Source organism: Dryocola sp. LX212 (genome assembly GCA_041504365.1).
GTDB lineage: Bacteria > Pseudomonadota > Gammaproteobacteria > Enterobacterales > Enterobacteriaceae > Dryocola.
This window is the reverse complement of sequence record CP167917.1, coordinates 921,362-979,032: the sequence shown is the minus strand read 5'-3', so window position 1 is coordinate 979,032 and position 57,671 is coordinate 921,362. Positions and strand designations below refer to the sequence as shown.

Genomic DNA, 57,671 nt, shown 5'->3' with positions numbered 1-57,671 from the left:
AGGTGCTGCCAGCTTGGCTCACGGCGTACGGCGTCAATCGCATCAAAAAGGCCGAGCATCAGGCGGTTGCCGGCGGCCTCGGCAATAGCGCGGTGAAAGGCGCTGTCCCACAGCTCGTTGAGATCCGGATCGCTCGGGCTGACCTGCTCGATCCGCTCAATCAGCCGCTCCATCAGTGCTATCTGTTCACCCGTCGCGCGCAGGGCCGCCAGACGGGCCAGACCCGGTTCAAGCTGGAGTCGCGCCTCCATCACTTCGTGCAGGTTGGTCTGCTGCAGCAGACCCTGTAGCGCCAGTGGCTCGACGGGAGCCGCTGGGCCAATAAACGTGCCTTTTCCCTGCTTGCGCCAGATACGCCCCTCTTCCTCCAGCACGTCCAGCGCCCGGCGGATTTCACGACGCCCGACGCCCAGTCGTTCGCTAAGCTCGCGCTCGGTGGGCAGAGGAATGCCCGGCGTCGAGTCATGGGAGTGGATCAACGCCCGCAGCCTTTCCAGCGCGGAACTGGAATTTGCCAGAAACCGGGAGGTATTTGCCATTCAGATGCCTGCTATCGTTGCGTCATTAATTTTATTTATTGTTGTGCTGGTCAGCCTCAGCGCGTCGCGTAATGCTTACCTTGCTAATGACTTGCAAGAGTTGAACCAATTTCTGAATGGTTCGTAATAATTGTGAAATATAAAATTATCTGTTTGATAAACTTGAAAATTAATTACATTTTATTGGTTCGATCTTTCTCATGCCCTTTGACATGCGTACTGAAAACGCACAGAAACGGTGCATTAATCGCACCAATGCTGTGCATTTGTTAACTAATAAGATCAAAATGATGCAATTGTGTTTTTTATTTGTTAATTCCGCACGCAGCACTAAACAGCGTGCGGAATGAATGAGTAAGAAGGGGCTTAATCAGGAGGCTTCCGGCAGGCGGCGACGCGAAGGGAGTAGACGTGTGTTAAACAGGATATTCAGGATAAAAGCGACAAGACAGGTTGCGCTGATGCCGGAATGCAGCAGCGTGCGCACCCAGCCGGGGAACTGATCGTAGAAGGTTGGCATCACGATAGGGATCATGCCGAAGGCCAGCGCGGTTGCCACCACCACAAGATTCATATTCTCTTTGTAATCCACCTTCGCCAGCGTGCGGATACCGCTTGCCGCTACCGAGCCGAACAGCACGACGCCCGCGCCGCCGAGTACCGGCATCGGAATGCAGGCAATTACCCGCCCCAGCACCGGCAGTAGACCAAGCACGACCAGGATCGCTCCGCCGGCGCTCACTACAAAGCGGCTTTTGATGCCGGTAATCGCCACCAGCCCGATGTTCTGGGCAAAGGCGCTTTGCGGGAAGGAGTTAAATACTGGCGCGATGGCGCTGGTCAGCATGTCCGCACGCAGGCCATTAGCAATACGTCGTCCATTGACGTCCGTGCCGACGATCTCGCCTACCGCCATCAGTCCGGCGGTGGTCTCCGTCAGCAGCACCAGCACAATCAGGAACATCGATAGGATCGCCGCGCTGTCGAAGACGGGCGTGCCAAAGGCAAACATCGTCGGCATCGCCACCCAGCTGCCGTTCAGCACGCCGCTGAAATCTGCTTTGCCGGTTACTACCGCCACCAGCGTGCCCACGATCATGGCCGCCAGCACGGCAATCCGCGTAATGCTGCTCCAACCGATCCGGTTAAGAAGAAGGATCACGCCAAGCGTCAGCGCCGCCAGGCCAATGTTTGAAGGTGCGCCCCAGTCTGCAGCTTTCATGTTGCCCCCCATCGCCCAGCGCGCCGCCACAGGCATCAGCGAAAGGCCGATCACCGCGATCACGCAGCCGGTCACAACGGGCGGGAAAAAGCGGATGATCTGCGCAAAAAACGGCGTGATCAGTAAACCGAGTATTGAAGAAGCAATCACGGCTCCGAATACCACTGGCAAACCGCCGCCGCCGGTAACAATCGCCACCATTGTCGCCACCCCGGCAAACGACACGCCCTGTACCAGCGGCAGCCGCGAACCAAAAAACGGCACGCCGAGGGACTGCAACAATGTTGATAATCCACTGATAAACAGCGCGGCGGTGACAAGCAGGCCAATATCCGTAGCGCCGAGTCCGGCTGCGCTGCCGATGATTAACGGCGGGGCGATGATCCCACCGTACATCGTCAGCACATGCTGCAATCCCCAGGTGAAAGTTTTGACGATGGGGTAACGCTGGTCTTCCGGGCGCGCGCAGGCGCTATTATTCTCTTTCATGCTGCCCTTCCGTTTTTAGTGGGTTCAACTGCCGCGATAGGTAGACCACGACCAGGGGGAGATAAGGAACGGCAGATGGTAGTGGCCACCGCCCTCGGGAATAACAAAATCGATTTGCGCCGTGGGATATAGCGTCTCCCGCGAGGTCGCCGCAAAGTACTGGCCAATGTCTGCCGTCAGACGATAGCGCCCGGCTTCAAGCGGAACGGGCAGCAGATCTTTCAGCCGCCCGTCGGCATCGGTTTGCCCTTCGCCGATAATTTCCCAGCCGTCAGCGAACTGGTATTCCAGGTGAATAATTACGCCCCCGGCAGGTTTTCCCAGCGCGGTATCAAGAACATGGGTGCTTAGCTGGCTCATCGGGCGAACGCTCCTTCAAGTCGTAGCAACGTAATCTGGCGCAGTTGTTCCAGCGCCTCGGTTTCTTCCTGTTCCTGCGAATTTTTCAGGCGGCGATGAAGCTCAGCAAGGATCTCTTCCCCGCTGCGGCCCTTAGCGCGGATAAGAAATACGCGTCCGAATTTGGCTTCGTACTCTGCGTTGCCCTGGGCAAGCGCCAGACTGAGCGCGGTATTTTGCTGATCCACGGAGGATTGTTCGCCCCGGGACAGCACGGCCTCTTTGCCGCCGCCCCTGGCTTTTTCACCGATGCGGGGATGGGCGGAGAGGGCCTGCTCAAGATCCCGCCGATCCCAGCCTCCAGCCAGATTGGCAGCACGATCCAGCAGCTCGTTAAAGGCGTCATACGGTCTGCCCGCAACCACGCCATTTACCCATTCAGGGAGCGCAACGCACGGAGAAACCCGGCGTTGTGCGTCCTGCTCCTCTGCGCTGTTGAAATCTGCAAGCGGCGACTGGGCCAGATGCATAACCGCATGGGTGTATGCCCGTACCGCCTGAGCGACGTCGGCCTGGGTGACCGATTCGGCCGGATGATGGCTGATGCCCCGATCGCAGCGCACAAACAGCATCCCCACCGGCCAGCGTTCGGCAATAGCGATAGCGTCGTGCCCCGCCCCGCTCGGCAACGACAGGCTGCGGCCCTGCACGGCGCTGACGGCAGCCCCGAGCTGCGCCTGTAGCTCTTCGTCACAGGGGGTGGCCGGAATGGAATAGTAAGTTTCGGCGCTGAATACCAGGCCGCGACGAACGGCAATTTCTTCGCCTTCGCTTAATAACTGGCGGAGCAAATCGTCAAGATTGCCGTCCTGCGGGCTGCGAATATCCAGCGTCAGATGCACTTCACCGGGGATGACGTTGACCGCCCCAGGCGAACACTGCAGCGAACCGACTGTGGCAACCAGGTCCGGGTCTTGCTCACGCGTGATCTTTTCGATGAGGGACATCCACTCGGCGGCTCCGGCCAGCGCATCTTTGCGAATCGACATCGGCACCGTCCCCGCGTGCCCTGCTTCGCCGGTAAATTTGCAGTTCAGACGGCGCGCGCCGTTAATCGCGCTAACCACGCCAAGGGCAAGACCGTGCCGCTCGAGCACCGGGCCTTGTTCGATGTGTAATTCCAGATAGGCGCTGAATGCTTCCGGTTGGCGGGCGGCGTGCGCGATGCGCGAAGGGTCGAAACCCGCGTTGAGCAGCGCCTGCGCCACGCTGATGCCAGCGGCATCTTCACAGGCCAGCCAGCTTTCCGGCCATGTCCCGGTCAACCCTTTACTGCCCAGCAGCGTGACGCCAAAACGCGTACCTTCTTCATCGCCAAAGCCCACGATTTCAATCGCCTGCTCCAGCTGGATGGCGTTCTGATAAAGATAAGCGACGACTTCCAGCCCGCTCAGCACGCCGAGCATGCCGTCATAGCGTCCGGCGTTGCGCACGGTGTCCAGGTGCGAGCCAAGCAGCACAGCCTGCGCGCCCTCGTTCGCGCCTTCGTAGCGGCCGCAGATATTACCCACCGCATCCTGCCAGGTGGTCATGCCAACCTGCTCCATCCAGCTGGCGACCAGGTGGTTGGCGCGCAGATGTTCGGGTGACAGATAGACGCGCGTCAGGCCGTCCGGCGTTTCGCTAAGCGCAGCCAGCGTATCCGCTCGCTGCATGATGCGAAGCGCTGCCGCCTCTGCCGCAGCAGGCGTCATGGCAAGTTTTACCATCAGCGGCTCCCCTGCGCGTAGACATCCCACGCCGCCTGCATCGCCGCGCCCTGGGTCGTTTTGAAACCGAGCCGGTTAAGTACCGCCTCCAGCGCGGTCAGCGTTTGCAGCACGCAGTCTTTACGGGCGTTGTAGCCCATGGTGCCGATGCGCCAGATTTTGCCCTGCAGCGGGCCGAAGGAGGTGCCGATCTCAATATGGAAATCTTCCAGCAGCAGCTTGCGGACTTCCTCACCGTGCACGGCGGAGGGGATCACCACGCCCAGCACGTTGTTCATTTTGTGTTTCAGGTCGCCGAAGGTTTCCAGCCCCATTCCCTGAATACCCGCCACCATCGCTCTGCCGTGCAGCTCATGGCGGGCGATACCGCGATCTACCCCTTCTTCGAGGATCACGCGGGCGCATTCGCGAGCGGCAAACAGCATGCTTGTCGCTTCGGTGTGGTGATTAAGGCGCTCCGGCCCCCAGTAGTCCATCACCATACCGAGATCGAAATAGTTGGAGTAGATCATCTCGTCGTCGCCATCTTCGTGTGCAGCGGTGCGGATCCCTTCCTCCACGCACTTGCGGCGGCGGATAACCTCTTCCATCTTCGGGCTGATTGTGACCGGCGAGCTGCCGGACGGGCCGCCGAGGCATTTTTGTAAGCCCGCAGAGACGGCGTCCAGCCCCCAGGCGTCGGTTTCCAGCGCGTTACCGCCGAAGGAAGCCGTGGCATCGGTGTAAAACAGCACGTCGTGGCGGCGGCAGATATCCCCCAGCTCTGCCAGCGGCTGCAGCATAGTGGTTGAGGTGTCGCCCTGCACCGTCAGCAGCAGGCGCGGTCCAATCTTTTTGATCGCGTCTTCAATTTGGTCGGCGGTGAAGACTTCTCCCCACGGCACTTCAATGGTATGCACTTCGGCGCGGCAGCGGCGGGCAATTTCACAAAGCAGATGGCCGAAACGACCGAACACCGGCACCAGCACTTTGTCGCCGGGACGGATAGCCGACAGCAGAATCGCCTCGATGCCAGCCCGGGACGTGCCGTCCACCAGCATGGTCCAGCGGTTCTGCGTGCGGAACAGCTCGCGATACAGCGTCATCACCTCATTCATATAGCCCGTCATCACCGGATCGTACTGACCGATAAGCTGGCTTGCCATAGCGCGCAGCACGCGCGGATCGGCATTGATTGGCCCCGGCCCCATCAGCAGACGGTGCGGCGGATTAATCTGTGGGTAGTCCTGAATGGCGAACATGCGCGTTCCTTTTATTCTGCGTGAAACAAAAGATTCTTTATGTATGGTTTTGCAACTAATGTGCCATGAAGCGAAAAGATTTAGAGAAAGGGCGGTGGATGGCGCGGCGCTTATCCACCCTACCAGATGTGAATGATTTGCCAGGCAATAATGAACCATAACGGTTCACTGATGATGTGCAATCGCACCATGCAGGTGCGTTAACGTTGTTCTAATTCATCCAGCTCGTTATAGAGATCGGCAATCTTATGGATGCGCTGGCGGCCCGTGGATAGCGCTTCGTGCAGCACGGCGTTGGCCAGCAGGTTCACCAGACTCATGGCGCTACTGTAGCTGTCAAAGGCAGAGACGCTTTCCAGCGGGGCGGAAAGGTGCCAACGGCAGAGCGGGGCCAGCCCGGAGGCCTGGGTTTCGCTCATCACCACCAGAGGAATACCGCGCTCATGCAGGTTCGCCAGCAGCGGTTTGATGATGCGCGGGCGGCGGCGGAAGGCGATCGCTACCACGCAATCTTCTGCGCTGAGATCCACCAGCTCTTCCGCCAGCGTCTGGCCCGGCTGCGGCAGCAGATAGACGTCGCTGCGGCTTTGTAAAAGCTGCTGGCGAAGATGGATTGCCACCGGCCACGAGTTGCGCAGGCCGATGATAAAAATGCGTCGGCCATTCACCAACGCGCTAACCACGGCGGCAAACTGCTGCGCGTCCAGGGCGTTTACCCACTGGGTTAAATTGGCCATTTCCTGTTTATAATGCCGCGCCAGCAGGGTGTTGCCCTGCACCGCGTCACGGTTTTCCGTCAGCGGCATGCCGCTCTGGCGCAGCGTCCGCAGCTCGTCGCGCATGTCTTTATAGCGGTCGTAGCCCAGCCGTTTGAACAGGCGGCTGACCGTGGCTTTCGAGACGCCGGAAAGGCGCGCCAGCTCGGCGCTGTTGTAGCTAATCAGGTCATCGAAATGGTCGATGATAAACGCCGCCACGCGCTGCTCCTGCGGGGATAGCTTGTCGTATGCGGCGCGCAGCCGTTCATCTAGCTGTTTCACGATGGCTCCTGGAATTTTTGTTTCACCGGAGCCTGACACAGCGAAACGATCCCCGTCAACCTGGAACAGCTCTTGCTTGATTACACCACCGACTTTGGTCCAAAGAGACAATAACGATGATGCAAAGCAATATGGCTCCCTCCGGCATGGCCGTCACACCGCACCATCTCGCCAGCGAAACCGCGCTGTCCGTTTTACGCCACGGCGGCGATGCCATTGAGGCGATGGTGGCCGCCGCCGCGACTATTGCCGTGGTGTATCCGCATATGAACGGCATCGGGGGCGATGGCTTCTGGCTTATCGTCCCACCCGAAGGTGAGCCGATTGCCATAGACGCGAGCGGGGCCGCGGGCACCCTTGCCAACTTCGATTTTTTTGCCGGAGAGCAGGCGATTCCCCACCGTGGGCCAAAGTCGGCAATAACCGTGCCGGGCACCTTGAGCGGCTGGGACGAAGCATTAAAAGTTTCTGCCCGGCTGGGCGGCGGCACGCTGCCGCTTTCACGTCTGCTGGCGGATGCCATTCGCTACGCCGCCGACGGCATTCCCGTCACCCAGTCGCAGGCCAGCGCCACCCACGGTAAATACGCCGAGCTGGTTGATATTCCCGGCTTTGCCCAGACGTTTTTACACCGTGGCGAAATTCCCCGCGCGGGCAGCCGTTTCACCCAGCCGAAGCTTGCGGAAACGCTGACGCGCCTGACGGTTGAAGGGCTGGACAGTTTTTATCGTGGGCCGCTCGCCGCGCTGATGGCGGAAGAGCTGCGCGAGCTGGGCATGCCAATTAATTATCAGGATCTTGCAGCCCAGCGTGCAAAAAGCCGCGTCCCGCTGCGCCTCGAGCATCAGCACGGGGAAATCTTCAATATGACGCCGCCGACGCAAGGTCTGGTTTCGCTGGCGATTCTGGGCATGACCGACAACCTGCCGATGAAAGATGCAGACGAGGCGCAGACCGTCCACCGCATCGTGGAAGCAACCAAGAAAGCCTTCGCCCTGCGCGACCGTTACATTACCGATCCGCGCCATATCACTACCTCGATTCAGAGCCTGCTTGCGCCGGAGCCACTTGCCACGCTGGCCGCGCAAATCGATGATGAAAAGGCCGCGGCCTGGGGAACCGGCAAAGGGCCCGGCGACACGGTCTGGATGGGCGTGATTGATAACAGCGGGCTGGCGGTGTCATTTATCCAGAGCATTTATCACGAGTTTGGCAGCGGCGTGGTGCTGCCGAAAAGCGGTGTGCTGTGGCAGAACCGGGGCGCGGCGTTCAGCCTCAATCCGGAACATCTCCTTGCCCTCGCCCCCGGCAAACAGCCTTTCCACACGCTGAACCCGGCCGCTGCACGCCTCGCGGATGGGAGAATTATGGTTTACGGCTCAATGGGCGGCGACGGTCAGCCGCAAACCCAGGCGGCAATATTCACCCGTCACGTGGTGCAGGGGATGCCGTTACAGGAGGCGGTTAGCGCCCCGCGCTGGCTGCTGGGCAGGACCTGGGGCCAGGCCACCGACAGCCTGAAACTGGAGGGGCGCTTCAGCCCGGAAACCTTCGAAACGCTGCGCAGGCTGGGGCATGACGTTGAATCCCTGCCCGACTTCAGCGAGGCCGTCGGCCACGCGGGGGCCATTGTGCGCCACACCAACGGCATGCTCGAAGGTGCCTACGATCCACGCAGCAACGGCAGCGCCGCCGGATTCTGAGGAGAAGCAGATGAGACAAGAAATTGACTGGCCGACGTACATCGACTGTATGGAACAGCTGCTTGATATACCGCTGGATGACGAACGGCGTAAAGAGCTGGCGGTGCAGCTGACCCGCATGGCAGACATGGCGGCCCCGCTGATGGCGTTCGATTTACCGCAGCGTCAGGACGTTGCGGGGGTCTACAAGCTATGAGTTTACTGTCGATAAAAGCGATCCAGCAGGGGCTGGCGAAGGGTGAGTTTTCCGCCGGCGAGCTGGCTCAGAAAACGCTGGCAACGATTGAACAGACTAATCCAAAGATCAATGCTTTTACCTGCGTGACGCAGGAGCGCATGCTGCGGGAAGCCTCGGTTATCGACCGTCTGCGTGCCAGAGGCGAAACTCTGCCGCCGCTGGCGGGAGTGCCCTACGCGGTAAAAAATCTTTTCGATATCGAGGGTGTAACAACCCTTGCCGGGGCGGAGCTGTTCAGCACGACTCCCGCCGCCGCGAAAGATGCCTTTGCCGTTCACAGGCTTAGGGAAGCCGGGGCTACGCTTGCTGGCGCGCTGAATATGGACGCCTATGCCTACGGCTTCACCACAGAAAACAGCCACTACGGCGCGACAAGCAATCCGCGGGATATCACCAGGGTAGCAGGAGGATCGTCCGGCGGCTCGGCTGCCGCCGTCGCTGCGGGGATGGTTAACTTTACGCTCGGCACCGATACCAACGGCTCGATTCGCGTTCCGGCATCTTTATGCGGTCTGCTGGGGCTAAAGCCTACGTTTGGTAGATTGTCCCGCAGCGGCAGCCAGCCGTTTGTCGCAAGCCTCGACCACATCGGCCCGCTGGCGAGCAGCGTGGAGGACCTGGCGCTGGTGTATGACATTTTGCAGGGTGCGGACAGCAGCGACCATTTTCAGTCTGAGCGGCCAGCAGAAAAAATCGCCGCGAAGCTAAATAACATCGGAAGATTGCGGTGCGCGATGCTCGGTGGCTTCTTCGATACCTGGTGCGACGATGCTGCCAGAAATGCCGTTGCGACGGTAGCCTGTGCTCTCGAGGCGTCTGAAAGCATTACGCTTCCCGAGGCAGAACTAGCCCGCTCGGCAGCTTTTTTACTCACCGCAGCCGAAGGGGGGAACGCTTATCTGCCCGCTTTACGCCGCGAGCCGCAACGCTTTGAGCTGAATTCCCGGGAGCGCCTGTTAGCCGGAGCTATGGCCCCCTCCGCGTGGTACACTCAGGCACAGCGCTTCCGCGCCTGGTTCCGCGACCAGACTCTGCCGCTCTTTGACCAGTTCGATGTGCTTATCGCCCCTGCTACGCCCTGCTGTGCGACGCTAAAAGGGCAGCAGACGATGCGCATCAACGGCGCAGATCTGCCCGTGAAAGCCAGCATGGGAATGCTTGCCCAGCCAATTTCATTTCTGGGATTGCCGGTGGTCAGCGTACCGTTACGCACCGCCAGCGGCCTGCCGATTGGCGTACAGCTCATCGCCGCTCCGTGGCGCGAGGATGTCTGTTTGCAGGCCGCACGACTGCTCGAAATGCAGGGAATAGTGGACGTGAAGGTAAATTAAATGATGCGTGACAATATTGACCGCCCGGCGATCCTCAACGAAGTTCGCGCGGCGTTTTACCGCTATGAGCAGGCGTTGATCAGCAACGATATCGCCGTGCTCGACGAGCTTTTCTGGGACGATGCCCGCACCGTGCGCTACGGCGCATCCGAGAATTTGTACGGCATTGAGCAGATCCGTGCTTTCCGCAATGCCCGTCCATCCCAGGGGCTGGAGAGGCTGCTGGATAACACCACCATCACCACCTACGGCGATGATATGGCGGTGGCCAGCACCGAATTTTCCCGCGACGGCAGCGAGAAAATTGGCCGCCAGATGCAGACCTGGGTGAAGTTCCCGTACGGCTGGCGCATCGTGGCGGCGCATGTCAGTTTGATGGTCTGATGTAGTGGTGGATGGCGCTGCCGCTTATCCACCCGACAAACGTGCTGGGTGGGTTTTCACCCAGTGTTCGGCAATCTCCTGACGGCGGCAAATCCACACGTCGTCGAACTGCTGCACGTAGTCCAGAAAACGCTGTAGCGCCCGGAAGCGTCCGGGGCGGCCCAGCAGGCGGCAGTGCATACCAATCGACATCATTTTCGGCGCAGTTTCCCCCTCTTCGTACAGCACGTCAAAACTGTCTTTCAGATAGGTATAGAACTGTTCGGCGGTGTTAAAACCCTGCGCGGTAGCAAAGCGCATGTCGTTAGTATCCAGCGTGTAGGGCACGATGAGATGGGGTTTCACCGAGCCGTCTTCGCAGTTCACCTTGCTCCAGAACGGTAAATCATCGCCGTAATAATCGCTGTCGTACAGAAAGCCGCCGTTTTCCGCCACCAGCCTGCGGGTGTTTGGGCTGTCGCGGCCCGTGTACCAGCCGAGCGGCTTCTTGCCGAACAGATCTTCCAGTATTTCTATCGCCTGATGCATGTGCTGGCGCTCAGTGGCAACGTCCAGGTTCTGATAGTGGATCCAGCGCCAGCCGTGGCTGACCACATCGTAGTCGGCCGCTTTAATGGCGGCGACGATCTCCGGGTTACGCGCCAGCGCCATCGCCACGCCGAACACCGTCATGGTCAGCCCGCGCTTCTGAAATTCGTTGTGGATACGCCAGAAGCCCGCGCGGGAGCCGTATTCATAGAGCGAATCCATCGACATATGGCGATCGAGGAAGCTCGCCGCACCAATAATGTCGGACAGGAACTGCTCCGAGCCGCTGTCGCCGTGCAGGACGTGGTTTTCACCACCCTCTTCAAAATTAAGCACAAACTGCAGAGCGATTCGCGCTTTGCCCGGCCACTGCGCATGGGGCGGTTTCCCGCCGTAGCCCTTCATGTCACGGGGGTAGTTCTCGGTAAAATTGTAGGTTTTCGGTACAGCCTGCATGGTTCGTATCCTTGCTCTGGCCGAGCCGAATATCAGCTCAGCATGTCAAAACAGCCTGATAGCGGCTTTTTATTGGGATACGCGAGGTCACCATGCTTGCTGGTGCCAAAGCCGAGGGCGATAAGAGACTCCACCATTTTCACCGCCGCGGTGACGCCGTCGATAACCGGGATCCCCAGTTCGGCGGTCAGCTCCTGCGCCAGGTTTGCCATACCCCCACAGCCAAGCACGATGGCCCCGCTGTTATCTTCACGCATGGCCTGGATGCAACGCTCGCGTACCTTCTGTTGAGCAAGACCCGTGCCATCTTCTAAAGCCAGCACCGGTAAATCGATGGCGTGCAGCGCGGCGCAGTGATGTTCGAAGCCGTACTGACGTAATAAATGGCGGGCGATGATCACCGTGCGCGGCAACGTGGTGACAATGGAAAAACGTGTCGCCACCAAAGTTGCGGTATGCATAGCCGCTTCCGCAATGCCGATAACGGGGCCGGTTGCCAGCTCGCGCGCTGCCAGCAGGCCTGGGTCGCCAAAGCAGGCGATGACGTGGCCGCTGGCACCCTGCGCTTTGCCGAGTTTGATTTGCTCCAGTACGCCTACCGCCGCAATCACCTCGTCGAAATGCCCTTCTATAGACTCCACGCCCTGCGTCGGACAGACCGCCACAATCCTGCTGGTGGGGGTAGCCACGCTGCGCGCCGCTTCGCCGATGGTGTCGGTCATCGCCACGCTGGTATTGGGATTAATCACCTGAATCAAATGTTGCGTCATGCTGGATCCTTGTCGTTTTTAGCCCGCCGATGAGCACCAGCGTCGGGCATTTATTTATGCGTTTGCACCGTGATAATGCATTGGATGCATCAATACAACCCTTTACTGGCGCTAACTACCTATTAAAAGCCCGCAAATTGGTGAAGTATGAAACCTGGCCTGGTTAATGCAACGAAAGTTGCAGACATTCCGTCAGCATCTGTTTTTAAGGAGCAGATTTCATGCCAAACGTTGAACACGCTACGACTCTGGTCGACAACCTTAACGCTGGCTACAGCCCGCGCCTGTGTAATGAAGATCTGGCGCCGACGCGCAATCAGAACTGGTCCTGGTACAATATCTTTTCTTTCTGGATGTCCGACGTGCACAGCATGGGCGGCTACGTCGTCGCCGCCAGCTTCTTTACCCTGGGGCTGGCGAGCTGGCAGGTGCTGCTTTGCCTGCTGGTGGGAATTTGCATCGTCCAGCTGTGCGCCAACCTGGTGGCCAAACCTAGCCAGATGGCGGGCGTGCCCTACGCCGTTATTTGCCGCCAGGCCTTCGGCGTATTCGGTGCGAATATTCCGGCGGTGATCCGCGGGCTGATCGCCTTTGCCTGGTACGGCATTCAAACTTATCTGGCGGCGAACGCCCTGATGCTGGTGATGCTGAAGTTCTGGCCGTCGCTGGCGCCAATGACCACCGGCCACTTCCTCGGCCTGTCGCATCTGGGCTGGATCTGCTTCGGCATTATGTGGGTGCTGCAGGCAATGGTGTTCTGGCACGGCATGAACGCGATCAAACGCTTTATCGATATTGCCGGACCTGCGGTCTACGTGGTGATGATGGCGCTGGCGGGTTGGATCCTGTATCAGACGGGTTTTGACGGCATCTCCTTCACGCTTGCCAGCAAGCAGCTCACCTCCGGCGAACAGGCCTGGCAGATGCTGACGGCAACCGCGCTGGTTGTCTCCTACTTCTCCGGCCCGCTGCTCAACTTCGGCGACTTCTCCCGCTACGGCAAAAGTATGAAGGAGATCCGCCGAGGCAACCGCTGGGGGCTGCCGTTTAACTTCCTGCTGTTCTCGATTGTGACCGTGGTAATTGTCTCCGGCACACAGTCGCTGTTTGGCAGGATGATCACAGACCCGATTGAAACCGTCAGCCACGTGGGTAACAGCCTGGCAATGGCGATTGGCCTGCTGACGATGATCACCGCGACAATCGGCATTAATATCGTGGCAAACTTTGTTTCTCCGGCTTTTGATTTCTCTAACTGTTCACCGCAGAAAATCAGCTTCCGTACCGGCGGAATGATTGCCGCCGTTGGCTCAGTGCTGCTTACGCCGTGGAACCTGTTCCAGTCCCCGGAGCTGATTCACTACACTCTGGACGTGCTCGGGTCGTTCATCGGGCCGCTGTTCGGCATTCTGCTGATGGATTTCTACATCATCAAGCGCAGCAAGGTGTACGTGGACGAACTGTTTAATGACACGCCGCAGGGGCGCTACTGGTATAAAGGCGGGTTTAATCCGAAGGCAATTATTGCGCTGGTGCCGTCCGTCGCGGTTTGTCTGACGATAAGCTTCATCCCTTCCCTGCATGAAATTGCAAACTTCAGCTGGTTTATCGGCGCGTTTATGAGCGCGGGCTGCTACCGCTGGCTGGCTCGTGCGGAAAAAGAGAGTGATATGGTGAGCTACAGCGGCGAAGTTGCCGTGTCGAAAGAGTAGGTCAGAAAAGACAAAGCCCTGAATCATTGCTGATTCAGGGCTTTTTAATGCCCCTAATTCGCCACTTAGTGAGAAAGTAGTTTCTTATTAGACTAACTTACCCGTGTTTTTAAATATATTAATTAAAAAATGAACGCCAGATATTAGTCTTATATTAAACCAATACTCACTTAAAGAACCTCAAATAATTATCAGGCCATTTAACAACAATCATTTATGAGACAATTAAACAGTGATCCTTAACACATTCAAACATGAAAACAATGAAAATTTAATTTTAAACAAGCTTTGCTTTGCATAACTTCATACGAGTTGATAATTGTTAGTTCAGCAGGAAAAAGGGTAAATAAACCAATGGGCATAAATGAGACCATTATACAGCTCAATATCAAATGATTAATGCATTGTTAGTAAGGAACCTACATTGAAAAAGTTTTCATTTGCTATTCAAATAATGTTTACATTGTTTATATTTATCTCAATGAATATAATTTTATCGTACATTTACGCTGCTACTATATCTACTCCAACACTGCTATTGCATAAATGGAGTCAAGGTGCAGCAGGACCAGAGTTTCTAGGACTTCTCATTACCTGGGTGTTGTCTTATACTTTCACTCCCAGCGTGATTCATTTCATTGGCGATATCTTACGGCGTATAGCTGGACATATCAATAAACATTCAAATATCACGCCCACGCTTTTTCCGTGATCAGATATGAATTAATTAGCACTCATTTGTTATGACACCTGCAAGAAACCCACATATTAAAAGGAAGAGATAAATGGTAAATTTCAATAAAAACAAATTTTACATGCTGCTCATTAGCTCAATCATGATTTCACAAAATAGTTATGCAAATGGATCTGACGACTTTAGTGGTCACCATGTTTATGTTAATAGTAATGACGCAGCTAACAAGGTCATTCATTATGCGCAAAAGAAAGATGGGGAATTAGTTGAAATTAGCCGATTACCGACTAATGGGAAAGGTACTGCTGGTTATAAGAAACTTACCGATCAAGTTTCAGCCCCGGATGCGCTCGCCAGTTCAGGTGCGCTCACCCTCAGCAAGGATCATAAGCTTCTATTTGTAGTGAACACCGCAGATAACAGTGTCTCTAGTTTTAGCATCCAGAAAGATGGCCAGCTAAAATTCATCGATGTTGAAGCAACCGGGGAATCCGGCAATGCAAATACATTATCATATAACGATAAACTGAATATTCTTTATGTGGGGCATTCCTTTGGACCCGACCATATAAAAGCATTTAAAGTCAGCAATGGACGTTTGAAGTTGTTGAAAGTGACACAGACGGTGAATACACCGGAGGCACACGACCGTGTTTTAAGCCAGATACAGGTGGACCCTACTAATAAGTTCCTTTTAGCGAATGTCGTTTTTGAAAAACGTCCGCAAAAGGTCAACGGAAAGCTTCAGGCATTTCCTTCTAATACCGACATAAAGGATGGCCTTGCCGTATACCCAATTCAACATGATGGTAATTTGGGAAAGCCGCGCTTCTTTGACGCCGGAGGCCCAGCACCTTTTGGGCTCCGGTTTATGTCCGAAAGGAAAGGAGACTTTGTTAATACTCTCGATTCTTCACCTGGCCTTGCGGTATTTAACCATATCGATGAAAACGGTAATGTACAAATCCTTTCTTCAGCACAATCACCGGCTGGCGAAGCTGATGAAAATGGCAAAGTTGGCACCTGCTGGGTCAGCTACTCTGTCGATGGCAAAGTCGCGTATGTTTCTGCCTTTGATATTGGTGAAGTGATTAGCTTCCGCATTAATGGCAATAACATCACCACCGGTAAAGGTAAACAGGGACTGTTAGAGAAAACAGATCTCTCAAACGACATGCATGCTATCGCGTCGGGTTCACCAATTGGAAACTGGTCATCACCTAATGGCTACTTTTACCAACTTTACCCGTCGGCGGCTAAATTGATAGGGTACAAAATGTCTGGTGATGAACTGATCAGGGTTGGTGACAATGCTATCCCATTAAACAGCACACAAGGTATTGATGGTTTTTAATCAATTACTCACTAACGAATGGAGTTCGCCATGTTAAAAATTATGTTATCTGTTCTGATGATTTTTAGTTTCTACACAGATGCTTATGCGCAAAAAAACATTTCGCAAAGGGATTATAACGATGTGACATTTAAAGTAACTCGTTTGGGAAGCAACAGTACTGATTATCTTAAATTACCAAAAGAATGGGCAAAAGATTATGGCTCAGATTCAACCAAATTAAAATACATTGATAGTAAATTAGCAGAACTGGTTAGATTAAGAGTTTCACAGATTGATAAATGTAATTACTGTGTAATTTTACATACTAAACAAACCATCAAACTAGCTATTCCAATGGCTAAAGTAGATAGTCTTTCTACATGGCGCCAAAGCGATCTATTTTCCAGCAAGGAGAAAGCAGCGTTAAATTATGCAGAAACACTTGCGGAATTAAATTACGACAATATCCAATTGGCTTTCGACAAATTAATCAGCACGGGGTTTAGCCAACCAGAAATAGAGGAGTTAACCAACACCACATTATTAATGAACATTTGGTCCAGAATATTTATGGCTCAAGGGAAAATTTCTACCCCTCCAGGCCAATAGAGACAATATTATCACCTGCAACAAATATTTTTTAAGAATGACTATCATCGCTTATTTATTTAAACTAACATTATTATATATCAAGGATGCTTTATGAAAAAAATGACGCTATGTGCAGTATTAGTTTCCCTTTCATTTAATGCTGCCGCTAAAGATATTACAGGTGGTGTATATGTTGCTACTAACAATGCTGCTGAAAACTCAGTGGTAGGTTATCAGCAATTTTCTGATGGAACATTATCAAAAATTGGTGAGTTCAAAACAGGAGGTAAAGGAACAGGAAATGTCGAACTTTTTGGCTTGCCGTATGATCCTGCATCCGGCCACACTTTTAAAGATGGTATTGATCCACTAGCGTCTTCCTACGGTTTGTGGCGTTCAGCAGATAATAAAAATGTTCTTGTCGTGAATGCGGGTGATGGCACAATTACTTCACTGCACGTCGAAGATGATCTCTCGCTTAAAATGGTTAATAAAATTACTGCGGGAGATATCAAACCGAATAGTATTGCATCGTTTAAGAACTATGTTTATGTTGCCAGTATGGGTAAGAAGGTTGACGATCCTTCCGAAGGGAACATCAAAGCTTATACCATTGATGATACTGGCCGTTTATCCGCAATGCCCAATTCGTTACGTAAGCTTTCAGGTCGCCCGGCAAGTATTGAAATTACTCCAGATGGTAAATATCTTGTCGCGGTAGAAATTACCACAGGGCTGATTCGCTCTTACGCGATTGGCCAAGATGGCGTATTGTCCGCCGATCCCGTTTCGATGATTTATTCACCACAAGCTGATAAAAATCGTTTCTTCGCATTGCCTATTGGCACCAAAATGACCAAGGCCGAAGGCGGCAATACCACACTGCTGGTTACCGAAACACGATTCATAGATAGTTCACATAATTTCTATAAGTCAACACCTGAACAGAAAAAGAAATACCCTTTCATTCATCTTTTCCAGGGGCAAACAGGTTCCGTCACATCTTATAATATCGATGATAAAGGGAAATTAACCATGGTATCCCCCGATGTACTCGCCGGTAGCGGTATTTGGGGTGGCCAGCAAGCTGTATGTTGGGTAACTGTTTCAAAAGACGGGAAATATGCCTGGACAACAAATCCGCTAACATCAAGTATCTCAACTTATAGCGTTAATAAGGATAGCAGTATCAAACTTGATAAAGAGCTAGCCTATCAGGAACCAGGTTATGGCGAATATTTCCTCGATATGGATATGAGCGCTGATAGCAAGTATGTGAATGTGATTAGTGGTAATACCGGGAAAACATTTGTCTTCAAAATTGATGAACATAATGGCGGCTTAACAAAAGTTGCGGCGTATCCTGGCAGCGATAAGATCCACTCTTATGGGATTGTGACGATTCCTTATCAACATTAAACAATTATCTCCCCCGCTGAATAACCACGAACACAGGACTGTATCGCTTTCAAAATTAGAGTAATGTGCTTCAGATAAATAAACGGGGTTCTGAGGATACAACAGGAAGCAAGGATAGGAAATCATGAATCTCATTAACACTTAACATCTGTTTTTGATCCATCCAGGAGAATAAATGGAAATTAAACGAATTGATTCCAGTCCACGTATGAGTCAAGCCTCATTAAATGGAAATTTAGTGGTGCTGTCAGGACAGATATCCGAAGGACATGGTGTAACCGAACAGGCCGAGAATTTATTCAGGCACATCGACGAACTTCTGCGAAAAGCAGGCACCAGTAAATCAAAGGTTATATATGCCAATATTTTTTTGACAGATATGAACAATTATGAGTTGTTCAACCAAGTATGGGATCAATGGATTGATTCCGAAAACGGGCAATCGCCCTCACGCTCAGCTATTCAGGTTGCTCGTCTGGCTAACCCCGAATGGCAGGTAGAAGTTCAGGTTTTTGCAGGAATTTAACCTGATAATCATATGACACAATAGGAATACATATTATGAATAATGTAACTTACCCAAAAGAGACTATTGCACTAAATGAGAATGAGATATCTACCGAATTGGCATCAATTTTTATGGCAGATATTATTGTCCCCGAAGGTGCAAAACCACTCCTTGAAAGAAGGATGCGCTGCCGAGTGCTTGAATGCCATCCAGGAAAAATCATCCCCCTGCACTCACATAAAAATCGCCCTGCATTGTTATATGTGCTTCAAGGTTCCGGCGAAGAGCATAGCAATAAACATCCTGGCACAGCTATCTGGAAAGAAGGTGATTGCTATGCAGAATACAACGACACAGAGCATTGGGTTAAGAATCGTTCCGATGTCATACCATTGCGTGTTCTGACATTCGATCTACTTGATGACGGCCCTGATTCTATAGATTGTGAAAACGGCTGCTAAGTATCAGGTCATTAGCTACGGACTCCATATTTAAGGTAGCGAATTTATATACCAGGATACAACCGCATATATTATATCGGGTTGTATCAGTAGTATATATAATATTTAACAAAGGGATTATTATGTGCGATCACAAATTGAATATTAATATGATTGTTCTCGCCACCTTGCTCGCTTGTTCGGGTAGCGCTTTTGCCAGCCATCATTTCGAGTCCGCTGCCGTGCTGCAGGATCCGACAATCAATCAGCTCGATAACTATGTCTTCCAGTCTACCCGACCAAATGCAACCGTCTTCATCATGGATATTAACCCCTCCCCAAAAAATGTGCCTGGTGGCGTTTTCAAACCAGGCGCAATGTATAACATCCATATTTCTGATGATGCACATTTTAAAACCGGGCACACTTTCTCTCTAATTTTTGATGATAAGGGAAACTACACGGTCCATGAAATTGCAGCTCCTAACGCGCCAATAGGCACAAAGGGCAAGGAAATCGGTAACGGTGAAAAGGATAAAAGCACCAAACTGAGTAACGGTATTCTGGTCTGGGCTGGGGTGGCAAAAGACCCGTTCTTCGGCAACTCTCCGGGCCTACATATCCTGCGTGATCAGCTGGCTAAGGGGAGTTATGATCCAAATATCTGGACGTCCGTCAAAGGTAAAAATATCTTCACCGGCCGCAATTGCGGGGCCATCGTCCTTGATATTCCTAACAAAATGCTGGGTAAAAAAATTCAGGTCTTCATGACCACAGCAGTCGATAAAGATGCCAGCTGGAAACAGGTGCAATACTCGGCAATACCACTGTTCTCTCACTCCATGATTTTTGAGAATGAATACCTTAAGGCCGAGCATAACCAAAGCCGTCCTGATAATTCGCAGGACATGAAGAATTTTGTTTCGGCTCGTACCGCCCGCGCCAGTACCTTCGCACATTCTCAGAAGGAGCCGCAGGTTTACGGCGACAAAGTTGCCAATATGCTTGTGCCTGACGTTATCACCTACAAAGTAGGGACTCCCGCTAAGTTTTCAGCGGCATCAATCAACGGCCGGAGCCTGAGTGATGACGCAATGAGTGCTATGCTAACGTTACTGATTGGTCAGCCAACCGATCAACACATCATTAATCAGAAGTTATATACGAAAAACTTCCCGTATTTGATCCCAGGCGAGCTGAAATAAGCTCCGAAATACCATCAGCCATGTTCAGCTATATATCATGCATGGCTGATAACTTTTAAGCCCTGACAAAGGATTGAGGTATGACAGGATCGGCATTCAGGATACCTAAAGCAGTTATTAAACGTTTTCAGCAAATTTTGGGACTGCTGGCCCTGTGCAGCAGCAATGCTTTCGCTCATGACTTTTGGATCTTGCCCCACGACGCACTTACAGCCAAAGGCAATCAGGTTGTTTTTGAATTACGCATAGGGCCAGGTGTCCCGGGTAAACAAACCCCTCGCCTTCCAGGTCTTATTGAAACATTTAATTCCTGGGATGCGTTAGGGCAGCGGAAAGTCGCTGGCCATGATGGCGCGCTGGTGATTGGACATCTTAAAACTCGAGTTTCAGGGGCGACTATTGCTTCGCTCACCACTAATGGGGCAAAAATCACGCTACCCGCAGATGAATTTGAGGATTACTTAAAGGAAGAGGGATTAGGTAAAATTATCACTGCTCGTAAAGATAACGGTGCTTCAGACCAGCCTGGAAGTGAACTTTTTTACCGCTGTGCTAAAGCGCTTATTTTTGTCGATAATAAAAGTGAAGGGTACAACAAAGTTATCGGACTCGAGCATGAACTCGTACCCGTCACCGAACCGCTGTACTACAAGCCGGGTACCCCTTACGTCGTTAAATTATTATCGTCTTCCCAACCATTAGCCAATCTGCAAGTTAAAGCAGAATTAAACACTACACCGCCGATTATCCTGCGAGCCACTACCGACGAGCAAGGTCTTGCCAGCTTTATTTTGCCGCAAAAGGGTGAATGGTTATTTAGTTCTGTCGATATGGATACTTCGCCGCTTGAAGACGCTGACTGGAAGAGTATTTGGGCATCGATAACTCTCCCGGTGGCAGAAGGAGATGCGGCATGAATAAGTCACCTGTCAATATTTCCCTACTGCTTGCATCTTTATTAATGATGAACAGCGCCTATGCACATAGCAGCGGCGAATCAACGGGTTGGTTACATCCCCTGTCCGGGATGGACCATCTCTTAGCAATGATATCTGTCGGCGCCTGGAGCAGCCAGATTGGAGGCAAAGCAATCTGGATTGTACCTTCCGCTTTTGTCTTCTTCATGTTTACCGGCGGGTTAATCGGCTTCGAGCACATCGAAATATCTGGTACAGAAGTGGGCGTCTCCCTTTCTGTGCTACTGCTCGGTTTGGCTATCAGTGTGAAAAAGATCCTGCCAGTGTATCTGGCTGCAATGGCGACCGCATTTTTTGGTATTTTCCATGGCTACGCTCATGGTTACGAAATGCCGTTAATGCAGAATAAATTGGCCTACACTGCTGGATTCCTGGCGACCACCGCAACATTGCATCTCATGGGTGCTGTATGTGCACACTATCTTTTGAAAACGCATGGTGGTGATATACTATTGCGTATTCTTGGGTCTATAAGTGCCATCTGTGGCCTGTATATGTTGACGACCATTATTTAATTAAAACTGGAAATCTAAATACATCTTATTATTTACCCTACCGCTTGAAAAATTTAACCAGTGAAGTTAGCGCCAGGTGTTGCGTTGCCGCATAAGGACTATACAAATCGACCCACATATCTAATCGTCCTTGATGGTAAGCTCAACATTGCTACCAATAACCACAAGCAGGCGCTTGAGAAATCACCACCTGTCGACTTGGTAAATAATAAAGACGCGTCTATAAATATTGACTCGTCCACACATTCTGCTACGTATTTGATCATGGAAATTTGGGATCCGGCAGATGTTAATGCTCTATAGTATTGTTACCCATCACATTAAATAGACCAAGGATTAAAAATGAGCCAGTTAAAAGGTAGTTATAATAGTAAATGGCTAAGACAAAGCCCGTATTCAGTCAAAGAAACAGCTGACAGGTTGCTGGGTAAGCTTGCTGAATACCCTTCTGTAATGATCATTGCTCGTGTCGATCAGAAAAAAGTCGCTGAATTCAGAGATATTAAAATCAGAGAGGCTGAGTGCCTACTGTTTCAAAATTGTGCTTTGGTTGGCAAAATCATTTCAACAAATATTGAAGCAGGGTTTGATCTGCCAATAAAGGTGTTTATCTGGAAGGCAGACGATGGACAAGTCTGGATCCGCTGTACTGATATAGACCATATGAACAACGCTTACGACCTGAATGGCGCTGATGGTGCTGTTACAGAAATTTATCATTTATTGCCTGGATGGCTCGACTATACCGTCAGTTGGTGAGTACACATAACATAATAGCAAATCAAAAATAATGAGGGCATATCATGAATAAAGAATGCTAACGATCTGCTATACTGGTATTTGCCGGGTGACATTGTTGTCTTCAGTGACGGCTGTTGCTGAAGGTCAAAGCGGCAGTGCGAAAAAACTCTCCCCCATAATCCCGACATTATTCACATTATTGATGTGGGTAAGGTCGGAATTATGGGGTGTATGGCGGCAGTCCAGGTATGCTGACACCTAATCTTGACTGTATGGCCATGCCGTATTCATTAACGGGCTTTGCGCAATCTTTCTGTAAGCAGATATATTCCCGGTCGGCGTATCTAAAGATGGCCTCGAGGCATTCATCACCGGTTTCGCATCACCTGCAGTAGCAAACCTACATCCCTTAAAGTGACGACCAGGAATGGCACCTTAGAGGCTACCCGACCCTCTCATTCAAATACTGGCGGTCACCATCGTTTGAATGCGTAATTTTCATGAGAGGTTTACCGCTTTTTAACTCGCAAACCGGTGACAACTTGCCTCCAGCTCACTCCCCGCGTTAATGCTCAAGATTTAATCACTACAGTATCGCAATTCTGCCAGGAAGAAACTCTCCAGCTAATCGACAGCTGACGTACTAAACCCGGCAATCTGGATTTGATAGTCATTGGCCCGAATTATATCTAGCCTGAATACAAGCATTTCTTGTTACAGCCAAACCTCAACTGGAGAACATAGCTACCATTTTGAAGGAAATCTAAACCTGTCTTACTTTCATAAGCGTGCGGCTATTCGGCGCCGCGATTTATTACGCCCCCTACATTTTTCTCCAGCATTAGGACTAAGTAACTACCTCTAACGGGAACATACGGTACCGATTTTAGTTCGAAACGCCAACCACTATGGTGATGGACGAGGGAAATGCGCCTGGTTGCGGAATTCAGGCTCCCAGTATGAAATAACTAGTATCTGTAGCACTAATCATTTTTAATGGCATGAGGAACATATAAGACCATACAAAGATAACATCCTATAAATTAATTAACTTAATTTACCATGCTGAACCGATTCAACTAACCCAATGATATAAAACAGCTATAAAATTTAATTTTAAATTAAAAAGCATTGGCTTCAAATTTAGTATCCGCGTACAAAAAAGGAATGGGAAATAAAAAAGCAGTTAATAACAACTGTAGTCATATATAAGATGATGCAATAACATCCATTTATATTAATAGATAAGGCAACTTATATGACCCTTAATTGAATATCTAACAGGAGGCATTATGGAGAGTAATCAACAAAAACCCGCAATAGGGATAAACAATCTTGATATGTTTGTGTTGCGTTTAAGCCTGGTTGTCATTTTCTTTTTCTTTGGTTATGCCAAATGGTTTGACTACGAAGCACAAGGATTAGTCAACTTTATTGAAAACAGCCCATTCCTGTCATGGATGTATCAAGTGGTAGGTATCAGAGGAGGTAGTTTTATCCTGGGTGTTGCAGAATGGCTTTATGGTCTGCTGTTGTTGCTTGGATTTTGGTTCCGTTTGCCTGGTTTGCTTGGTGCAATGGGGTCAACAATTACTTTTATTATGACAACAACTTTGCTCTTTAGTACACCGGGGAAGTTTGTCGCTGAAGCTGGAGGGTTTCCAGCACTTAGCAGTACTTCTCAGTTTTTACTAAAGGATATTGTTTTACTCGCCGCATCTTTCGTTTTGCTTGAAGTGAGATAACGCGTAACCGACCATTGCTACAAAAAATATTTAAGCGTTGCAAAAAAAATAGAGATGCAACATAAAAATAGTTAATATTTTCCAGCACTTAAAGTGTTTAGAAAAAGGAAGAAGTCTATGAAAAAAATATTTTATGTCATTCCGTTACTAATGAGCATCAGTTTTACTTCTCTGGCTGCCACAGAAATCCATGACAGAGAAATACCTGACATGAAACAAGAAATTGGTCATGTTTCTGTGAGTGTAAAAAATGGTACCTATTCAGAAGCAATGGCGGCACTAAGTAAAGCGGCAGATAGGGAATCGGCCACCCACTATCGGGTTACATCGATGGGTCGTGTGGGCATGGGTTCAGATATAAGTGCAACCGCAATTATTTATCGATAACAAAAAATCATAGACCACAAAAAATTTAAGGGTTTGAATATCATACTCTACAGTTCGCAATCCGATAATATTCTATAAGGATAGACCATGGATCATATTGAAAAAATATTCGCAGGAAAAAAGCCATTATCACAGGCTCATCAAGTGGTATTGGATATGCTATTGCAGATGCGCTTGCAGCGAAAGGCTGTGACATTATTTTGCACGGCATCGAAAGTGCTCAAAGCATGAAGGATACGTGTGATGAATTTGCCATAAAACACAAAGTTACGGTCGTCTACTTATGTGCAGACTTATCTGATGCAAACGAAGCGCAAGTTTTTATTGCTAAAGTTAAGAAAGAGTTTGGAGAAATTGATATTCTGGTGAATAACGCAGGTATCCAGCATGTTTCACCTGTTGAAGATTTCCCTGATGAAATGTGGGAAAAAATCATCAACCTCAACTTATCCTCTGCGTTTTATCTGATTAAAGCTGTCATAGCCGATATGAAGGCAAGAGGGTTCGGTCGAATTATCAATATTGCCTCTGCACATGGCCTTGTAGCCTCCCCTTTTAAGTCGGCCTATGTTACTGCGAAGCATGGCATTATCGGGTTGACAAAACATCGCTCTTGAAGTTGCAAAAGAGAATATTACCGTAAATGCGATCTGCCCAGGATATGTTCTGACACCTTTAGTCGAGCGTCAGATTCCGGAAACGGCAAAAGTAAAAAACATGACAGAAAAAGAAGTGATTGAAAAAGTCCTGCTTGCTGCCCAACCAACCCAAAAATTTGTTACCACGGAGCAAATTTCTGCAATGGTCAGTTTTCTGTGTACGGAAGAAGCCGCATCAACAACGGGTGCAGCCCTCACAATCGATGGTGGCTGGACTGCACAATAGCAGTTGGAGAGACCAGTGAAAAAGAAAAAAGTATTAATCTAGCCCTCCAGGGTGGAGGGGCCCACGGCGCTTTTACCTGGGGCGTTATTGATTATATTCTTGAGGAAGGCTCGCTTTCTCTATGTTCAATTAGCGGTACTTCCGCAGGCGCTATCAATGCTGTCATCACTGCTGATGGATTAAGCTCAGGGAATGCTGAATTGGCCCGTGAAAAACTGTCCGGATTTTGGCATGCGCTATCAAAATATGGATTAATTCATCGTTCATTTTTTGACATCTGGATGGGAAACTGGAATATCGACAATAGTCCTGCTTATCTTTATATGGACTATATGTCGCGATTCTTTACCCCGGGAACAATGAACCCACTCAATATTAATCCATTACGGGAAATCTTGAGTACCACAATAGATTTTGAAAATTTGCATAAGCAACCGGGTCCGAAAATTTTTGTTGGTACCACTCAGGTTGAGACGGGTAAAGCAAGAGTCTTCCATCGCCATGAACTTTCGCTTGATGTCATTATGGCTTCAGCGTGCCTTCCAAGGCTATATGATTCTGTTGAAATAGAAGGCAAACTATATTGGGATGGTGGTTATTCAGGTAACCCTCCTCTATACCCAATAATAAAAAATGGTGAATGTGAAGATATTGTCATTGTGCAAATCAGCCCAATAGTCAGACAAGATAAGCCCAAAACTAATATTGAGATAAACAACCGCATTGATGAGATAACCTTCAATCAAAGTTTGTTGAAAGAGTTACGTGCTATCGAATTCATCCAACGATTGTTAAAAGATAATATTATCGATAACAAAAAATATCGTTCTATGAAAATTCATATTATCGAATCTCAAGAGCACATGAATCCATTAGGGGCATCCTCTAAAATGAATACAGAACTTTCATTTTTATTACATCTAAAAGAAATTGGCCGTAATGCTGCGGCACGTTGGATTGATGAAAATTACGATATGATCGGCGTTTCAGATAGCGTCAACTTAAAGAAAATAATTTCACACTAATAATATTTTAATAAGGAAACTAACAATATGACATTCATACATCAAAAATCAGTTCCTATGGAATCAGTTGGTGAAACCGAAAGCGTTCTTGGGACGATCGCGCTTCATGATGTGAATATTGCGCCAGGTGGAAGAAATCTTATTGATAAAAGCCTTCGCTTGAACAAAGTCGAAGTTGAGCCTGGCGGCATTGTTTCTTTTCATTCGCATCTTCATCGCCCGGCAATTATGTATATCGCTGAAGGCAGTATTGTTGAATATAACTCAAATCATGAGATGCCAATCTTCCATTCCGTTGGTTCAGTGAGTATTGAGTTCAATGATGTTGCGCATTGGTGGAAAAATGAAACTGACAAAAATGTCGTGATTTACTCTGCGATGCTCGTCGACGCTTAACTGACTGATGGGGTGCATAACCCCAGTATTTATAACCGAGGGATAATATGAAAACCGTTTTAATAACAGGAGCCAAAGGTGGTATAGGCTCAGCAATGACAAATAGTTTCATTTCATCAGGCTATAAAGTTTTGGCAGTGCATCCCCCTGGAGTGAAGTGGAAGCAAAAAGCTGGCACAGGAAAAATTCTTATTCTCCGCAGCAGGTACAACTAGTCTCGCTTGATGTTACTGACACCGAACAATGTCAATCTGTAATCGGTGAACTTCTTGACGTTCATACAAAAATAGATGTCCTTATTAATAATGCCGGTTGTACAGATGATGTCTGTTTCAAAAAAATGACACGGAAACAATGGGATTCGGTGATCGACACGAACCTCGGCAGTCTTTATAACGTAACCAAGCCACTATTTTCATCTATGTGCAACCATAAATATGGCCGGATAATTAATATCAGTTCAATTAATGCCTTAAAAGGTCAGTTTTGTCAGGTTAATTATGCCGCGGCAAAAGCGGGAATGCTTGGCTTTACAAAAGCATTAGCATATGAAGGTGCAAGATATCAGGTTACTGTAAATGCCATTGCTCCGGGATATACCCAGACCCCGATGCTGGAAAAAATTCCCAATAACGTCCTCGAAAGTATCCAGGATGGTATCCCACTTAAAAGGATGGGTACACCTGATGAGATTGCTGCCGCTGCTGTTTTTCTCGCTAGTACATCAGCTGGCTATATCACAGGCGAAACAATCTCAATCAATGGAGGTCTTTATATGAAGTAAAAAATTTAATTTCAAAAATATAAGTATTTTAATTTCATAATAACGAGGTATTTATGTACGATAAATTTTACAAACCAGTTCTTGAAAAAATGACCATTGCTTTCGAACCGATCGGTAACTTAAAAGATAATTGTGTAGACAATACTTGCAAGGCCATCAAACTTAATAAAGATATGGCTGAAACCTACAGTAACGTCTTTATCTCACAGCTTGAGGGAGCCAATAACATCAAGGAGTTAAACTCATTCATTAAATATAATGAGCAGACCATGGCTAATATGGCTATGTTGTCCAACAAAAATATTGAAAATCTCATTGCAATGAAAGAAATGATGAGTGTATTCAAAAACGACATGGTGCCACCTCAAAAAGAAGCGTACGTGCCAACGTCGAAAAAGGCCTCGTAAGTCATTAGCCGTTCTGAATTCAGAACGGCTATATTTTTTGAATTTCTATTTATTATAATTAATATTTCATATAAAATTTAATGGGGTTATAATGATTAACTTTATGCAACAATTTATCGACAATTGTTCTAATAATACTTTTGGTAGTTTCGCAGAAAAACAGACTGACCATAACGGACAGCAGCATTTCTTGTATCGTCAACTTTCAAGTGCTATACAAACACAATCATTATCATTGCTTAAATATTATGGTTTGACCAATGATGTCACAGACAATAATAATATTGACAACTTCCTTTCTCGGCTAGAATATTTTAATGACGATCTAAAAAATAGTGCTAACTTTCTTAACATACAACTCACGCCCAATAATTCATTTACAGTTGGTCAGAATATTGCTACTACATGCGGTAGTGTTGTTTTTAAAAATGATCTATTTGAACTCATTCAGTATAAATCTAACAGCGAAAAATCACATTCAACCCCTTTACTATTCGTACCATCCGTAATTAATAAATATTACATTCTTGATTTAAATGATCAAAAATCGATGGTCAAGTGGTTAGTTGAGAAAAATTATACTGTTTTCATGATATCCTGGCGTAACCCTGGGCCTGATACAGACAATCATGGTATCTCAGACTATATTCTGAAGGGTGTAACTGTAGCATTATCTGTTATCACTAATATTACTAAAAAAATCAGTCCACGCTGTAGGCTATTGTCTTGGCGGGACCCTGCTGGCACTGACCGTAGCCTATTATAACAAAAAAGGGCTACCATCTAAGATTAAAACAACCTCATTTTTTGCGACCCTTCTGGACTTTACCAGTCCTGGCGATCTGGCTTATTTCATCAACAACCCTATGTGCCAGCTACTGTTGTCTGCTGATAGTATTAATAAACATATTGATGGAAGAGATCTGAATGTAGTGTTCAATTTGTTACGCGAAAACACATTGTACTGGAATTACTATATCAGTAAATATTTTTCAGGTACCCCCCACGATTTCTGATTTCCTGTTCTGGAGCGGTGATGGTATGAATCTTAATACAAAATTCTGCCATGGCATTAGTAATGAATTTTACAAAGCGAATAATTTTTCTGGTTCAGAGGGAATTCAAATTGGAGGGGTTACCGTTAATATAGAATCTATAACTTCACCTTCTTATTTTGTTGGTACACAAAGCGATCACATAACCCCTGGGAAGCATGTTTCATGGGGGCAAGTAAATTACCCAAAGACTGCCAGTACACCTTGGGTAAATCCGGGCACGTTGCAGGCATCATTAACCCTCCTCAACAAAATAAATATGGTTACTGGACTAGTCCCTTAACTTCATCCGACCATAATAAATGGCTGGAGAATGCTGTTTTTCAACCTGGGTCCTGGTGGGAGCATTGGTATAGTTGGCTAGTTGAGCAGGAAAATGTCAACAAACTCGTCCCATCTCCTGAATTAGGAAATACACGTTACCCACCAATCTACGATGCGCCAGGCCAGTACGTGCTTGAAAAGTGCTGATATATCGAATTTAGTCAAATCAAGGAGTGATAACAATGATTGATCTTTTTAAAAGCATTACTTTTGGTCTGCTTTTGCTGTTACCCATAGCCAATCCAATCTTTACAATGATTCTTTATCTAGGGCTGTCAAAGGGTATTTCAGCGAAAGAACATGCTTCTATAGCAAAGAAAACAGCCCTTAACACTTTCATTATTATGATCATTGTTTTTTATATCGGTGGTCTTATTATAAATATTATAGGGGTGTCTATTCCTGGTTTACGTATTTCTGGTGGTTTAATTATCTTATTGCTAGGCTTTCGTATGCTATTACCCCCAACCGAAAGCAAAAAAGATATAACATCTGTCGATTCAGACGATCGTGATATCTCGTTAATACCTCTTGCCATGCCAGGAACGGTCGGGCCAGGAACCATGGCTGTGATCATCAGCTATGCATCAACGTTAAAAAATGGAATGATGTTCTCTACGTTATCCGTCAATATTACGCCTTTACTCGTCTTCCTTATTTTTGCATTACTAGTTTGGGGGGCGATACGAAGCTCCAGTACAATTATAAAATGTCTGGGAAATCATGGCCTCAAAGCCCTCTCACAAATCCTTGGCTTCGTGCTCATCAGTATGGGAGTACAGTTTATAATTAACGGCATTCATCAAGTGCTCGTTATGTGGATGGCCGTAAGTGCTCATACAACTTGATGTACAAATTAGCTAACATTATTCCATGATGTAGCAAACATATTGAGGATAGCTCAAACTGCATTACGTCGTTTTTACGTGTTAAAACTTCGTGGGTGGGATCCTGCCACTACCTTTATAGAAGGAGCATAAGGTCAGTAATACCTCCGCGTGGTATCGGATATTATTCACGCTTGGTGTGGTGAGCTATAATATCTGCCAGCGGTGCCATGGACTGTAAATCCCACAGTTTAAATATGCGCCATCTGGTATGCAATTTTTGGTAAGCTTCAATCAGATGATATTAACATTACTTGGACGAAAACTAGCGTTATTACGAGTTGTGATGCGCTGGTGTTGATTGATATAACAGATTTGTATTAAGCGGATGTCTGTTCCACCACTATTCAGTAGTCATTCTATTAAACAACACATCCATTTTACTTTTACATATTGCTTCAGTCATTTTATTGCTGATATCAATTACTCCCCCTTCATCCAACTTTTAGTATTTCTTGATGGTATAACAATCATCACTTCCGCAACGTCGTTACTTTCTTATTTTCCACTCCATTCGAATACAATTCGGTCTTTTCCGAATAAAAAACTCAAAGCCACTAATGAATTTTTATGAATTTCACGTCAAAACTCGTCTCCTTTATGATGGTAACATGAGTAAACTATATTGGATAATAATTGCGGTAAGTTATTCAACCCAACAAGATATTTTCATCAACTGCTATACTCCCTGCCGTGATTATATCCTGTGAGATGCTCGGCACTAAGTACCGCGCGCGAAGTAAGCATTCACTTATATCTTTGGATTGATTATAGATGAGTATTAAATGCGTAGCTGTTAGTTTATTTTTAAATTATTTTCATGTGCAATGAAATTATAGAGTTAGTACTATCGCTTCGTTTTCATATAAAGAGCTGATGATTAAATAACTCATATGCTTATGGTGTCATCGCATTTAGACATAATCTCGCGTCGTAGAAGCCTCATGATGGCTGTTTAAGGGATTTTATTTTTTCTACACGGATACAAGCCCTGCATTAATATAATAATTTAATAACATCTAATTACTTGGGAGACACTCAGAATGAAGAGAAATATATTAGCCGTACTTGTATGCGGCCTAATGATGGCCAGTACTGGTGCATCAGCAGATACAAGTGATAACGGTATGAATAGCAACCCTGGCACTGATGCAGGTACTCAGGGAACAGGTGGGGTAGTTCACTTCACTGGTAAAATCACCGATGCTTCGTGTAACGTCACGACAGATACTACCGGGCAAAATGTAGATCTTGGTACCTGGGCTGCAAGCTACTTTACCACTCAGAAAGAAACTACCCGTACCCCATTCCATATTTCAGTCGAAGATTGCCCTGACTCTGTAAAGTCGATTGCCGTGCTCTTCGATGGAACGAAAGATACCACAGATAACACCCTTTTGGGGCTGAACTCTGCGACGGATGCTGACGGAAATACAGCAAAAGGTGTTGCTGTCAAACTGTACGAAAGCGATCGTAACACTCAAATTAAGATCGGCAACGTTTCTAATTCGGTTGATTTACTGACTGGAGAAGATTCCAAAACATTAGACTTTTTCGCAAACTATGATGCCGTTACCGATACCGTTACGACAGGTGAGGCAGACGCCGATGCTAATTTCTTGATGGTTTACAACTAAAACCTCAGAGATAAGCAGAGATGACGCTGCTTATCTCCATTTGATGTATTCAGGACATTCATGATGAGAAACACTACTGCTCTCGGGTTATTTTTTCCCTTACTGGTAAGTGCTTATGCACATGCCGGTGTTGTTATGGGAGGTACCCGTGTAATTTATCCGCAGGGAAAACGTGAAGTTGCTTTTTCAATTACCAACATGGATAAAAGTACTCCGTATCTAATTCAGTCATGGATCGAAAATTTCAATAGTAAGAGTACCCAGCCGGTTCCTTTCGTCGTGACCCCCCCGCTGTTTCGCTTAGACCCAGAGCAGAAGAATGTTCTGCGCATTAGCTACTTAGGCACGCCACTCGCCAGCGATCGAGAGTCAATATTTTTATTAAATGTTAAGAATATTTCCCCGTCACACAAAGAAAATAGTAACAAACTACAAATCAATGTCAGATCCAAATTCAAAATTTTCTTCCGTCCTGAAGGGCTCAAAGGCGATGCCAATTTAGCTTACAAGCAATTAACATTTACATGCAGTAGCGGCAATCAGCTCACGGTGCATAACCCAACGGCGTATTTCGTATCCTTTTATAGCGTCAAAATCGGAGCCTCTTCGATAAAAGAACCTGGAATGGTCTTCCCGTTCAGCGACGAACATTGGAACATCCCATGCGGTGGAAAGGTGAGCTGGCAGGCGATTAACGATTTTGGTGGACTTACCCGAACAGCAATACAGTCCTGATTTTAGTGATAGCTGATGATGAATCTATCGCCAGCCCCAAATGGCGATTTAACGCCCGGCAAAACATGATGAATTACGATCGACAGCTCAGAAACAGAAGCCACTCCCCCATGAGTTTTGTCTTCTTTTTTTGTACCTTGTCTATATTCTGCTTACCCCGATCGGTGTTCGCGGATGATTATTTTGATCCTGCGGCGCTTGAAATTACAGGGGATCAGCAAAAAGCCAGCGATCTCAGCTATTTTTCAGAACGAGGTGGCCAGAGTCCAGGAACCTATCGGGCGACTGTTTTTGTCAATCAGCAACAAGTTGAGATTCGAAAATTCGAATTTATCAGCAATAACGAGCAGCTGCTTCCTGTACTGAATGTGAAATACCTGCAGTCTTTGGGCGTGAATACTGCAGCGTTTGCTTCTTTTGATTCATTAAAGGAAGGCGATTCTTTTACCGATTTGGGGAAGTATATCCCAGACGCAACAAGCAAATTCGACTTTGCTACTCAACACCTCTATTTCAGCATCCCTCAGGCAGCAATGGTGCAAAAAAGCCAGGGATACGTTCCACCTGAAAAATGGGATGAAGGGATACCGGCTGCATTTGTCGATTACACGTTAAGTGGTTCAACAACCAGCATGGATAATCTTCATGACAATAATAGCTACCTTAACTTGCGCAGCGGAGTGAATATTGGTGCATGGCGCTTGCGTAACTATTCCTCGGTGGCATTTGATGATAAAACTCACTGGCAAACTCAAGGCACCTCACTTCAGCGAGATGTTAGATCATTGAAAAGCGAATTAACGCTCGGTGAGTCCTATACCTCTGGCGAGATCTTCGACAGTTTCCAGTTCACCGGCGTCAAGCTGGAGTCTGATGATAATATGCTGCCGGATAGCCAACGTGGTTTTGCTCCAACCATCCGTGGCGTTGCCCACAGTAATGCGCAAATAACCGTACGCCAGCACGGTTATGTTATTTATGAAACATATGTGGCACCCGGCGCCTTCGTTATTAACGATCTCTTTCCCACCGCACAAAGTGGCGATCTTGAAGTCACGATCCGCGAGAGTAATGGCTCAGAGCGTAAATTCACACAACCCTACTCTGCGGTATCTTTCATGCTGCGCCAGGGCCGTTTTAAATTTAGTACCAGCGTCGGTCAATATAAAGCCGCTGAAGAAGACGAAAGTGAACCTAATTTTGTTCAGGCGTCTGCATTCTATGGCCTTCCCTGGAGTCTGACTCTGTACGGCGGTGCGCAATTCTCAGATCAGTACCAGACTGTGGCTGTCGGAGTGGGACGAGATTTCGGCGAAATAGGTGCGTTGGGCGTTGATACCACCGTTGCGAAAACCGATCTTGGTAACGACGGTAATTACACCGGACAGGCCGTTCGCGCCCAATACCAGAAGGATTTCTCAACAACCGGCACTTCACTTAATATGTCGGAATATTATTACTCAACCCATCGCTTTTATACTTTTACTGAAGCCAATAGCTACCGTTCTCCTGACTCGCACATTAATAATCGTCGTAACCGCGTAGAAATGAGTCTGACTCAAGATTTTGGTGTATGGGGCAATATCAGTGGTTCATTTTATCGTCAGCAATATTGGGATACCGCATCCATCGATCAGACTGTACATTTGGGGTATTACAATAGCTACAGAGGAATCTCATGGAGCCTTGGTTACTATGTGACTCGCGCCTATGAAGACGATAGTGACAACGAACGCTCAGTTAACTTGACGCTGAGCATACCGCTGAATAAATGGCTGCCGGGCGGTTCGGTGAGCTACAGCCTGAACAACGATCTCGACAATCACACGACTCAGCAGGTTTCGCTGTACGGTACTGCGCTCGCAAATAATAAGCTCAGCTATAACGTTCAACAGGGCTTTGATAACCAGAATAATGGCGCGAACAGTAATGTATCTCTCGATTATCGCAGTGGATACGGTGACGTCACTCTGGGATACAGCCACGATCGTGACAGCGATCGCCTGAACTATGGCGCTTCAGGCGGCATTGTGGCGACGCAATATGGTGTTACGTTGAGTCAAACCCTGGGGGATACGATCGGCCTGGTACGCGCTGAAGGAACTTCTGGTGTTGAAGTGGAGGGCACGTCGAATGTCCATACTGATGGCCGGGGCTATGCCGTCATGCCAACGCTTTCTTCTTATCATAAAAATACGCTCTCGCTGGATACTGAAACGCTGGGCGATGATGTGGATTTGGAACAGAACAGCCAAGTTGTGGTGCCGACGAGCGGTGCCGTTGTGCTGGCAAATTACAAAACGCATGTTGGTGCCCGGGTGTTATTAACGCTCAATTATGATGGTCACCCGGTTCCCTTCGGTACACAGGCCTATGTGGTGGGTGACGAGGAGGCTAAATCGAGCGCAGGCATCGCGGGCGAAGGGGGACAGGTTTACCTTAGCGGTGTTCCGCTAACGGGAACAGTGCACGCTCAGTGGCTACAAAACAGCCAGACCATTCAATGTTCGACTCCACTGACATTACCGATTCCGACATCAGGCAACCCTGTGCGGATCCTTACGGCTGAATGCCACTAAACACAGGTGAATACGTGAAACGACTGTTGCGAATTTTTCCGATGCTGCTGTTACTGAGTGCCAGCTGCCTGATTATGTCAGGCACAGCAGCAGCAGGACAACTTTGCCCGCCAACCATGAATGATGCGGTGATCAATTTTCAAAATTATTCCATTACCGACTACCCCACGTTACCGCCTGGTTCCATGCTCTCTGGGGCCATTCTTGGGCAGGAAAATCGTTCATTTTACAACTGCCCTGAGGGAACCGGCCCGGTAACGATGCGCTTTGTAGCCAATAAAGGTCTGACCGTTGCAGGGGTCAGTGGCGTGACGCCTAACGGCGTCGGATCGCCTGCTGCGGTGTATAACGTTCCAGATATTCATGGGGTGGGATTTGCCGTCGGAGTAAGGGAAACCACCCACTGTGCTGGCGATCCGGTACATTACATTGCGTTCGGTGATGAAGATGTTCCGATATGTAGCACCAATGATCCCTCGCAAATGGCAACGCAATTTTTTGTCGTTTTCTATAAAACGGCGCAGGACATTGATTATGAGCAGCCAAATAGCGGCCAGATAAACGCGGGAACACTTATCCTCGAAGACAGCAACGGCAACGTGATTTCTGAAGCAGGTGTCACCGTGAATGTAGCCGCTACTGACCTGAAAGTGCACAAGGCCAGCTGCTTTGTGTCTGAGAATGATATTACCGTCGATATGGGGCAAACCAGCGTCAGCGAACTCAATCAAGGCTCCGATGGTGCAAAGCACACTTTTACGATCCCACTGACCTGTGAGGCGAATCAAACAAGTACCATAAAAATTGGTTTTTATGGTCCCAGTGAAAAAGATGCGGCTAATAATGATGTTCTGACACTGAGCCAGCAGGAAGGATCGGCCACCGGCGTCGGGATCCGAATCAACTATGGTGATAACTATGGTGCGGCGCAAGGAAATGTAGTTGCCCTAAACAGCACCAATGTTTCCGTTTTTCCTGACAGTGCAAATCAGACTCAACTGAGCCTGCACTACGATGCGCAATATGTCAAAACGGGTACACAGGCCACCGCCGGGCAAGCAGATAGCCTCGCAACGTTTAGTCTGATTTATAACTAGAACGGTGTTCTGAACATACCTTTTTGCGGATCGGACTCTCGCCCTGTTCTTTGAGTTCGGGTGTAAAACGTGGGGTGCCCATAAGCTCTTCCTGTGCTCAAACTATAGGGCAGGATCGTCTACCGGGGCAACATCAGTCCAGGATGCTGCTTTGTTAATCCCGTGGCGATTCAGTTACTGGCACTGGTTTTCCCGATATGAGATCGACATTATTTGCTGACAGCAGCTCAAGCATATGTATCAGCGAGTCCAGGTGCCGTGCTGCCGGCTCAACATTGACCTGGGGAGCATTTTTCTCCCCGGGGGCAGGAACCAATTGCCGTAATCGCTCTTCAGCCGGGACTGCGCTGGCAAATGTATTCGTAATACGCCAGACAATCGTCTTCAGCTCGCTGCCCGTCAGGTATTTGCCTTTTTGCCTGTCCAGCGCATCGAGCTGTGCCGACAAAGCCCGGAGCTGCATCATCCCGTTATGCCAGCCGTTCAGCTCGCTCGCGGGTAGCGTTCTGCCTGCCTGATAGTGCTCCCAGCGCTGTACCAGTATCCGTGTAGCCGGGTCATCCGGCCACAGCGCCTTCGCCTGCGCCACCAGTCCCTGACCGTAGCGAAGCCGCCAGCCCGGGGCAAGGGTTGTTATCCAGTTGACCTGATTCGTCATGCGCGCCAGCCACAGCCCGGAATGCGTCCTGTAATTCTCTGTCCCACGGAAGGCTTCAATCTGCATCGGGGTCATCGGCTCAGGTACCCAGGCAACCGAGGCCGCCATTGCCTGCGTGGCCTCATCCGGACGATGGAGAGCCTGCCAGCCAAATACGGTGGCAGCGCTAAGTACCAGGGCGGTTGCCATTCCTGCTACAAACGCAGGCCAGCGCTTCGGCGGTGTCGGGACGTCCTCTGTCACCTGAACCTCAACCTCAGGCTCCTTGTGAAGGACATACACCAGACGACTGGACGGTGTGATTGCCTCTTCCGGCATGGCGAATGCCGGAAGAGGCGCCATGTTGTCCGCTTTGGCCTCTTCCGACCGAGGACTGTTCTCCAGACGACTTAACGCACTGCGTATCAGCTGCTGCAGCGGATTCATCCGGCAGACATGCTCCAGCTCATGGCGCCTGAGAATGTCTTTAACCTCCTGAATACGCTGTTCAGCCAGCTCCAGAGCCGGAACATCTGCGGATGTCAGTGAAAACGTACGAAAGCACTTCTGTAGCCGCTGTAACAGGCCATTGAGTATCTCCGCCCGGACATGAGCCGGTTGTGGCCAGAACTGCGCCCACTGATGACCCAGCAGCGCTGTCAGAATGGCCAGCCCCTCGTTCATCCCGCTGACCCGCGCCAGCTGGGTGCGCGCATGGGTATACCAGGCGCAAGTCTGCAGCTCCACGCCGTTGATTTCAAACAGGCTGAGCGACAGCTTTTCCACCTGATGCCAGTCGACGTCCGGGCGTGCCGGATGCGTCAGCTTACTCATCTCATCGCGCAGTGCCAGAAACTCAGGCACTGAACGCGGATCGCCGCCGGTTCTCACCGGCCGGGATTGTTGGTCATACATGTTTTGGTTGTCCGTGGGCATAAAAAGAGCAGGGTCAAAGTCAGAGGCGGGGGTTACTCAGGGAGCAGAGGAGCAATCATCGTAAAGAACGCTTCTTCATCAAATGGGGCAGGATTTACGCTCAGCGCTCCCGCCGGACAACAGGTCCATCCCTCCCCCTCACCGCTGCGCATAAACAGGCGGTACAGGGGCCGGATATCGCCCGCTGTACTCAGGCAGACCTCAACACAGCCGGTCACGCCCTGGCCGTAAAGAAAGATGGGGGTAAAGCGGATATTCCGCTGCTGATAGTGCAGGACGATACCCGGGACGGAAAATGTGCTACCGCCAATCAGAAACTCAACCAGCGCCGTGTTTGTGGTTTCAGTGCGCACTTCTGTTCCGGCAAGCCATGTTTCCATTGACGCCTGAAGCTGGCTTATTCCCTGGCGAAAGGCCGCGATATCAGCTTCGGCCTTCGTGCCAAAGGCCGTGCTGCGGGGGTGTTGATCCTGCAATTTTTTCAAAAAACGGGCTTTTGCCGACATACTTTCACTGTCCGTCAGGAGGTTAGAGGCGGGTTTGAGCGTCAAGATACTGCTGCTGTTTAAGGTGGCGTATCAGCACCCGCCCCTCAGGCATAAATTCGGTGCCGTAGCGCACCAGGCCGACCCCTTTGAGCTCAGCATCGATGGCATAGCGAAGTTCACCGGGAATGTTCTGGTCGAGGAGGATGACATCGATGCTTTTCAGTCGCGGTTCGTATTTGAGTAATACGGCTGATAAGGTGCCCATCAGTTCATGGGCCGTTCCCGGCATTCCCTGCAGGATTTTAGTCATATCCGGCAGGCCATAGTCAGGCAGGTGCGCCAGCGTACCGGCGCGGCAGTTGAGGATGCGCTGCATATTATCGAGGACGGATAAAATCACCTGGTTCTGCTCGCTGACCTGATTGAGGCTCAGGCCACCGGAAAAATGACCGCTCAGCATTTCATACAGCGAGGGCGTGTTATGTCCTTCTGGCATCAGTCATCCTTCATCGGCTGTAACGTCAGGTGGTTATTCCCGGCTTCGAGAATGCGTGGCTTATCCGGATCTAAATCGTTGCGTTTGATAACCTGCTTCCAGGTGTTGTTGACCATATTCGGATGGCGGAACAACCCCACCACCGCCACAAACTGTGCGTCATCTTCCATCGGCATATCGAGGTTCGCATCCCCGCCCGGTTTCACCACCACATCGCGGGTAGCCAACAAATCAGCTTTCAACACGGTGTCACCATCTTTAAGCAGCTGCTGATAGACCGTTTTATCAAAGGTCTTACGATCTTTCAGCTGGTAAACCCGCACCACCACCGGCTCTGATAGCGAATTGCTTTCACGTGCATCGGTGTTCAGCGCTTCACGTGCCGTAAAGTCCAGATGCAGCACCTTAATACTTTTGTAAAACACGGCGGTATAGACTGATTTTGTGCCATCCGTGACACCCTGCGTCACGCCACAGCCCGTCAGGCTCATAGCCAGTACCGGCAGCAGCCAGCGTGCGGTTTTAGTTAAACTTATACGTAACACGTCGGTTTCCTTGTTGTGGTATTGCGGGCTGCAGCCCGGTGTAATAGCCCAGCTCCGTCGTAAAGGTCTGCGGGATATCGTCCGGGAGGTCTTCGTCTTCCGCGCCCAGCACGCCGTTCATGCCGAGCCAGAAAGTCCCCTCGCCCAGCGGCGGGACCGCCAGCAGACGGGTATCGGTGGTCAGGGTGATTTTTGCCTTAAAGCGCCAGCCCAGATAGACCCGCAGCATGACCAGAAAATCCTGATACAGCAGGCCATCCGGCTTCCAGCCCTGGGACTCCAGCTCGTTGTCAGTAGAAAGGGCAATCAGCAACTGACTGTTAGCATCCATAGCTTCTTCACCCAGCGGCGTGTTGCCGTCCAGCAGAAAATCATCATCACCGTAAAAGCCCAGCGGCTGACTGACCTCCACCGGGCGCAGGCAGTACGGACTGACCAGCACTGTGGTATCGGGTGCCAGTAAACTCACCAGTGCCTGCATCCCTTCCTGGGTTTTACCGGGCTGCTGCAGCACGCCAAGCAGCGACAGAAAACGTGATACCGGGGTGGCGATATGCTCTGCGGTGCCGGGAATACCCAGCCCCACCAGACCCAGCAGCGCCTGAGAGATGTTATCGGTTCCTCCCGGCTCGAAGGTGGCCGGGTAAGAGTATTTGCGCCAGATGCGGTAAAACTGCGTCAGGATACGGTGGCTGAAAATGTCCAGAAAACCCTGCAGCGCCTCGTGCCCTTCCTGGCGCTGGGTGATGTCATCGAGATACGCAGTCGGCAGCGGGGAGTCGACGCCATACATACCCATGAAGGTCGTGCGTATGACCGGCGGTTTGCTGTCATCATCTTCGCTGTATTCGACGGCCTTCAGCTCGCTGACCGGAAAACCCATCCCCGGATGCGGGGCAAAGCGTACCGGATCATCCGCGGGGTGGCTGGTTGAGCCCAGCAGCGGTTTATCCGGATTCTGCTTCTCCAGCAGCTGGCAGAAGCGATAGAAATTTATCCGGTTAAGCTCGGCTTCCAGTCGCGTGGTCAACCGGGAATGCGGCGGTTGTGCTTCTCTTCCCATTCCAGGCGCTCTCCGGTCGGTTGCAGAATGATAATCAGGCGGTTAAACAGATAGATATCGGTGTAGAGGGCAAAGAAACGGCTCAGCATCTCGCCGAACAGGCAGATGTCACCGCGCCCGGCAAAACCGTGGCTATCAAGCGTCACTTCAATCTGCACGCCGCGCACCAGATAGCCCTGTTCAAAGCGCTCAGTCTCACTGTGTTTCACGTCGATAATGGCCTCCAGGCGACGGCGGTTCATCTCACTGTCGGTCCATTCGTACAGCGCCAGCGTGCCGCGCAGCACGTCGGCATTATCCATCATCGACAGAAAACCGCTGCCGAGATGGCTCAATACGCGCCAGTGAAAACGGTCCTGCGCCGGCGGATAACAGGGCAGCGTCGGGGCACAAAGGTTGCGCACGGCGATACTGGCCGAGGTGGTTTTCATCACCGTATCGAGTACAGTGCTCTGTAGTGCACGTCGTGGCAGCTGGCCGTTGGTGCCGGTAAGCGTCAGCGACAGGCTCTCGTCTTCCGGTACCGTGTGGTTATCAAACGCTTCGCCCCCGAGGATAAGCCAGGTGTTGTGCAGCCCGGACGGGCCACGGCGCACGCGGGTGTGGTAGTAATATTCCGGCGCTTCATGGCGCATCATTCCGCCTTTGTGGCGGAAGCTTGAGAACGGCACATAGGTATGCTGGCTCGATGACATCACCGAATCCACCGCGTAAATTTCGGTATGGCCGTCCTGCACGCGCATCGGACGCAGCATGTATTCGGTTTGCAGAGAATTGAGCGTCAGCGGGTCAGATTCCAGCGGGAACAGGTTAATCACCGGCACACAGTTCAGGCGCAGATGCTTTTCGGTAAAGCTGAAGTCATGCTCCCAGCGCTCTGCCAGCACCACGTCGATTTCGAACCATGGGAGCTCAGCCGGAAAGACTACGGTCTCCAGCCCACGCAGGCCGGTAAACATGAATTTCTCACGGAAGGTGAAGTACTCCAGAAGCAGCTGGTAGCCACTAAAGCTGCTGTTACCCTTCGGCCACAGCGTATCGTCATCACCAAATCCCAGCGCGCTGAAATGCCCTTCCAGCGGTCTTCTGTCTATGTCACCGGACATACGCAGCCACATCCGGGCCACCTTCAGGGTGAAAGCTTCGTGCATCGCACACGCCAGCGGTGCGTCGGCATTGAAATAGAACGGAATATGGCTTAAATCGATACGGCTCCAGTCGGCAAGCTGACTGCAGTTAAACCGCAGCGTGATAACCGAACGGCCATCGGTATCGGTCATCAGGCTGGCCCGCTCCAGCGACAGCGGCTGAAGCATTATCTCTTTGGTGGTGGTGTAACGGCAGCGCGTGCCTTTATCGCCGATCGGCCGCGAGTTCACCTCGAAGCCTTTGACGATGCGCATCTGCTCTTTCATCTCACGCCAGTCAGGGGTGAACTCCACCACCGACATTGACGGAATGGTACGCAGGTAATGCGGCCACAGCAGGCTGACCAGCCCTTCCGTCAGTTCAGGCAGGTCATCGTCTAGCTTCTCGCGCAGGCGTCCCATCAGGAAGGCAAAGCCTTCAAACAGGCGCTCCACGTACGGGTCGCGAGCGCCCGCTTTATCGAGATTGAGCATTGCCGCCTGCTCGGGGTGAGCGCGAGCGAATTCTTCGCCGGCTTCCAGCAGGTAGCGCATTTCAGCGTCGTAATAACGCAGGGTTAAGTCATCCATAAAAACCTGAATATGTGAGTTTTAAAGGTATGCAAGGCGTTATTACCCGCAAAGCACCGCACTGCTGGCCGGATCGAGCGCAATCAGACCGGACAGAAGCAAATCCATCTCAGGCTGAAGCCGTGATTTATCGGTTTCACTGCGGCTGGCTGTCATGCGCAGCAATCTGAGGCGACGCGATTTCACTTCAAACAACAGCGCCGGTGTCCACTGCGTGAGGGTGATCGACTGTGCGGCATTATCAAGTTCACCCAGCAGGTGCAGCGCCAGTTCGTTCTTGCCCTTCTGCTCGGCCACGCGGGCCATCAGCAGACGAAGGAGCCATTTGTCTTTTGTGGAATCATTGCCCGGGCGGGTCTGCAGCCAGCGGAGTGTGGTATCCAGCCCGTCAGCATCCGCTTTCTCCAGCGCTTCCGGTTCGAGGGCCAGGATATCGTTATCTGTCTCACCGACTGCACTGACCGGCTCATCCCGCCAGCCTGACATACCGTCCAGCACGCTCTGGTTTATCCAGTTCAGCGTGACCTCATCGGCAAACGGCGTACCGTCATTAAAGGCCAGAGTTTCAAGCCCGGTAAGGCGGCGCAATAGCCCTTTCAGGTCTGCGGCGATGATATCGGCCAGTACATCCTGCCCTGACTTAATCAGGGCCTGGTGGATATACCACTGCAAATCCAGCCAGAGGTGGTTGGCGCCACGCGAGAAGGTGCTGTCTGCCTGCTCGAGTATCTCCAGCCAGCTCTGCTGCAGGTACAGCCGTTTGAGCATCGCACGCTGGTCCGCCCGCGGCGGCTCGATGCGCGTTTTTCCTTCGGCATCCGGTGCCGGAATAGCACTCAATGTGTCATGACGCAGGCTTTTCATCAGCCGGTGCGCGGCAAGCCAGCCATCAGGTTGTTCACGCAGATACCCCGTCAGGGTACGGGCCTGGGCCAGCAAATCCTGACCGGAGGAGATACGACTCAGGACTGGTGCATCAGGCTCTGCCGTGGGTGATGAGTTCTGTGACTGAGCTTTGTTACTGGCGTTCTGCGGTACCACGGCATCCACGCCACCTGCCTTCATCAGGCGGGACTCCAGGGCGCTATAAAGGGCATTCAATTCTGGCAGTGACGCTTCCGTCTCTGCTTCAAGGGCATCACTGCTGAGAAGCAATGCACCGGCGGTACGCTGAGCATCTTCGCGTACCACTTCCGGCCAGAGCGACAGGCTGTCGAGCACCCGGGAGCTCGCCAGCCATTCCAGGGATGCCTTACGGCTCCGCTCACGCTGCGGATGAAGCTGCGTACCATAGCGCTGCAGCATTCCCGCCAGCAGCTCAAGCCCCTCGGCAAAGCCGGTTTCCCCGTCCTGGTGCAGACGCGCCCAGCAGTAATAGGTGACAATCCGGATATCTTTAGCGGTGGTGGTCAACAGTTTTTCGGCAAGCGTGCAAATCAGCCCGGTATCGATGCCGGAAAGTTTATTAACCTCTTCCCGAATGCGCTGAAAATCATCGTCATACCCTGGGTCTTCTCCGGTCGGACTGGCGTCATTTACCGGAACAAGCCATGGCTGCCAGTTTTCCGCGCGTGCCTGCGCCTGTTGCCGCAGCTGAGTTTCGCCAGCCTGACAGGCGGCAACCAGATTCTGCAGAGTGCTCATTATTCAATTCCGTCCATGTCATTGTTTCCTGTGTTGGCCATCAATGCCTGAGCCGTGGCCGCGCTGTCGACACTGAATATCTGGTCCGGCAGCGTGAAGCCGCGAAGTGCCAGCAGTGCCAGCGGTCCTTTGCCCAGCTGTGAGCGCAGCACCCACTGCAGGGTTCGACCGTCCGGCGCGGTAAAGCTCATCATCCACTGGCTGCGGTCGAGCTGTCGGCGTTTGCCCTGCTCCAGCCAGCGAATGAAGCCCCAGGTCCCGCTGTAATCCCCGAACAGGCGCGCGCCGGCGTTAACGGTGGTCCAGGTCAGCATGGTTCCCGGCCTGTACGTGTCTCCCGGCCAGCGGAAGGACTGCCAGTCAGCCATCTGATTGAAGTAGTGCAGCTTCTGACCGTCAATGGTCAGCTGGGTTTCCACCACCTGCGGTACAGGACGCGCCTGCAGCTCAAAGCTGATGCCCTGGCTGCCGTCGGTGAACAGAATGTCTGACAGCTGGCTCAGCTGATTCATCGCCCGCAGGAAGGCCGGGTTAAAGCTCAGCCCCTGGCCGTTGACCTTATCCGGCACCCACTGGCTGCCCTCCTTGTGCAGCACGCCGCTGAGCTCCGTCGTCAGGAAGCGCTCAATGCGTCCGCTGTCCTTGCGCAAAAACTCAGCCAGCATCGGCAGGGAGGCATCACTTTTGCTCGCCGCAAACGGGAAGCGCCCGTCAAAGGCGGTGTGCCAGTTCGCCACCACGGAGCGGCTCCACTTGTCATTGAGGCTGGCCGCCGACGGCTGAAGCACGGTCTCCCAGGCCTGGGTCAGCGGCTGCACAAACATCGTGCTGCCAAAGCCGCTCCACTCCTCGCCAAGGCTTGCGGAAATCAGGCTGCCGTACTGCTGGGTGTCGGTCAGGTCCACGCTTTTCCCCTGGAACACGGTCTGCGCCAGGGTCTGCATCATCTCCTGCGGGTCGGAAGCGCTGGCCACCTGTTGCAGACGCAGACGCACGCGGGTGATGCGGGTCAGATACGTCTGCAGGCTCAGGGAGGTGTCAGCCGGCATGACGTTGCTGCCTTTGTTTTTACCCATCAGCATCAGCAGCGGGCTAAAGGTTTCATCGAGCGGCCCCTGCGGGCCTGATGCAGACTGGTCAATCGCGGGTTTGTCTTTTCCACCCACCAGGTCTTTAGCCGATTTGAGGATGGAATCGGAAAGCCCTTCGCTTTGCTGGCCGGTCTGCCCCTGCCAGGCAATGGTGTTCATCAGGGCAATCAGCGGAGACTGGCGGACATCGCTCATCAGCGTCAGCTGGTCGGTGACGTCCGCAATATTATTTGCCGGATTAAGCCGCAGGCCGTTGAGGAAGCTCAGCCAGCTGCCGGCAAAGTCGGCGAAGTAGCGCTGCGTCAGACGCGCCTTCAGGGCCTCCGGCGACAGGTCAGCCGATACGGCCTGATGGGAGTCGCTGAGCACCCAGTCAATTTCATCCCGGCGTGAACGTGCCGCCTTCTCAATCGCCTGCTGAATGCCCCCTTCCCATGCCTGGCGGGTGAACATGCCCGGCACCACCTCATCGGTGGTAAACAGGCGGCGGGCGTCGGTACCGCTGGTCATGTCCTCCAGAGAGACATCGGCAAAGTTACGACGCACGGATTTGAGCATGTTCTCGTACAGCGTGCTTTCCGCGTTGCGCCGCCCTATCTGCTGCAGCAGCACCTGGCGGCTCTGGCTGACCAGCTGCATGTCCGGGGTGATTTTCCACTGCGGCTGCGCTGGCAGTGCGGAGAGATAAAACGCCCACAAATCCGGCGACAGGCTTTGCCACAGGCCGGTTGAGATACCCGTGCGCGTCGGCTGCACGGCCTTCATGGTCTGCGCGAAAAATGCGCCGTCGGCTTTATCCGGACGGGACATCATCAGCCAGGCTTTCAGCTGGTCATAGCCCGGCTTCGCCAGCCGTGCCCGCTGGTCGCCGTTGGGCGCGGAGTTTGCCAGCGCGCTGAGCTTCTGCGTCAGGGCGGCATTTGCCGGGTCGCGTATCAGGCGGTTGTTCGCCACGCCGTACCAGGGCAGCATCGCGTCGAGCAGCTGCCGGTTATGGTCCAGACCGAAGCGCTGGTACCAGGGTGCACCTTCCTGAACACGGTGCTGCAGGCGGCCGGCGTCATTACGCAGCGTATGCAGGGCCGTCAGCTGGTAATCCGAGACGGAAGGATGCTCCACCAGGGCATGCGCCTGCTGCGCCACAGAGACAATCTGCAGACGGTTGACCGCAAACGACAGCAGCGTCCCCGCCCCCCAGACACCAATAATAGCCATCAGCGTCCAGGCAAGCGTCTGCTCCCAGGCCATGCCGACACGGCTGCCACGAATACGGATACAGTCGTCCACGATGCCCTGCCAGGTTACCGGCAGGGTCAGCGCATGGCGTTGTGATTCAGGGATATATTTTTCTGCATCGGCCAGTGCAGAGGCAGCGGCTCCCTCTGACGTATCAGCGGGTTGATTCTCCGGCAGGCTGAACATCAGGCCACGCAGCGGCACGCGCTGCTGTGAGGCAGACAGCCATGGCACCAGCTGCTGGGCCCAGCGGGCGATACCGCCGTCTTTGAGGTGCTGGCCCAGGCGCAGCAGGAAGTCGTGGCCGTTGTTCTCAGCGACCTGACTCACCCCCTGCGTGCGTAGTGCCGGCAGCATCAGCTCAAGCTGGCGGGTAATATCGTCAGGCTTAGCACGCAGCGGGAAACTGGCCCCTACCGCCTGTTCAGTGCGTTTTGACTGCGACCAGGTGCTGTCGCACAGCTGCCACAGCCAGACCGGGGCGGAATAACGGAGCAGCTCGCTGATTTTCTCCAGGCCGCGTAAATCGTTGTCACTTATCCGCGGGGTCAGATTAAGCGACTGCGGCATGACACGCACAATCCCGTCCAGTGGGCGTCCGCGGCGCAGTTTACGCAGCGCGGTGTATTTTTCCTTGTCGGGCTCAGCGGTCAGACTGCCGCCGTAAAGCAGAACGGTACGGTTACCTTCAAGCCACTGGTTTTCCTGCAGGCCAGGAACCAGCTGTTCGATTGCGGCTTCGTCGCCGGTGATCAGCAGCAGGCGGACCTTGCGACGCCAGAAGAAATTGTAGCGAGTACGTAAATACTTTTTCAGACCCCGAACCGTAATAGGAACAGAAGAATCGTTTTTTGTTTTTATCTGATTCGAAGAAAATTCATCCGAGGTTTGAGCTTTCACCCTGCGATAAGTCTTCTTGCCAAAAAAATAAGTTGTAATAAACAAAAGTAAAATAAAAAGAAGCATCCCTGCGGTCAGGATCAGAGCACTAAAAAACAAGACCGTTTGTAAAGCAGAACCTGGGGGAATACCAAGCTGATCTGGGTAATTCTTGATAATCAGGCAGACGGAGCCACCCAGAAATAAAAAAACAAACAAAATCAACCACAACTGAAATGTTGTGTTCTTTAGTCCCTGCACTATACGTTTCACTTTTTTCTCCCGACACGAAACGACTGGACACAATAATGCCCATTACTTTTTGCATCTGATGCTGTGTGACATCAAATTGACTTAATAGCTCTCTTTACCCGAACGAATAACTACCCACCAAGGGTCTTCCTCTTCTGACGCGCTCATGATTAACTGAGGAAACGGCAATGTACATGAATGCCCGGCAGCAAGCGCAATGGCAATCCAGGGGGAAACAACACCGGTTCTTCCCGTTTTTAAATCAATATCGATAATCTGTGCGCTGGCTTCTGCGCGAGGAAAGCGAAATTTATTCTCTGATAACAATGACTGCGTTTTATTTTCAGTTCCCATTCCAGAAAACCACAGGGACTGTATATCTGCAGCGTGAGTTTTCCCCCAGACTAAAGCTTGCATGGCTGTAGAGAGTAATGATTTTGTATCTTTTGACTGTTCAGGCCGGTGGAAGCGAACTGCCATATTGCTATTAAACCCTTCACCGGCTTCGGAATGGAGCAGCAATGCCACAGCCGCCTCACCCTCGCCATCAGAAACCGTCGCTCGGATACAGACAGAGAGGAGAAGCAGGGTATCCATGCTTTCGGGATTATCCAGCCACTTATCGATATCAGACATTCCAAAATACGGTGAGATTTGAATATTACTCACAGGTAAAAGCGTAATCATACGCTTCCTAATATCGGCCAGCTCATCTGATGAAAGGTAAATACTTGAATCTATCTGTAAGATGACTTGCAGCGATTTCTTTTTTTGGCATTCATATAATCCCGTCTTCAATAACGGGTCACTCAGAATTTCCCGGAGCCGGTTCTGAATACGTTCAGCAGCTGGCAGACTTTTATCGCTAAACTGGGCGATATAACTTACAGATTGTGTTGCTGCATCGATAACAGAAGGCAACTTTATCCCCTGGGGCAGCAGGAATTGTTCCGTCAGTGCCCCTGACGTGACAACATGAGGTAAACGCACACTTGCGAAATCCAGTATTAGAAAACATTGCCCACGCTGAATTTCATTCTCTATATCCTGTTCACGCTCATCATCCCATCCATTTGCCGGCCACACTGTAGATAACCATGCGAGCCAGCGAAGACCAAACAACACAACCCAAATCGCCAGTGGTGCACTAATAAAACAATGCCAAAAAAGGGGGCCCCGTGCAGAATTATTATGTATTGGCCACAGCCAGGAGGTAAGAAAGCCACCGAACACCATGAATATCAGCAAAATCACAAACCAGCGTTTTGCTGATGGCTGACGGGTTCTCCTTGCGACATCAGGAATAGCAGAAAGATCGACTGGCATTATTTACTCGTAGTTGCATTGTTCAGGGATGATATGAGCTTACAACCACAGGAACACTCATAGTCATGAAAGGCAACAGGGGTTCCTCTGTCTTTCATTGTAGGATGGCCTTGCGAAATATAGGATGGGCTGTGCCCCTCAATAGGGCAACTGACAGGATCGTTTAACCGCGCAGCACCGATACCTTTAAACTTCATTTTAGAGGAGCCAGACAGCACCTTGCCGCCACCCGTTGTTTTATCGCCAATACGAATAACACCTTTCATTTTTTATCCTCCATAGCGAGCATCAAGTTTGGCTTTGATCTTTTGATTTGCCGATGCCAGCCGCTGGTTTTTGGCGTCGTACACTTCCCGCGATTCATTTGCCAGCACGGTGCGCCAGCGATGAGGGGAATTGTTTTCAGCGCCAACGTTGATCGGGTCATGCAGATCAACAGCGCATGCTTCAAGCACTTCCGGTGACCACTGGGGGATCTTGCTGGTTTGCATGGCAATATAGCGGGCAATACTTTCAACCAGCGCGAAAGGCAGATTCAGAACAAGCAGCAGCCAGTCTGCCCGTGAATCTATTTGCATCAGTCTCTGCAATCCTGCGATATAGCCTTCTTTTTGCTTCTCAACAGGCGGGCAAAATAAGACAGTCTCAGCCAGTTCTTCCAGACAGTCCTCTTCCATATAACACCGAATAAACTCCCAGTAGAGAGACAACTCTTCCCGTTGCCCGACATAACCAAAGCTGAACGTATTCAGCACGGTTTCTTTATCTTCGGAGAGAAGGTGCCCAACAATGCAGTAACTGATTTTCTGCTTGCTGGTTGTGAAAAATATGTCTTTCCAGGGCACAGTAATGATCTCACCGCTGACCTGATAAATATGCACCAGCTGTTTTTTCCGGTTAAAACGCATAGGGTAGTGCGTTTTTCTAAACCAGTCTTTCAATAGAAATCGTCCAAAAAAACAAATACTGCCACCCGAAAGTAGTGCGGCAAAACAAAAAAATGGAACACTACCATTTTCAAAAATAGCGATTTTTGCAAAAGCGACAATTGTGATAATAAACAATATACAAAACGCCATCATAAAAGACGCTACATACCCTTTTGTAGGATAGAATTTATCCACAACTTCCAGATAAGATGAATTGATCCGTATAACAGTATCCAAGTCGAGTACAGTAGCCTCACCTGAAATCTTTCTTCTTTTACCCTGAACAAAGCGACTCTGCTTTTCTTCTTTGGTCAGTGGTCGATTAACCTTAAATGGAAAGAAAAGCCCGATATCGTGTGAAATTGCCATTTACTCTCATCCTCCAACTAACTGCTGTAGCCGGGACATTTCCATCTGCATGGTTGGCCAGACTGCAGGAACATCACTTTCACCAACAGGTATTTGACGCCACCAGGTTGCTGCCAGCCATTTCTGAATTTCATCACGACTTTGCATCGCAATATAAATCGCAGAGCCAAGAACAAAAGCAATCGCTATCGCCAGGCCTACAGGGCCAAAGGCCAGTGAAGTAAATACTGCTGATGTTACCAATGCTGCACCAGCCACAGCAGAGATCAAGTATGCACCAGCTAGCCCTATATTGCCCTTATGATATTCTTCATAACTATGATAAATATCCCAAATCACAGCTACATAACCAAATGCAGCGCATACCTTTCCTGCAAGCTGAATTCTGTCAGCTAACTTCATCATCCCGACTTTGCCATAACGCAAACGTACCAATGGCTTGAGCCGGAAACTCTTAAATTTAAAGATCACCCTCTCCACCGCATCCAGTAATGTTCCACCAGCTCCGATGGTATCAGCGAATAATTTAGATATCTTTTCTGCCCCCGTAAGCTGCCCGTGCATCAGGCTGGCTGCGGATTTGCTGACGGCCCCAACCTGCATGATTATTGCAAAAACGCATCCGGCAAAAGGCAGGCTCTGCGCACCATCATTTGCCAGATTGTTGACCGCGCTGCCCTTCGCCAGCGCCAGTTTTGCTCTCCACTGGCGCGGGAATAACGTACTGCTGACCTCATCTGCTGAGCGCATCGTTTTTACAGCTGCGGTGGCACGCTCAGCCTCCGGCAGTACCCGCGTCCGCGTTGCTTCTGCTACATCAATCAGAACCAGTGATTTCTGCTGGTGAATCCCCACCATCGATACGCCGGCAATTTCCATTCTGCGTACTTCGATATCAACATAGTGACGCAGGCGGGACGCTGAAATGCGGCCTTCAAGATCGGTCATTTCTCCCAGCTGCCTTACGATGGCACTGATGAAATATTTTCGCTCACCGGTGCTGCTTATCACCTTAAGTCCCATGCCATATGACGCGGCCAGTGCCACCAGAGAAGGCAGTAATCTGTCTGCAGCTTTGTCCAGCATCCCCGCCAGCGCACTGCTGACTGCATTGAGATAGCCTTCCAGCGCGAACTGAACATTCTTCGCCGCTTTATCAGTTATCTTTAGATTGCAGGAGTTTTATATTTACACCCCATGGCGAGCATCAAGTTTGGCTTTGATCTTTTGATTTGCCGATGCCAGCCGCTGGTTTTTGGCCTCATACATTTCCCGCGATTCATTTGCCAGCACGGTGCGCCAGCGATGAGGGGGATTGTTTTCAGCGCCAACGTTAATCGGGTCATGTGGATCAACAGCGCATGCTTCAAGCACTTCCGGTGACCACTGGGGGATCTTGCTGGTTTGCATGGCAATATAGCGGGCAATGCTCTCTACCAATGAAAGCGGAAATAATAATAAACAGGGGATCCACTCCAGTCGTGAATCCATTTTTATCAAAGTTTGTAAGCCGGTGACATATCCCTCTCTGTGCTTTTCTACCGGTGGGCAATATAAAACGGTTTCAGCCAGATCTTCCAGGCAGTCTTCTTCCATGTAGCAGCGAATGAATTCCCAGTATAGCGATAATTCTGCCTTTTGGCCTACATGGCCAAAGCTGAACGTATTTATTACCGTTTCTTTATCATCAGCAAGGACATGACCTACGATGCAATAGCTTACTTTCTGTTTACTGGTGGTGTAAAAAATATCTTTCCACGGTAGCGTGATTATCTCGCCTTTCACCTGGTAAATATGTACCCGTTGTTTCTTTCGGTTAAAACGCACCGGGTAGTGTGTTTTTCGAAACCAATCTTTCAGAAGAAATCGCCCCAGCCAGAAAATGGCCGAACCAAACAATATTACAATGAAGAAAAACATAGGCACATTGCCATCATTAAAAATGGCAATTTTTGCAGTGACTATAATTGCGATAAGAAACAATATACAAAACGCCATCATAAATGATGCTACATACCCTTTTGTAGGATAGAATTTATCCACAACTTCCAGATAAGATGAATTGATCCGTATAACAGTATCCAGATCGAGTACAGTAGCCTCACCTGAAATCTTTCTTCTTTTACCCTGAACAAAGCGACTTTGCTTTTCTTCTTTTGTTAAAGGCCGGTTGACCTTAAAAGGAAAGAAAAGCCCGATATCGTGTGAAATTGCCATTTACTCTCCTCCTCCAACTAACTGCTGTAGCCGGGACATTTCCATCTGCAAGGTTGGCCAGACTGCTGGCACATCACTTTCACCATTTGGTATTTGACACCACCAGGTTGATCCCTTTCATTTTTATTATCCATAGCGAGCATCAAGTTTGGCTTTGATCTTTTGGTTTGCCGATGCCAGCCGCTGGTTTTTGGCGTCGTACACTTCCCGCGATTCATTTGCCAGCACGGTGCGCCAGCGATGAGGGGAGTTGTTTTCAGCGCCAACGTTGATCGGGTCATGCGGATCAACAGCGCATGCTTCAAGCACGTCGGGTGACCACTGAGGGATCTTGCTGGTTTGCATGGCAATATAGCGGGCAATACTTTCAACTAGCGCGAAAGGCAGATTCAGAACAAGCAGCAGCCAGTCTGCCCGTGAATCTATTTGCATCAGTCTCTGCAATCCTGCGATATAGCCTTCTTTTTGCTTCTCAACAGGAGGGCAAAATAAGACAGTCTCAGCCAGTTCTTCCAGACAGTCTTCTTCCATATAACACCGAATGAACTCCCAGTAGAGAGACAACTCTTCCCGTTGTCCGACATAACCAAAGCTGAACGTATTCAGCACGGTTTCTTTATCTTCTGAGAGAAGATGCCCAACAATACAGTAGCTAATTCGCTGTTTACTGGTTGTAAAGAAAATATCACTCCACGGAACCGTTATAACTTCACCACTAACCTGATAGACATGCACCTGCTGTTTCTTTCGGTTGAACCTTACGGGATAATGTGTTTTTCGAAATAAATCTTTCAGGAGAAATCGACCAAACCAGCAGATCCCCCCTCCCGAAACTAGTGCAGTAAAACAAAAAAATGAAATACCATCACCAGTAACAATAGTGATTTTTGCAGTAGCTACAATTGCGATAAGAAACAATATACAGAATGCCATCATAAATGATGCTACATATCCTTTTGTAGGATAAAATTTATCCACAATCTCCATGTAAGATGAATTCATCCGTATAACCGTATCCAGATCGAGCACAGCAGCCTCACCAGAAATTCTTCTTCTTTTACCCTGAACAAAGCGACTTTGCTTTTCTTCTTTTGTTAAAGGTCGGTTCACCTTAAAAGGAAAGAAAAGCCCGATATCGTGTGAAATTGCCATTTACTCCCCTCCTCCAACTAACTGCTGTAGCTGGGACATTTCCATCTGAACATTAGGCCAAATTGCAGGAATTTCAATTTCCTCAGCAGGAATTTGGCGCCATAAAGTTGCCGCCAACCACTTCTGTATATTGTCACGACTATGCATTGCAATATAAATAGCAGAACCCAATATAAAACCGATCGCTATCGCCAGGCCTACAGGGCCAAGGGCCAGTGAAGTAAATACTGCTGATGTTACCAATGCTGCACCAGCCACAGCAGAGATCAAGTATGCACTAGCTAACCCTATATTGCCTTTTTGCCTTTTTGCCTTTCATCAATAAAATGATAGATATCCCATGCAACTGCTACATAACCAAATGCGGCGCATACCTTTCCTGCGAGCTGAATTCTGTCAGCTAACTTTATCATTCCGACTTTGCCATAACGCAAACGTACCAATGGCATAAGTCGGAAACTCTTAAATTTAAAGATCACCCTTTCCACCGCATCCAGTAATGTTCCACCAGCTCCGATGGTATCAGCGATAAATTTAGATACCTTTTCTGCCCCCGTAAGCTGCCCCTGCATCAGGCTGGCTGCGGATTTGCTGACGGCCCCAACCTGCATGATCATTGCAAAAACGCATCCGGCAAAGGGCAGGCTCTGCGCACCATCATTTGCCAGATTGTTGACCGCGCTGCCCTTCGCCAGCGCCAGTTTTTCTCTCCACTGACGCGGGAATAACGTACTGCTGACCTCATCTGCTGAGCGCATCGTTTTTGCAGCTGCGGTGGCACGTTCCGCCTCTGGTAGTACCCGCGTCCGCGTTGCTTCTGCTACATCAATCAGAACCAGTGATTTCTGCTGGTGAATCCCCACCATCGATACGCCGGCAATTTCCATTCTGCGTACTTCGATATCAACATAGTGACGCAGGCGGGACGCTGAAATGCGGCCTTCAAGATCGGTCATTTCTCCCAGCTGCCTTACGATGGCACTGATGAAATATTTTCGCTCACCGGTGCTGCTTATCACCTTAAGTCCCATGCCATATGACGCGGCCAGTGCCACCAGAGAAGGCAGTAATCTGTCTGCAGCTTTGTCCAGCATCCCCGCCAGCGCACTGCTGACTGCATTGAGATAGCCTTCCAGCGCGAACTGAACATTCTTCGCCGCTTTATCAGTTATCTTTAGATTGCAGGAGTTTTATATTTACACCCCATGGCGAGCATCAAGTTTGGCTTTGATCTTTTGATTTGCCGATGCCAGCCGCTGGTTTTTGGCCTCATACATTTCCCGCGATTCATTTGCCAGCACGGTGCGCCAGCGATGAGGGGGATTGTTTTCAGCGCCAACGTTAATCGGGTCATGTGGATCAACAGCGCATGCTTCAAGCACTTCCGGTGACCACTGGGGGATCTTGCTGGTTTGCATGGCAATATAGCGGGCAATGCTCTCTACCAATGAAAGCGGAAATAATAATAAACAGGGGATCCACTCCAGTCGTGAATCCATTTTTATCAAAGTTTGTAAGCCGGTGACATATCCCTCTCTGTGCTTTTCTACCGGTGGGCAATATAAAACGGTTTCAGCCAGATCTTCCAGGCAGTCTTCTTCCATGTAGCAGCGAATGAATTCCCAGTATAGCGATAATTCTGCCTTTTGGCCTACATGGCCAAAGCTGAACGTATTTATTACCGTTTCTTTATCATCAGCAAGGACATGACCTACGATGCAATAGCTTACTTTCTGTTTACTGGTGGTGTAAAAAATATCTTTCCACGGTAGCGTGATTATCTCGCCTTTCACCTGGTAAATATGTACCCGTTGTTTCTTTCGGTTAAAACGCACCGGGTAGTGTGTTTTTCGAAACCAATCTTTCAGAAGAAATCGCCCCAGCCAGAAAATGGCCGAACCAAACAATATTACAATGAAGAAAAACATAGGCACATTGCCATCATTAAAAATGGCAATTTTTGCAGTGACTATAATTGCGATAAGAAACAATATACAAAACGCCATCATAAATGATGCTACATACCCTTTTGTAGGATAGAATTTATCCACAACTTCCAGATAAGATGAATTGATCCGTATAACAGTATCCAGATCGAGTACAGTAGCCTCACCTGAAATCTTTCTTCTTTTACCCTGAACAAAGCGACTTTGCTTTTCTTCTTTTGTTAAAGGCCGGTTGACCTTAAAAGGAAAGAAAAGCCCGATATCGTGTGAAATTGCCATTTACTCTCCTCCTCCAACTAACTGCTGTAGCCGGGACATTTCCATCTGCAAGGTTGGCCAGACTGCTGGCACATCACTTTCACCATCGGGTATTTGACGCCACCAGGTTGCCGCCAGCCATTTCTGAATTTCATCACGACTTTGCATCGCAATATAAATCGCAGAGCCAAGAACAAAAGCAATCGCTATCGCCAGGCCAACAGGGCCAAGGGCCAATGAAGTAAATACTGCTGATGTTACTAATGCCGCACCTGCTATTGATGAAATAGCGTATGCTGCAGATAGTCCCATATTACCTTTCTGATATTCATCAATAAAATGATAGATATCCCATGCAACTGCTACATAACCAAATGCAGCACATGCTCTGCCTGCATATTTCAGCCCCTTTTCAAGGCCAACTGCCCCTGCACGTCCAAAACTCAAGCGAACCAATGATTTCAGGCGCAGACTCTTAAATTTAAAGATCACCCTTTCCACCGCATCCAGTAATGTTCCACCAGCTCCGATGGTATCAGCGATAAATTTAGACATCTTTTCTGCCCCCGTAAGCTGCCCGTGCATCAGGCTGGCTGCGGATTTGCTGACGGCCCCAACCTGCATGATCATTGCAAAAACGCATCCGGCAAAAGGCAGGCTCTGCGCACCATCATTTGCCAGATTGTTGACCGCGCTGCCCTTCGCCAGCGCCAGTTTTTCTCTCCACTGACGCGGGAATAACGTACTGCTGACCTCATCTGCTGAGCGCATCGTTTTTGCAGCTGCGGTGGCACGTTCCGCCTCTGGTAGTACCCGCGTCCGCGTTGCTTCTGCTACATCAATCAGAACCAGTGATTTCTGCTGGTGAATCCCCACCATCGATACGCCGGCAATTTCCATTCTGCGTACTTCGATATCAACATAGTGACGCAGGCGGGACGCTGAAATGCGGCCTTCAAGATCGGTCATTTCTCCCAGCTGCCTTACGATGGCACTGATGAAATATTTTCGCTCACCGGTGCTGCTTATCACCTTAAGTCCCATGCCATATGACGCGGCCAGTGCCACCAGAGAAGGCAGTAATCTGTCTGCAGCTTTGTCCAGCATCCCCGCCAGCGCACTGCTGACTGCATTGAGATAGCCTTCCAGCGCGAACTGAACATTCTTCGCCGCTTTATCAGTTATCTTTAGATTGCAGGAGTTTTATATTTACACCCCATAGCGAGCATCAAGTTTGGCTTTGATCTTTTGATTTGCCGATGCCAGCCGCTGGTATTTGGCGTCATATACTTCCCGCGATTCATTTGCCAGCACGGTGCGCCAGCGATGAGGGGAATTGTTTTCAGCGCCAACGTTGATCGGGTCATGCAGATCAACAGCGCATGCTTCAAGCACGTCCGGTGACCACTGAGGGATCTTGCTGGTCTGCATTCCGATATAGCGGGCAATGCTCTCTACCAAGGAAAGCGGAAGTAATAATAAATTGGGGATCCACTCCAGTCGGGAATCCATTTTTATCAACGTTTGTAACCCGGTGATATATCCCTCTCTGCGCTTTTCTACCGGTGGGCAATATAAAACGGTTTCAGCCAGCTCTTCCAGGCAGTCTTCTTCCATATAACCGCGAATAAATTCCCAGTATAGCGATAATTCTACCTTTTGGCCTACATGGCCAAAGCTGAACGTATTTATTACCGTTTCGTTATCATCAGCAAGGATATGCCCCACGATACAATAGCTCACTTTCTGTTTACTGGTGGTGAAGTAAATATCTTTCCACGGTAGCGTGATTATCTCGCCTTTCACCTGATAAATATGTACCAGCTGTTTCTTTCGGTTAAAACGCACCGGGTAGTGTGTCTTGCTAAACCAGTCTTTTAAAAGTGGCCTTCCGCATAAAAAACAAAAAAAGCACACTACTGAAAAAGGTAATAAAAAAGCCAACCCTCCCCCTTTAAAATCTTCTGAAATCAGTGCCCCATAGGAAAACCAGACCATGGTACCAATAACAAAAGCAATCATGCACATCATTGGGCCAGCAATAACCCCTTTGACTAGATAGAATTTATCCACAACCTCCATGTAAGATGAGTTCATTCGGATGACAGTATCAAGATCAAGTACTGCAGCCTCGCCTGAGCCTTTTCTGCGTTTCCCCTGAACAAAACAACTTTGTTTTTCCTCTTTGGTCAGATGCCTGTTTAATTTAAATGGAATATATAATCCAAGTGTATGTGAAATCGCCATTTATAAGTTATCTCCGAATAATGTCTGCAACTGAGATATTTCCATCTGCATGGTTGACCAGATTGCAGGCGCATCACTTTAACCATCGGTATTTGACGCCACCAGGTTGATC

54 protein-coding genes and 2 pseudogenes (1 of these 56 cut by a window edge) are annotated in these 57,671 nt (G+C 49.8%); 28 read left to right on the top strand and 28 right to left on the bottom strand.

From position 1 onward, the window contains the following. The 7 genes and pseudogenes from ACA108_04670 to ACA108_04640 all read right to left on the bottom strand — a co-directional run. A protein-coding gene (locus ACA108_04670; GenBank protein ID XEX96834.1) for a FadR/GntR family transcriptional regulator crosses the window boundary here: on the bottom strand, positions 1-539 show its 5' portion. 181 nt of this gene lie to the left of the window's left edge; 539 of the gene's 720 nt are visible here — the first part of the coding sequence; it begins with the start codon at positions 537-539; its stop codon lies beyond the left edge, outside the window. A gap of 370 nt (positions 540-909) precedes the next feature. Continuing rightward, positions 910-2,250: a nucleobase:cation symporter-2 family protein gene (locus tag ACA108_04665; GenBank protein ID XEX96833.1), complete on the bottom strand. Its 1,341-nt coding sequence runs from the start codon at positions 2,248-2,250 to the stop codon at positions 910-912. Positions 2,251-2,274: 24 nt separating this feature from the next. Next, a complete protein-coding gene (gene uraH / locus ACA108_04660; GenBank protein XEX96832.1) occupies positions 2,275-2,610 on the bottom strand; it encodes a hydroxyisourate hydrolase in 336 nt (111 codons plus the stop codon). Beyond that, on the bottom strand, positions 2,607-3,119 hold the full coding sequence (gene uraD, locus ACA108_04655; protein XEX98017.1) for a 2-oxo-4-hydroxy-4-carboxy-5-ureidoimidazoline decarboxylase: 513 nt from the start codon (positions 3,117-3,119) through the stop codon (positions 2,607-2,609). Before uraD ends, uraH begins: the two co-directional genes overlap by 4 nt. Further along, a pseudogene (gene hpxK, locus ACA108_04650) lies at positions 3,102-4,358 on the bottom strand (allantoate amidohydrolase). The gene uraD and the pseudogene hpxK overlap by 18 nt, the downstream one beginning before the upstream one ends. Beyond that, a complete protein-coding gene (locus ACA108_04645) occupies positions 4,358-5,599 on the bottom strand; it encodes an alanine--glyoxylate aminotransferase family protein (GenBank protein ID XEX96831.1) in 1,242 nt (413 codons plus the stop codon). The pseudogene hpxK and the gene ACA108_04645 overlap by 1 nt, the downstream one beginning before the upstream one ends. Positions 5,600-5,799: 200 nt before the next feature. Continuing rightward, positions 5,800-6,639: a MurR/RpiR family transcriptional regulator gene (locus ACA108_04640; protein ID XEX96830.1), complete on the bottom strand. Its 840-nt coding sequence runs from the start codon at positions 6,637-6,639 to the stop codon at positions 5,800-5,802. A 116-nt stretch (positions 6,640-6,755) separates the two neighbouring features. On the opposite strand from ACA108_04640, the gene ACA108_04635 reads away from it, so the two are divergent. Genes ACA108_04635 through hpxZ form a run of 4 tightly spaced genes read left to right on the top strand, consistent with a single transcriptional unit; the run spans position 6,756 to position 10,295 of the window. Beyond that, the gene (locus ACA108_04635) at positions 6,756-8,342 is read left to right on the top strand and encodes a gamma-glutamyltransferase family protein (GenBank protein XEX96829.1); all 1,587 of its coding nucleotides are present in this window, start codon (positions 6,756-6,758) and stop codon (positions 8,340-8,342) included. A 10-nt stretch (positions 8,343-8,352) separates the two neighbouring features. After that, on the top strand, positions 8,353-8,538 hold the full coding sequence (hpxX, locus tag ACA108_04630) for an oxalurate catabolism protein HpxX (GenBank protein XEX96828.1): 186 nt from the start codon (positions 8,353-8,355) through the stop codon (positions 8,536-8,538). Further along, complete coding sequence (locus ACA108_04625) at positions 8,535-9,911, top strand: AtzE family amidohydrolase (GenBank protein XEX96827.1); 1,377 nt, start codon at positions 8,535-8,537, stop codon at positions 9,909-9,911. Before hpxX ends, ACA108_04625 begins: the two co-directional genes overlap by 4 nt. Then, the gene (gene hpxZ / locus ACA108_04620; protein ID XEX96826.1) at positions 9,912-10,295 is read left to right on the top strand and encodes an oxalurate catabolism protein HpxZ; all 384 of its coding nucleotides are present in this window, start codon (positions 9,912-9,914) and stop codon (positions 10,293-10,295) included. A gap of 24 nt (positions 10,296-10,319) precedes the next feature. Here the strand turns inward: hpxZ and puuE are convergent, their stop codons facing one another. Together puuE and ACA108_04610 are read right to left on the bottom strand one after the other, a co-directional pair. Beyond that, positions 10,320-11,279: an allantoinase PuuE gene (gene puuE / locus ACA108_04615; GenBank protein XEX96825.1), complete on the bottom strand. Its 960-nt coding sequence runs from the start codon at positions 11,277-11,279 to the stop codon at positions 10,320-10,322. A gap of 32 nt (positions 11,280-11,311) precedes the next feature. Continuing rightward, positions 11,312-12,049, bottom strand: coding sequence for an aspartate/glutamate racemase family protein (locus ACA108_04610; GenBank protein XEX96824.1), 738 nt, complete (start codon positions 12,047-12,049; stop codon positions 11,312-11,314). A gap of 221 nt (positions 12,050-12,270) precedes the next feature. On the opposite strand from ACA108_04610, the gene ACA108_04605 reads away from it, so the two are divergent. The 24 genes and pseudogenes from ACA108_04605 (at position 12,271) to ACA108_04490 (ending at position 36,130) form a co-directional block, all read left to right on the top strand. Next, a complete protein-coding gene (locus tag ACA108_04605) occupies positions 12,271-13,761 on the top strand; it encodes an NCS1 family nucleobase:cation symporter-1 (protein XEX96823.1) in 1,491 nt (496 codons plus the stop codon). 785 nt (positions 13,762-14,546) lie between these two features. Further along, the gene (locus ACA108_04600) at positions 14,547-15,809 is read left to right on the top strand and encodes a beta-propeller fold lactonase family protein (protein ID XEX96822.1); all 1,263 of its coding nucleotides are present in this window, start codon (positions 14,547-14,549) and stop codon (positions 15,807-15,809) included. Between the two features lie 30 nt (positions 15,810-15,839). Continuing rightward, the gene (locus ACA108_04595; GenBank protein ID XEX96821.1) at positions 15,840-16,400 is read left to right on the top strand and encodes a carboxymuconolactone decarboxylase family protein; all 561 of its coding nucleotides are present in this window, start codon (positions 15,840-15,842) and stop codon (positions 16,398-16,400) included. A 93-nt stretch (positions 16,401-16,493) separates the two neighbouring features. Then, the gene (locus ACA108_04590; GenBank protein ID XEX96820.1) at positions 16,494-17,801 is read left to right on the top strand and encodes a lactonase family protein; all 1,308 of its coding nucleotides are present in this window, start codon (positions 16,494-16,496) and stop codon (positions 17,799-17,801) included. 175 nt (positions 17,802-17,976) lie between these two features. Further along, the gene (locus tag ACA108_04585) at positions 17,977-18,327 is read left to right on the top strand and encodes a RidA family protein (GenBank protein XEX96819.1); all 351 of its coding nucleotides are present in this window, start codon (positions 17,977-17,979) and stop codon (positions 18,325-18,327) included. Between the two features lie 35 nt (positions 18,328-18,362). Next, positions 18,363-18,770: a cupin domain-containing protein gene (locus ACA108_04580; protein XEX96818.1), complete on the top strand. Its 408-nt coding sequence runs from the start codon at positions 18,363-18,365 to the stop codon at positions 18,768-18,770. Between the two features lie 122 nt (positions 18,771-18,892). Continuing rightward, on the top strand, positions 18,893-19,954 hold the full coding sequence (locus ACA108_04575; GenBank protein XEX96817.1) for a DUF4331 family protein: 1,062 nt from the start codon (positions 18,893-18,895) through the stop codon (positions 19,952-19,954). 80 nt (positions 19,955-20,034) lie between these two features. After that, positions 20,035-20,871, top strand: coding sequence for a DUF4198 domain-containing protein (locus ACA108_04570; protein ID XEX96816.1), 837 nt, complete (start codon positions 20,035-20,037; stop codon positions 20,869-20,871). Further along, entirely contained in the window at positions 20,868-21,446 is a 579-nt protein-coding gene (locus ACA108_04565) for a HupE/UreJ family protein (GenBank protein XEX96815.1), read from the top strand. The genes ACA108_04570 and ACA108_04565 overlap by 4 nt, the downstream gene beginning before the upstream one ends. A 342-nt stretch (positions 21,447-21,788) precedes the next feature. Continuing rightward, the gene (locus tag ACA108_04560; GenBank protein XEX96814.1) at positions 21,789-22,205 is read left to right on the top strand and encodes a DUF302 domain-containing protein; all 417 of its coding nucleotides are present in this window, start codon (positions 21,789-21,791) and stop codon (positions 22,203-22,205) included. Between the two features lie 1,274 nt (positions 22,206-23,479). Beyond that, positions 23,480-23,932, top strand: a complete 453-nt coding sequence (locus ACA108_04555) for a YkgB family protein (GenBank protein XEX96813.1) — start codon at positions 23,480-23,482, stop codon at positions 23,930-23,932. A 117-nt stretch (positions 23,933-24,049) separates the two neighbouring features. Next, the gene (locus ACA108_04550; protein XEX96812.1) at positions 24,050-24,319 is read left to right on the top strand and encodes a DUF1471 domain-containing protein; all 270 of its coding nucleotides are present in this window, start codon (positions 24,050-24,052) and stop codon (positions 24,317-24,319) included. Positions 24,320-24,426: 107 nt separating this feature from the next. Next, positions 24,427-25,204: pseudogene (locus ACA108_04545) on the top strand (3-hydroxybutyrate dehydrogenase). Then, complete coding sequence (locus ACA108_04540) at positions 25,135-26,229, top strand: patatin-like phospholipase family protein (GenBank protein ID XEX96811.1); 1,095 nt, start codon at positions 25,135-25,137, stop codon at positions 26,227-26,229. The pseudogene ACA108_04545 and the gene ACA108_04540 overlap by 70 nt, the downstream one beginning before the upstream one ends. Positions 26,230-26,256: 27 nt before the next feature. Continuing rightward, complete coding sequence (locus ACA108_04535; protein ID XEX96810.1) at positions 26,257-26,625, top strand: hypothetical protein; 369 nt, start codon at positions 26,257-26,259, stop codon at positions 26,623-26,625. A gap of 157 nt (positions 26,626-26,782) precedes the next feature. Continuing rightward, on the top strand, positions 26,783-27,409 hold the full coding sequence (locus tag ACA108_04530) for a 3-oxoacyl-ACP reductase (protein XEX96809.1): 627 nt from the start codon (positions 26,783-26,785) through the stop codon (positions 27,407-27,409). Positions 27,410-27,462: 53 nt separating this feature from the next. Then, a complete protein-coding gene (locus ACA108_04525; protein XEX96808.1) occupies positions 27,463-27,816 on the top strand; it encodes a hypothetical protein in 354 nt (117 codons plus the stop codon). Between the two features lie 91 nt (positions 27,817-27,907). Continuing rightward, a complete protein-coding gene (locus tag ACA108_04520) occupies positions 27,908-28,582 on the top strand; it encodes a hypothetical protein (GenBank protein XEX96807.1) in 675 nt (224 codons plus the stop codon). A gap of 275 nt (positions 28,583-28,857) precedes the next feature. Then, a complete protein-coding gene (locus ACA108_04515) occupies positions 28,858-29,154 on the top strand; it encodes a hypothetical protein (protein XEX96806.1) in 297 nt (98 codons plus the stop codon). Between the two features lie 223 nt (positions 29,155-29,377). After that, positions 29,378-30,043: a MarC family NAAT transporter gene (locus ACA108_04510; protein ID XEX96805.1), complete on the top strand. Its 666-nt coding sequence runs from the start codon at positions 29,378-29,380 to the stop codon at positions 30,041-30,043. 1,082 nt (positions 30,044-31,125) lie between these two features. Then, entirely contained in the window at positions 31,126-31,719 is a 594-nt protein-coding gene (locus tag ACA108_04505) for a fimbrial protein (protein ID XEX96804.1), read from the top strand. A gap of 60 nt (positions 31,720-31,779) precedes the next feature. Further along, positions 31,780-32,454: a molecular chaperone gene (locus tag ACA108_04500; protein ID XEX96803.1), complete on the top strand. Its 675-nt coding sequence runs from the start codon at positions 31,780-31,782 to the stop codon at positions 32,452-32,454. Between the two features lie 110 nt (positions 32,455-32,564). Continuing rightward, complete coding sequence (locus ACA108_04495) at positions 32,565-35,033, top strand: fimbria/pilus outer membrane usher protein (protein XEX96802.1); 2,469 nt, start codon at positions 32,565-32,567, stop codon at positions 35,031-35,033. 14 nt (positions 35,034-35,047) lie between these two features. Next, positions 35,048-36,130, top strand: coding sequence for a fimbrial protein (locus ACA108_04490; protein ID XEX96801.1), 1,083 nt, complete (start codon positions 35,048-35,050; stop codon positions 36,128-36,130). 154 nt (positions 36,131-36,284) lie between these two features. On the opposite strand, the gene ACA108_04485 is transcribed toward ACA108_04490, so the two are convergent. From ACA108_04485 to ACA108_04395, 19 genes are all read right to left on the bottom strand, one after another. Further along, complete coding sequence (locus ACA108_04485; GenBank protein ID XEX96800.1) at positions 36,285-37,682, bottom strand: VasL domain-containing protein; 1,398 nt, start codon at positions 37,680-37,682, stop codon at positions 36,285-36,287. A gap of 53 nt (positions 37,683-37,735) precedes the next feature. Continuing rightward, on the bottom strand, positions 37,736-38,254 hold the full coding sequence (locus ACA108_04480) for a hypothetical protein (protein XEX96799.1): 519 nt from the start codon (positions 38,252-38,254) through the stop codon (positions 37,736-37,738). After that, positions 38,232-38,687, bottom strand: a complete 456-nt coding sequence (gene tssE, locus ACA108_04475) for a type VI secretion system baseplate subunit TssE (protein ID XEX96798.1) — start codon at positions 38,685-38,687, stop codon at positions 38,232-38,234. Before tssE ends, ACA108_04480 begins: the two co-directional genes overlap by 23 nt. Next, the gene (gene tssJ, locus ACA108_04470) at positions 38,687-39,232 is read right to left on the bottom strand and encodes a type VI secretion system lipoprotein TssJ (protein XEX96797.1); all 546 of its coding nucleotides are present in this window, start codon (positions 39,230-39,232) and stop codon (positions 38,687-38,689) included. Before tssJ ends, tssE begins: the two co-directional genes overlap by 1 nt. After that, entirely contained in the window at positions 39,210-40,295 is a 1,086-nt protein-coding gene (tssG, locus tag ACA108_04465) for a type VI secretion system baseplate subunit TssG (protein XEX96796.1), read from the bottom strand. Before tssG ends, tssJ begins: the two co-directional genes overlap by 23 nt. After that, on the bottom strand, positions 40,259-42,013 hold the full coding sequence (tssF, locus tag ACA108_04460; GenBank protein XEX96795.1) for a type VI secretion system baseplate subunit TssF: 1,755 nt from the start codon (positions 42,011-42,013) through the stop codon (positions 40,259-40,261). The genes tssG and tssF overlap by 37 nt, the downstream gene beginning before the upstream one ends. Before the next feature lie 42 nt (positions 42,014-42,055). Continuing rightward, positions 42,056-43,657, bottom strand: coding sequence for a type VI secretion system protein TssA (gene tssA, locus ACA108_04455; GenBank protein XEX96794.1), 1,602 nt, complete (start codon positions 43,655-43,657; stop codon positions 42,056-42,058). Next, the gene (locus tag ACA108_04450; protein ID XEX96793.1) at positions 43,657-47,136 is read right to left on the bottom strand and encodes an ImcF-related family protein; all 3,480 of its coding nucleotides are present in this window, start codon (positions 47,134-47,136) and stop codon (positions 43,657-43,659) included. Before ACA108_04450 ends, tssA begins: the two co-directional genes overlap by 1 nt. A gap of 81 nt (positions 47,137-47,217) precedes the next feature. Further along, on the bottom strand, positions 47,218-48,441 hold the full coding sequence (locus ACA108_04445) for a hypothetical protein (GenBank protein XEX96792.1): 1,224 nt from the start codon (positions 48,439-48,441) through the stop codon (positions 47,218-47,220). Further along, the gene (locus ACA108_04440; GenBank protein ID XEX96791.1) at positions 48,441-48,707 is read right to left on the bottom strand and encodes a PAAR domain-containing protein; all 267 of its coding nucleotides are present in this window, start codon (positions 48,705-48,707) and stop codon (positions 48,441-48,443) included. The genes ACA108_04445 and ACA108_04440 overlap by 1 nt, the downstream gene beginning before the upstream one ends. Positions 48,708-48,710: 3 nt before the next feature. Next, entirely contained in the window at positions 48,711-49,739 is a 1,029-nt protein-coding gene (locus ACA108_04435) for a DUF6708 domain-containing protein (GenBank protein ID XEX96790.1), read from the bottom strand. A gap of 6 nt (positions 49,740-49,745) precedes the next feature. After that, on the bottom strand, positions 49,746-50,825 hold the full coding sequence (locus tag ACA108_04430) for a hypothetical protein (GenBank protein XEX96789.1): 1,080 nt from the start codon (positions 50,823-50,825) through the stop codon (positions 49,746-49,748). Positions 50,826-50,927: 102 nt separating this feature from the next. After that, a complete protein-coding gene (locus tag ACA108_04425) occupies positions 50,928-51,956 on the bottom strand; it encodes a DUF6708 domain-containing protein (protein XEX96788.1) in 1,029 nt (342 codons plus the stop codon). Between the two features lie 126 nt (positions 51,957-52,082). Then, on the bottom strand, positions 52,083-53,108 hold the full coding sequence (locus ACA108_04420; GenBank protein XEX96787.1) for a DUF6708 domain-containing protein: 1,026 nt from the start codon (positions 53,106-53,108) through the stop codon (positions 52,083-52,085). Then, positions 53,109-53,366 carry a hypothetical protein gene (locus ACA108_04415; GenBank protein ID XEX96786.1) on the bottom strand — a complete coding sequence of 86 codons (258 nt, stop codon included), beginning with the start codon at positions 53,364-53,366 and terminating at the stop codon, positions 53,109-53,111. Positions 53,367-53,395: 29 nt separating this feature from the next. Then, positions 53,396-54,202: a hypothetical protein gene (locus ACA108_04410; GenBank protein ID XEX96785.1), complete on the bottom strand. Its 807-nt coding sequence runs from the start codon at positions 54,200-54,202 to the stop codon at positions 53,396-53,398. Positions 54,203-54,304: 102 nt separating this feature from the next. Next, positions 54,305-55,333: a DUF6708 domain-containing protein gene (locus ACA108_04405; GenBank protein XEX96784.1), complete on the bottom strand. Its 1,029-nt coding sequence runs from the start codon at positions 55,331-55,333 to the stop codon at positions 54,305-54,307. Next, a complete protein-coding gene (locus ACA108_04400) occupies positions 55,334-56,419 on the bottom strand; it encodes a hypothetical protein (protein XEX96783.1) in 1,086 nt (361 codons plus the stop codon). A 102-nt stretch (positions 56,420-56,521) separates the two neighbouring features. Beyond that, positions 56,522-57,559 carry a DUF6708 domain-containing protein gene (locus ACA108_04395; GenBank protein XEX96782.1) on the bottom strand — a complete coding sequence of 346 codons (1,038 nt, stop codon included), beginning with the start codon at positions 57,557-57,559 and terminating at the stop codon, positions 56,522-56,524. Positions 57,560-57,671 lie beyond the last annotated feature (112 nt).

Bases quoted from the DNA above. Each gene is read 5' to 3' on its own strand.
- ACA108_04555 (XEX96813.1), top strand. From the start codon at position 23,480: ATGGAGAGTAATCAACAAAAACCCGCAATAGGGATAAACAATCTTGAT.
- ACA108_04445 (XEX96792.1), bottom strand. From the start codon at position 48,441: ATGCCAGTCGATCTTTCTGCTATTCCTGATGTCGCAAGGAGAACCCGT.
- uraD (XEX98017.1), bottom strand. From the start codon at position 3,119: ATGCATCTGGCCCAGTCGCCGCTTGCAGATTTCAACAGCGCAGAGGAG.
- ACA108_04625 (XEX96827.1), top strand. From the start codon at position 8,535: ATGAGTTTACTGTCGATAAAAGCGATCCAGCAGGGGCTGGCGAAGGGT.
- ACA108_04395 (XEX96782.1), bottom strand. From the start codon at position 57,559: ATGGCGATTTCACATACACTTGGATTATATATTCCATTTAAATTAAAC.
- ACA108_04580 (XEX96818.1), top strand. From the start codon at position 18,363: ATGAATAATGTAACTTACCCAAAAGAGACTATTGCACTAAATGAGAAT.
- ACA108_04610 (XEX96824.1), bottom strand. From the start codon at position 12,049: ATGACGCAACATTTGATTCAGGTGATTAATCCCAATACCAGCGTGGCG.
- hpxX (XEX96828.1), top strand. From the start codon at position 8,353: ATGAGACAAGAAATTGACTGGCCGACGTACATCGACTGTATGGAACAG.
- ACA108_04435 (XEX96790.1), bottom strand. From the start codon at position 49,739: ATGGCAATTTCACACGATATCGGGCTTTTCTTTCCATTTAAGGTTAAT.
- ACA108_04535 (XEX96810.1), top strand. From the start codon at position 26,257: ATGACATTCATACATCAAAAATCAGTTCCTATGGAATCAGTTGGTGAA.
- ACA108_04430 (XEX96789.1), bottom strand. From the start codon at position 50,825: ATGCTGGACAAAGCTGCAGACAGATTACTGCCTTCTCTGGTGGCACTG.
- tssA (XEX96794.1), bottom strand. From the start codon at position 43,657: ATGAGCACTCTGCAGAATCTGGTTGCCGCCTGTCAGGCTGGCGAAACT.
- ACA108_04440 (XEX96791.1), bottom strand. From the start codon at position 48,707: ATGAAAGGTGTTATTCGTATTGGCGATAAAACAACGGGTGGCGGCAAG.
- ACA108_04405 (XEX96784.1), bottom strand. From the start codon at position 55,333: ATGGCAATTTCACACGATATCGGGCTTTTCTTTCCTTTTAAGGTCAAC.
- ACA108_04565 (XEX96815.1), top strand. From the start codon at position 20,868: ATGAATAAGTCACCTGTCAATATTTCCCTACTGCTTGCATCTTTATTA.
- ACA108_04485 (XEX96800.1), bottom strand. From the start codon at position 37,682: ATGTATGACCAACAATCCCGGCCGGTGAGAACCGGCGGCGATCCGCGT.
- ACA108_04420 (XEX96787.1), bottom strand. From the start codon at position 53,108: ATGGCAATTTCACACGATATCGGGCTTTTCTTTCCTTTTAAGGTGAAC.
- ACA108_04635 (XEX96829.1), top strand. From the start codon at position 6,756: ATGATGCAAAGCAATATGGCTCCCTCCGGCATGGCCGTCACACCGCAC.
- hpxZ (XEX96826.1), top strand. From the start codon at position 9,912: ATGATGCGTGACAATATTGACCGCCCGGCGATCCTCAACGAAGTTCGC.
- ACA108_04570 (XEX96816.1), top strand. From the start codon at position 20,035: ATGACAGGATCGGCATTCAGGATACCTAAAGCAGTTATTAAACGTTTT.
- ACA108_04500 (XEX96803.1), top strand. From the start codon at position 31,780: ATGATGAGAAACACTACTGCTCTCGGGTTATTTTTTCCCTTACTGGTA.
- ACA108_04515 (XEX96806.1), top strand. From the start codon at position 28,858: ATGAATCTTAATACAAAATTCTGCCATGGCATTAGTAATGAATTTTAC.
- tssG (XEX96796.1), bottom strand. From the start codon at position 40,295: ATGGGAAGAGAAGCACAACCGCCGCATTCCCGGTTGACCACGCGACTG.
- ACA108_04560 (XEX96814.1), top strand. From the start codon at position 21,789: ATGAGCCAGTTAAAAGGTAGTTATAATAGTAAATGGCTAAGACAAAGC.
- ACA108_04525 (XEX96808.1), top strand. From the start codon at position 27,463: ATGTACGATAAATTTTACAAACCAGTTCTTGAAAAAATGACCATTGCT.
- tssF (XEX96795.1), bottom strand. From the start codon at position 42,013: ATGGATGACTTAACCCTGCGTTATTACGACGCTGAAATGCGCTACCTG.
- ACA108_04605 (XEX96823.1), top strand. From the start codon at position 12,271: ATGCCAAACGTTGAACACGCTACGACTCTGGTCGACAACCTTAACGCT.
- ACA108_04595 (XEX96821.1), top strand. From the start codon at position 15,840: ATGTTAAAAATTATGTTATCTGTTCTGATGATTTTTAGTTTCTACACA.
- ACA108_04410 (XEX96785.1), bottom strand. From the start codon at position 54,202: ATGCTGGACAAAGCTGCAGACAGATTACTGCCTTCTCTGGTGGCACTG.
- ACA108_04495 (XEX96802.1), top strand. From the start codon at position 32,565: ATGAGTTTTGTCTTCTTTTTTTGTACCTTGTCTATATTCTGCTTACCC.
- tssE (XEX96798.1), bottom strand. From the start codon at position 38,687: ATGCCAGAAGGACATAACACGCCCTCGCTGTATGAAATGCTGAGCGGT.
- ACA108_04645 (XEX96831.1), bottom strand. From the start codon at position 5,599: ATGTTCGCCATTCAGGACTACCCACAGATTAATCCGCCGCACCGTCTG.
- ACA108_04600 (XEX96822.1), top strand. From the start codon at position 14,547: ATGGTAAATTTCAATAAAAACAAATTTTACATGCTGCTCATTAGCTCA.
- ACA108_04510 (XEX96805.1), top strand. From the start codon at position 29,378: ATGATTGATCTTTTTAAAAGCATTACTTTTGGTCTGCTTTTGCTGTTA.
- ACA108_04520 (XEX96807.1), top strand. From the start codon at position 27,908: ATGATTAACTTTATGCAACAATTTATCGACAATTGTTCTAATAATACT.
- uraH (XEX96832.1), bottom strand. From the start codon at position 2,610: ATGAGCCAGCTAAGCACCCATGTTCTTGATACCGCGCTGGGAAAACCT.
- ACA108_04505 (XEX96804.1), top strand. From the start codon at position 31,126: ATGAAGAGAAATATATTAGCCGTACTTGTATGCGGCCTAATGATGGCC.
- ACA108_04400 (XEX96783.1), bottom strand. From the start codon at position 56,419: ATGCTGGACAAAGCTGCAGACAGATTACTGCCTTCTCTGGTGGCACTG.
- ACA108_04550 (XEX96812.1), top strand. From the start codon at position 24,050: ATGAAAAAAATATTTTATGTCATTCCGTTACTAATGAGCATCAGTTTT.
- ACA108_04590 (XEX96820.1), top strand. From the start codon at position 16,494: ATGAAAAAAATGACGCTATGTGCAGTATTAGTTTCCCTTTCATTTAAT.
- ACA108_04575 (XEX96817.1), top strand. From the start codon at position 18,893: ATGTGCGATCACAAATTGAATATTAATATGATTGTTCTCGCCACCTTG.
- ACA108_04585 (XEX96819.1), top strand. From the start codon at position 17,977: ATGGAAATTAAACGAATTGATTCCAGTCCACGTATGAGTCAAGCCTCA.
- ACA108_04425 (XEX96788.1), bottom strand. From the start codon at position 51,956: ATGGCAATTTCACACGATATCGGGCTTTTCTTTCCTTTTAAGGTCAAC.
- puuE (XEX96825.1), bottom strand. From the start codon at position 11,279: ATGCAGGCTGTACCGAAAACCTACAATTTTACCGAGAACTACCCCCGT.
- ACA108_04665 (XEX96833.1), bottom strand. From the start codon at position 2,250: ATGAAAGAGAATAATAGCGCCTGCGCGCGCCCGGAAGACCAGCGTTAC.